This is a genomic window from Rossellomorea vietnamensis, from assembly GCF_001305855.1.
GTDB classification, from domain to species: Bacteria; Bacillota; Bacilli; order Bacillales; family Bacillaceae_B; genus Rossellomorea; species Rossellomorea vietnamensis_A.
This window is the reverse complement of sequence record NZ_LIXZ01000021.1, coordinates 1-55984: the sequence shown is the minus strand read 5'-3', so window position 1 is coordinate 55984 and position 55984 is coordinate 1. Positions and strand designations below refer to the sequence as shown.

Genomic DNA, 55984 nt, shown 5'->3' with positions numbered 1-55984 from the left:
GCCTTAGCATTTAAGTAGTCATTACGTTCTTTTTCCATAAACTCATTAAGCACTAAGACGAGGGAAGATTTAACAAGGGCATCGAGATCAGAGTTAGCCACCTGGTCTTTTAAATCTTCAATATTTAAAGTAAGATTAAGTTGGGTCATTTTTAATTCCTCCATGTACAGATTTTCTTGGTCGAAAACATTGTATCATGGGAATTAAAATGGCCCTTTTTTATTTACACAATTATATAGACTTAATCATAAGTTGGGTGAAATTGAAAATAAAAGTGGTGGAAAGCCGTCATAAGACTCTTCCTGCACTCATATTCCGATTGATTTCCATAAAAAAGACCCTCAATCACCAAAATCGAGGGTACATTTCCTATTTCCTTACACAAAACACCATACGATCTTTCCCATTGATGTCATGGACGACTTCTGTTTCTGCATCCGGGAAGGTCGCGCGCAGCAGATCCGCAACCGTCTCTCCCTGACCGACTCCGACTTCAAAGCCAATCAAGAATCTTTCTTTCATGACAAGAGGCAGTTCTTCCATAAATCGTTTATACAGATCATATCCGTCTTCCCCGCCAAATAAAGCGAGTTCAGGTTCATGATCGATTACGACATCTGATAGAGTTTCGCGGTCTGTCAGTGGGATGTATGGAGGATTGGACAAAAGAATATCCAGCTTCACTCCGGCTTCAATCAATGGCTTCAGCAGATCTCCTTCAAAAAAGCGCACATCTGCGTCGAGTCTCTTGCTATTCTCCCTGGCAACCGCCAGTGCTTCGGTCGAAATATCAACAGCCATCATCTCAAGAGGCAGACGCTCCGCTTCGAGCTTTAACGTTACCGCAATCGCACCGCTTCCCGTCCCGACATCGACAGCCTGCAAAGGAGTATCCACATCACCAAACAGATCCTTCATCTTCTGCAACCCATAATAGATCAATTCTTCCGTCTCCGGCCTCGGAATCAGCACATGCTCATTCACTATAAACTCCCGGCCGTAAAACTCCTCAGTCCCGATGATATGCTGAATCGGGACGCCACCGACATGCCGCTGGACCCCTTCCTTGAATTCGTCCCATTTTTCTTGAGGGACGGACCTCCGCTGTTCTGCCAGCAGCTGTGACCTTGACATACCCATTAAATGCCGCAAGTAAATTTCACCCACATTCTCATCGCGGCCATTTTCGACTAAAAAAGAAGAAGCCCATTTCAGGGCTTCAAATACCGTCACCATGACTATTCTTCCAGTCTTTCAAGAAGTTTGGACTGATCTTCGATGATCAATGCATCGATGACTTCATCCATCTTTCCTTCAAGGATTTGATCTAACTTCTGGATCGTCAGGCCGATGCGGTGATCCGTAACGCGGTTTTGTGGGAAATTGTACGTACGGATACGCTCGGAACGGTCACCGGTACCAACGGCAGATTTACGATTTGCATCGTATTCCGCTTGGACTTCACGCTGGAATTTATCGTACACGCGGGCACGCAATACTTTCATGGCTTTCTCTTTGTTCTTGATTTGCGATTTTTCATCCTGACATGATACGACGACACCTGTCGGGACGTGGGTCAGTCGCACGGCAGACATGGTGGTATTAACACTTTGTCCTCCCGGGCCACTGGATGCGAAAGTATCGACACGGATATCTTTATCGTGGATATCCACTTCGACTTCTTCCGCTTCCGGCAGGCAGGCTACCGTTGCCGTCGACGTATGGATACGTCCGCCGGATTCTGTTTCAGGTACACGTTGCACGCGGTGTGCCCCGTTTTCATATTTCATTTTGGAAAATGCGCCATTTCCGTTGATCATGAAGATGATCTCTTTGTAACCACCGACACCAGTGGAGTTCGCTTCCATGACTTCGATCTTCCAGCCTTGCGCTTCAGCAAAGCGACTGTACATGCGGTATAAATCACCGGCAAACAGGGCCGCTTCATCTCCACCAGCAGCACCACGAACCTCCATGATAACGTTCTTATCATCATTCGGGTCTTTCGGAATCAATAATATTTTCAGACGGGCTTCCAACGCTTCGATTTGCTCTTCAAGCTCGGAAACTTCTTCCTTCACCATTTCACGCATATCAGCATCAAGCTTATCATCCAGCATCGCCTTCGCGTCTTTATACTGCCCGGTCAATTCTTTATATTCTCGATATGCTTCTACCGTTGCTTGGATGTCTGATTGTTCTTTTGAATAATCTCTTAGCTTCTTTGGGTCATTCACAATTTCTGGATCACTCAATAGTTCATTTAACTTATCATAGCGATCTTCCACTGCTTGTAAACGATCGAACACAGCTATTCACCTCAATTTTAATCCATAACAGTACAATTATATTATATGGTGTATGTAAACACAAGGAAGAACGGGAATGGGAACAGGGGGAATTCAGGTGAAAAAGGGGCAGCCGGTGAGCTCCCCCCTTCCATTATCTTTCGGTGATTTTCACATTGATATCGTATCGGGGAATCGCTCTTTGCAACTTATCTTTCAGCATGGCTTCCTCTTTATCGGTCTCAGCCATATTCATTTCTTTCTTCGTATGGGCCGTCACCCACATTTGATTCCCATTGATCCACACCTCATCAGGCTGGAACTTAGAGTATTCCCTTACCACTTCCCGGGCTTTGTCTTCATAAACGCCTTTTGTCGTGGAAGTCGTACCTTGAGAATTAGTCAGGTTAGGGAAATTGGGATTTTGATCCGTGATTTCCCTAACATTTTTGTCCTGGCGCTTATCCATTTCCGCCTTTCGATTATCGATAAAACGGGTACCGCCGCTGTCATTATGCTCGCCGTATTCAGACTCCTGATTCACGCCGCACGCTGTAATCAAAAGAAAGAAAACAGTAAAAGATAAAGTTAACAGTAATTTTTTCATGCTTTCACACCTCCTGCTGTTAGGTTTTCCTGCAGGTTGGTGGTTATGCATGTACAAAAAAACAAAGCCACACCTACATGACTTTGTTTTCACTCACTATTTAAACTTCCTTCACCATATCCGGAGTGACGCTCATCCCGGTCGGTACTTCATGGTGATGGCGGCATCTTGGCTCGTAGGCTTCTGATGCTCCGACGAGGATGACGGGATCATCGTAACAAGCCGGTTCACCATTGATCAGGCGCTGCGTCCGGCTTGCCGGAGAGCCGCAGACGGCGCAAACGGCTTGGAGCTTAGTCACTTGCTCAGCAATGGACATCAAGTCCGGCATCGGGCCGAATGGTTCTCCGCGGAAATCCTGATCTAGACCAGCGAGGATGACACGGTATCCGCTGTTCGCTAATTTCTGGACGACGTCGACGATGCCTTCGTCAAAAAACTGAACCTCATCGATGGCTACGACATCCACCTCTGGATTCAGGTCATCAAGGATCACGCTTGACTCCTCGACTGCTTTGGCGATGACAGAGGTACCATTATGAGATACAACCGATTCATCACTGTAGCGATTATCTAGTTTTGGCTTATACACAGCAATTTCTTGTTTGGCAAATTGAGTGCGTCGGACCCGGCGGATCAGTTCTTCGGATTTCCCTGAGAACATGCTGCCGCAAATGACTTCTACCCAACCCGTTTGTTTCATGACATACACGAAAGCGCCTCTCCTTCCTTACACATTGATCTATAAAAACAGCCTGGCTGTTAGTGAAAACGGACTACTCATTAGTATAAAGCATTCCTTTATGTACGGGAATAATGCTCATTTTGGCAGAAAAAAAGAGGCACAGCTCAATTGGAACTGCCTCTATATCTTCAACCATTTGCTTTAAACGTAATAAAAAACAGGCAAGCATGAAGATCCTTGCCTGTTTTTCTAATAGAAGAGAAGGATACGCACCTACGCACAAAGACGTACGATGCGGCCTTCTGACTCTTCATTATTGTTGTTGATTTTTAAGACCGTATTTTTTGTTGAAACGGTCAACACGTCCACCAGCGTCAGCGAATTTCTGACGTCCTGTGTAGAATGGATGGCATTCAGAACATACCTCAACGCGCATTTCTTCCGCTACAGAACCAGTTTCAAATTCGTTACCGCAAGCACAGCTAACTTTGATCGTGTTGTACTTAGGATGAATTCCTGATTTCATTTCTTTCATCTCCTTCCGCCCTGAATCATCTGAGACAGAGTAATTTATTACGAAGATATATGTGATATGAGCATAAGCATGAGAGTAATAGCCAGCCCCTTACCACATCCAGTTTTTAAAAACACATTGATATCATTATAACAAGGACGAGGTATTTTTGCAAGCTGCAAAACTGGAAATTCCAGTCACCCTTTTCCTTGAAAAATCATTCGATTATTAGATTAACGCTTCTTGGACTCTTCTGTCAACACATTGAAAAACTCTTCATTCGTTTTCGATTGCTTCAGCTTGCGCATAAGCTTCTCGGCGAAATCAGGCTGATCGGACATCGCTTTTCTGATTGCCCACAGTTTTTCAAGGTGATCCGGTTTGATGAGAAGTTCCTCACGACGCGTTCCGGAACGACGGATATCGATGGCCGGGAAAATACGTCTCTCTGCAAGGGAACGGTCCAGGTGAAGCTCAAGGTTCCCTGTTCCTTTGAATTCTTCATAAATGACGTCATCCATACGGGAACCTGTGTCAACAAGCGCTGTTGCAAGGACCGTCAAGCTTCCGCCCTCTTCAATGTTACGGGCTGCCCCGAAGAATCGTTTCGGACGGTGGAACGCAGCAGGATCGATACCACCGGAAAGTGTTCGTCCACTTGGCGGGATGACCAGGTTGTACGCACGTGCGAGACGAGTGATACTATCCATCAGGATGATGACGTCACGCTTGTGCTCAACCAGACGCATGGCGCGCTCAAGGACGAGCTCGGCCACTTTGATGTGGTTTTCAGGCACTTCATCAAAAGTAGAGCTTACTACTTCCGCTTCTACAGAACGTTCGATGTCCGTTACTTCCTCTGGACGCTCGTCGATGAGAAGAATGATGAGTTCTGCTTCAGGATGATTCGTTGTAATCGAATTGGCGATTTCTTTGATCAGCATCGTCTTACCGGCTTTAGGCGGTGCCACGACCAGACCACGTTGTCCAAATCCGACCGGTGCAATGAGATCCATGATACGTGTGGAAATTTTATTCGGTTCTGTTTCAAGCTTCATTTGACGGTCAGGGTATAAAGGCGTCAACCCTGGGAAATGCACGCGCTCTTTCGCAGAATCAGGCTCTTCCCCGTTCACCATTTCAACATGAAGCAGTCCGAAATAACGCTCGTTTTCTTTCGGAGGACGTACCTTTCCCGATACTTTATCCCCGTTACGCAGATCGAAACGACGGATTTGTGACGCCGAAATATAAATATCCTCAGAGCTCGGAGAATAGTTGATCGGACGCAAGAAACCGAAGCCTTCTGATTGGATGATCTCAAGGACACCTTCCATGAAAAAGAAGCCTTCTTGTTCTGCACGAACTTTAAGGATGGCAAAAATCAATTCTTTTTTTGTTAATTTACTATAATAAGAAACTTTGTATTGTTTGGCTAGCTCGTAAAGCTCTTTCAGCTTCATATTTTCTAAGCTAGAGATTGTTAACTCTTCCATTATGACACCACGCTTTATTAATTTGTCCTACCTAAAAATAAAAAAAGAAGGGTAGATTTTCTTAAAATGAAGAAATAGTTGAAGCATATATAAAGAAAAAACGCTGAAGATAAAAACCTTATCTATTGTAACCATACTTTTCATTAAGAATCAATGACTGGGTAAAAAAAGGAAGGTGGTTTTGGTAGATAGGCAGCATTTTTTCACCTATGAAGAAAAAAGTGAGTGATAAGAGTGTGGATGGGCACGTTTCCTGCCCATCCGTTACTCTTATTTAAGAGGAGTTGGTTTCTCTCTCTGCATTGCTTGTTTCTATTATCTCATGACCAGGTTTGGTTTTTTCTGAAGACTGTGGCGTCCGTCGATGAATCGGACGGTACCGGACTTCGCACGCATAACGACAGAATGAGTCAGGCCGTATGTCCCTTTCAGCTGAACACCTCTTAACAGTTCTCCGTCTGTTACACCGGTTGCTGCAAAGATGGCATCGTCACCGCATACGAGGTCTTCCATGCGAAGGATTTTGTCCACATCGAGCCCCATGCTGATGCAGCGCTCGAGCTCTCCGTCGTTCTGCGGCAGAAGTTTCCCTTGGATCTCTCCACCTAAGCACTTCAACGCAACGGCCGCAAGAACTCCCTCTGGAGCACCGCCGGATCCGAACAGGATATCGACACCCGTATGATCGAATGCCGTATTCATGGCGCCTGCCACGTCTCCGTCATTGATCAGCTTGATGCGGGCTCCCGCTTCTCTCAGCTGTTGGATGATATGTTCGTGACGAGGACGGTTCAAGACTGTTGCCACCACGTCTTCAATATCCTTATTCTTTGCTTTCGCAACGGCTTTCAGGTTATCGATGACAGAAGCGTTGATGTCGATTTCCCCGACCGCTTCCGGTCCGACTGCGATTTTATCCATATACATATCTGGTGCATTCAGTAGGTTTCCATGGTCTGCCACCGCAAGTACTGCCAGTGCATTCCAGCCTCCGGAAGCAACGATATTCGTTCCTTCCAATGGATCGACGGCTACATCGACGCGTGGACCGTAGCCTGTCCCTAATTTTTCACCAATATAAAGCATTGGAGCTTCATCCATTTCCCCTTCACCGATGACGACCGTACCCTTCATCGGTACGGTATCGAATACATCGCGCATGGCAGAAGTTGCAGCGTCATCCGCTTCATCCTTCTTTCCGCGACCCATCCAGCGGGCCGATGCAAGGGCAGCCCCCTCTGTTACTCGAACAAGCTCCATTGATAAACTTCTTTCCATGTATATAGCCTCCCGTAATCCCTTTTGTTTTACAATAACCTTTAATTGTATAACATATTAACAGATTTATTGTAACACATTAAGGCGGTTGGAGAGACTTTTTTTCGAAAAAAGTAGGACATAATGGTTCGAATAAGCAAAAAGTTTTACAAATCTACGACTTCATCTGTTCCAATTCTTCCGCTGACATTTTTTCGCGCCAGATGGTGGCGCCGAGTCCTTCGAGTTTGGCGACTAGGTCGCTGTAGCCTCGGTCGATGTGTTCGAGGCCGGTGACTTCTGTGATTCCTTCGGCCATTAAGCCTGCGATGACAAGGGCGGCTCCTGCGCGGAGGTCGCTTGCCTTCACTTTGGCACCCTGCAATTGGACAGGTCCATTTACGATGGCTGAACGTCCTTCGACTTTGATGCTGGCATTCATTCTTCTCAGCTCATCGATATGCTTGAAGCGTGCTGAATAGATCGTGTCCGTGACGACGGCAGAGCCTTCTGCACGATTCAGTAGCGTGGTGAAGGGCTGCTGCAGATCCGTTGGGAAACCTGGATAAACGAGTGTCTTCACATCTACGGATTTGAGCTTGTCCGCTCTGCCGATATAGATCTGATCATCGTTCGTTTCAACAGGCACTCCCATTTCACGGAGCTTGGCGATGACCGATTCCATATGTAATGGGATGACGTTGTCAACGAGTACGCCTTTACCGACAGCCGCTGCAAGGATCATGAATGTTCCTGCTTCAATACGGTCAGGAATGATTGTGTGACGGCAGCCGTGAAGCTCGTCCACTCCATCGATACGGATTACATCTGTTCCTGCTCCTTTGATCCTTGCACCCATATTACTCAGTAATGTAGCGACGTCAATGATCTCAGGTTCTTTTGCCGCATTTTCAATGATCGTTCTGCCTTTGGCGCGAACCGCTGCAAGCATGATGTTGATTGTTGCACCGACACTCACGACATCAAGGTAGATGCGGGCACCCTTTAGTTCATCGGCACGGAGATAAATTGCACCCTGTTCGTTGGTGACTTCCGCTCCAAGTGCCTCGAAACCTTTAATATGTTGATCGATCGGACGTGGACCAAGATGGCATCCACCCGGTAAGCCGATGACCGCTTTTTTGAAACGTCCGAGCATCGCCCCCATTAAATAATAGGAAGCACGAAGCTTCTTCACCTTCCCGCTTGGTAAAGGCATGGACACCATTTGACTTGGATCTACACTCATATCCCCATCTTCCAATGAGACAGAACCACCGATTTCTTCTAAGAGATCTTTCAGCGTTCTTACATCAGAGATATCTGGTAACCCTTCGATTGTGACCGGAGAATCAGCAAGAATGGTTGCCGGGATCAAGGCTACCGCACTATTTTTGGCCCCACTGACTTTAATGGTGCCTTCAAGGGGATAACCTCCTGCAATTTTTAGCTTTTCCATATTAAACTCCCTTCCACTGTTCAGCGATTTAAGGACATGTTTTCCCTAAATCTAAACAAAAAGGATTATTTTTCCAATAGAAGACGTTCTAAGAAGTATTGTCTACTAGTGTATACATAATTCGTCAAAACATGTATAGGATAATCGAATTTTTTTCTTTTAGACCGATTGACCTAAAATCAGCGATTGTTCCAGTCATTCAAGAAGGCATCGATTCCTTTATCCGTCAGAGGATGCTGGAATAATTGCTTCAATACTTTAAGAGGAACGGTTGCGATATGAGCCCCTCGGAGCGCCGCTTCCGTAATATGCTGCGGATGACGGGTCGAAGCCGCGATGATTTCCGTTTCCAGGCCGTGAATCGCAAAGATCTCGGCAATCTGGGAAACCAGCTCCAGGCCGTCTTGACCGATATCATCTAATCTTCCTAAAAAAGGCGAAACATACGTCGCTCCAGCACGAGCCGCTAAAAGCGCCTGGTTCGCACTGAAAATCAGCGTGACATTTGTCTTGATCCCTTCTTTAGCAAAAGTAGATGCAGCCGTCAGACCGTCCGGCGTCATTGGAAGCTTCACCGTAATATTCGGAGCGATCTTCGCAAGCTCCCGGCCTTCTTTGATCATGCCTTCCGCATCCAATGCGATGACTTCAGCGCTTACAGAACCAGGGACAAGATCCGTGATTTCTTTTAATCGGTCCTCAAATGTTACGCCCTTTTCTTTTGCTACAAGGGACGGATTCGTCGTCACTCCTGAAATGATACCCCATTCAAATGCTTCCTTGATTTCACTCATGTTTGCTGTGTCTATGAAAAATTTCATTTCCTCTACCCCATTTTCGACAAAATTTTCAATCATCTTTTAATGAACGGAAGGGACTGACCCAAAAGGTATCAAACCTCTCCCGGTGCCAGTCCCATCCTACAGCTTCATTCTTTTTCTACCACATCAGGAAAGCCCCTAATCTAGCCGCAAGGACTTTCCAAACATTACCTGTCTATTACGCCTGGTTAGAAGAACCGAATTCGCGCATTTTACCGATTACTGTTGCTTTGATTGCTTCACGAGCTGGACCCATGTATTTACGTGGATCGTATACTTCTGTGTCAGCCGCTAATACTTCGCGTACTGCTTTAGCAGAAGTGATTTGATTTTCAGTATTTACATTGATTTTAGCTGTTCCGTAAGAAATCGCTTTTTGAATATCTTTTGTAGGAATTCCAGTTCCACCGTGAAGTACTAATGGTACTCCGGCAGCAGCTCCGATTTCTTCCATTTCTTTGAATCCTAGGTTTGGTTCACCTTTGTAAGGACCATGAACGGAACCTAAAGCAGGTGCAAGTGTATCGATACCAGTACGTTCTACTAGTTCTTGACACTCTTTAGGGTCTGCATAGATAACGCCGTCAGCGATGACGTCATCTTCTTGTCCACCAACTGTTCCAAGCTCAGCTTCAACAGAAACACCTTTAGAATGAGCATACTCAACCACTTTAGAAGTGATTTCAATGTTCTCCTCGAAAGGACCGTGGGAAGCATCGATCATTACAGAAGTGAATCCAGCATCGATTGCTTCTTTACATTTGTCAAAGCTTGAACCGTGATCCAAGTGAATCGCAACAGGAACTGTGATGTTTAAGTCTTCCATAAGACCTTCAACCATTTTCACAACTGTTTTGAAGCCGCTCATGTAACGTGCAGCACCTTCAGATACACCAAGGATGACAGGTGATTTTTCTTCTTCTGCCGCTTGCAGGATCGCTTGAGTGAACTCAAGGTTATTCAGATTGAATTGACCTACCGCGTAGCTTTTTTCTTTTGCTTGAATAAGCATGTCTTTCATTGAAACTAAAGGCATAGTTATTTCCTCCTTGTATTCAGTCAGTCGACCATTTTGGTATAAATGGCGGTGTTATGTATAACACCTTGTGACATAGTTAACAAATTCACTTGTATCATACCAAAACAGAAATGATTTTACCAACTGCAGAGGCGAAATGTTAAAAATACTACTATTTTCACTATTCGAATAACTTCCTTATACTGGAATATACTGTCTGACGGCCTGTCTGATATCGTCAATATCAAACGGCTTCGCAAAATGGGTAAGCGCTCCCAAGTCCTTTGCCTCCTGAATCATGTCGAGTTCTCCGTATGCGGTCATGATAATGACACGGATATCCGCATCTTTCTGCTTCATCCGCTTCAGGATTTCAATTCCATCCATTCCAGGAATTTTCATATCGAGCAAAACCAGATCAGGGGAATGCTTATCTACGATTTCAAGAGCCTGAATGCCGTTCGCAGCTTGAAATGTTTGGTAGCCTTCCTTTTGCAACACTTCATTTAATAGAATCCTAATACCAAATTGATCGTCCACAATCAGAATCTTCTCATTCATATACCTCAGTCCCCTTCACATTTTAATAAATTATGTATTCCGACGGTAAATAATTGTATATTTATTACTTATTCTCTTTTTCTGTAAAAAAATCCTGCTTATTCTCAAGATTTTGCTAGAGACCTTTTTCCCCTTTATAATAAGGGTTACGATGAGAAATGTCGAAGATGAATGTAAAAGGAGATTGAACTCTATGATCAAAATGTTCACTACACAGTTAACCGGATTGTTCAAACGGATTTATGATAAACAGGAATTCGAAATAGAGGACGGAGCACGCCTCCTTGCCCAGGCCGCCATTGGCCAGGGAAGCATCTACATAAAAGGCTACCGGGAAATGGAAGCTGTCACCGCCGAAGCCCTGTTCGGTGCCGAGCCGCTTCCTTCTGCTAAAAGATACGAATCTTCCACCGAACTGACTGAAGCGGATCGTGTGCTGATCGTCACCCGCTATTCAACGGATGAAGAAGCAGTGGCGTTCGCGAAGAAGCTCTCTGCTGACGGTGTGCCATTTGTAGCGGTATCCGGATTGGTCGAGGGAGATGAGAATCTGTTGGACATTGCGGATATCCACTTAGATACAAAAGTGATAAAAGGGATGCTCCCCGGCGATGAAATCGGTGAGCGCGTGAGCTTCCCATCCAGCATGGCTGCCCTTTATCTCTATTACGCATTGGGGTTTGTGATCCGTGAGATGTTGGAGGAGTATGAAGAGTAATGAATGAGCCTGTTCCCGTTTGGGGATGGGTTTTTTTGATGGGGTTGGGTTGGGATTCTCCAAACACAAAAAAACCCTCCCAAACCGGGAGAGCTCTTCCAAACAAAATCTTATTTCTCACCATACGCAAGTGACGCTTCCACGAAGTCTCTGAATAGAGGCTGCGGGCGTGTCGGGCGTGATGTGAATTCAGGGTGGAACTGAGATGCGACGAACCATGGGTGGTCGCTCAGCTCGATGATTTCCACAAGACGGCCATCAGGGCTTGTACCTGAGAAGATGAAGCCGGCTTTTTCCATTTGTTCACGGTAGTGATTGTTGAATTCGAAACGGTGACGGTGACGCTCGTACACGACTTCCCCGTCGTAGGCTGCATAGGCTTTTGAACCTTTTGTCAGCTTACATGGGTATAGTCCAAGACGAAGTGTCCCTCCAAGGTCTTCGATATCCTTTTGTTCCGGTAATAGATCGATGACCGGATATGGCGTTTCTGGATTCAGCTCAGCAGAGTGTGCTCCTTCCATGCCAAGTACGTTACGCGCGTATTCTACGGATGCAAGCTGCATACCAAGGCAGATTCCAAGGAAAGGAATCTTGTTTTCACGGGCATATTGGGTCGCAGCGATCTTTCCTTCGACACCGCGGTCACCGAAGCCGCCTGGTACGAGGATTCCATCTACGCCTGCCAGTTTTTCGGCAACATTTTCGCTGTCGACAAGCTCAGAGTTCAACCAGCTCACTTCAATGTCGCTGTCGAAATGATAACCTGCATGACGAAGAGCTTCCACGACAGAAATATACGCATCCTGTAATTCAACATATTTCCCGACAAGGGCGATCCTTGTTTTGCGGGAAAGGTTTTTCACGCGGTCGACGAGTTCATTCCACTCGGTCATGTCTGCTTCATGGCAGTTCAGCTTCAAGTGCTGACAAGTGATTTCATCAAGCTTTTGATCTTGAAGAGCCAGTGGTACAGAGTAAAGCGTATCTGCATCCATCGCTTCGATTACCGCATGTTTGTCGATATCACAGAATAGCGCGATCTTGTCTTTCATATCCTGGGTCATCGGCATTTCTGTACGCACGACGATGACATTTGGCTGGATCCCGAGACTGCGAAGCTCTTTCACGCTGTGCTGGGTCGGTTTCGTCTTCATTTCACCTGCCGCTTTAATGTAAGGAATAAGCGTACAGTGAATATACATCACGTTGTCACGACCGACATCACTCTTGATCTGGCGGATCGCTTCAAGGAATGGAAGCGATTCGATATCCCCGACGGTTCCACCGATTTCCGTGATCACGACATCGGAATTCGTTTCGCGGCCGGCACGGTAAACGCGCTCTTTGATTTCATTCGTGATATGCGGGATGACTTGCACAGTCCCACCAAGATAATCTCCGCGGCGCTCTTTTTTTAGAACAGTAGAATAGATTTTACCTGTTGTCACAGAGCTGTATTTAGTCAGGTTAATGTCAACAAAACGCTCGTAGTGACCTAAGTCAAGATCTGTCTCAGCACCATCATCGGTTACGAATACTTCACCGTGCTGATATGGACTCATCGTTCCCGGATCTACGTTGATGTATGGATCGAACTTCTGGATCGTGACGCTCACTCCACGGTTTTTGAGTAGTCTTCCAAGGGAAGCTGCTGTGATCCCTTTCCCTAGTGACGACACTACGCCGCCTGTTACGAAAATATACTTAGTCATGTATATGTCCCCCTTAAAAGTAAGTTTGGTTCAAAAAAAGTAGAGGGTGTCTATTGTAGGTATGTCATGAATTTATCTTGTTCAAAGAAGGACAAGTCCATTCTCTTAAAATAAATTCATCAGCATACTAAGCTTTAAGACAGCCTCTTATTATCAAGATACATAAAAATGTAAGGGGTCTTTAAAGAATCGATCCGCTACTTATGAAAGGTTGGCAAAAACCCGTTCATGTCAATGCATTCTTCTTATAAAAACAAAAAACGCCCCGCTTACAATCGTGTAAGGGGAGCGTGATATACGTAATCTGTCCCTTTTTAGGGAGCCCAAATAAAATACTACCTTCATGAAGGATAGAAGTCAAGCATAGAATAAGGGATAGAATTTTCAATCATTTCACGTAAATAAAAAGGCCCCCGGAAGGCGCAAAAGCCTGGCGGGAGCCACACTGAACCGGGAGAGATTATTTCTCTTCCTCTTCTTCTGATTCATCTTCTTCTTCGTCATCATCTTCGACATCGTCGAATTCATCGATCTCGAGCTCTTCTTCTTCGTCATCATCAATGTCCAGATCCTCGTCTGCATCATCAACATCGACATCGTCGTCGTCATCCGTCAGATCATCATCATCGTCTGCGTCATCAAGATCATCATAATCAAGATCTTCATCTTCCAGATCATCGAAATCTTCCAGATCTAAGTCTTCGTCTTTCTTCTTCGCTTTTTTCTTTTTGCTTGATTTCATCGTTGGAACGGTCTCTTCCTCAATTTGATCAACCGGGTACCATTCTCTTAATCCCCAACGATTATCTCCCATGGCAATGTATCGTCCGTCGATATTCAAATCCGTGTAGAATTGAAGTAAACGGCTCTTTACCTCTTTATCAGAGATTCCAAGCAAACCTTTGATTTCCTTCACGATCTCTTCAAATGCCATCGCTTGCTTTTTCTCTACTAAAATTTCATGTGCCAGTTCAATGAATGATGTTTGACTCAATTCTTCTTTGGATAATTGCTTTAGACTCACTTTACGCACTTCCTTTCTCTATTTCACACTCTACTAAGTAGAGTAAAAAAGGGCAAAAATTCTCCATTATCAATTTTAACCATATTCAACATTATAAACAATATAAATCACTTTATGCTATACATATCTCGTTTTTCCCGCATTTTTTTCGCATCTGATTTCAGGATGGCCGGCCATTTCCCAATTTCTCTTCTTTCTGAGCGCTCCTGAGGACCCGGAATGCTTCATAGAATAGATAAAAAGAGAGTAGGAAAAAAGGGATGGCACCCAGTTGAATTTGATATAAAAGGATGGCGGCGTATAGGGTGATGATTAATAGTATGTAGCGTAAAATGGTCTTCACAGTCTCACATCCAAACGTATGTATCGTACTTCCCCGTTCACTTATCTGACAATTCTTATTATATAGGATGTTTTACCCTATATGTATTAAGTTCATGTTAAAAATTGGTTGATTTCGTATAAAGGATAGACGGTTTGGTGGGTTTTTAAACTTGTTGGTTTCTTTTTATCATTTTTCATGAGACATGCGTTGTTGATTTCCGCTGCAGGCACTCGCTTTCCGCGGGGCGTGAGTTGAGCCTCCTCGGGCGCTGCCCTGCGGGGTCTCAACTTTCCCGCAATTCCCGCAGGAGTCGAGTGCCTTCCGCTTCAATCAACTTAGTTTAATGTTTTCAAACAGCTTAATACCACCATCATTCATACTATGCATACTGATCATCAACTATTTTCCATTTGTAAAAAAGAGACTACTGCACCCCTACAGTAGTCTCATCTTCCTTTTATTTGTTACATGTTGCGTCGGTACTGGCCGCCTACTTCGTAGAGGGCGCGTGTGATTTGGCCGAGGCTTGCGATTTTTACGGTTTCCATGAGTTCTTCGAAGATGTTTCCTCCACCCACGGCTGCCTGCTTTAGGCGGGTGAGGGCTTCTTCGGTTTTGTCTTTGTGCTGTGATTGGAAGTCCCGCAGGTTTTGAATTTGTGTTTCTTTTTCTTCCTGCGTGGCACGTGCCAGTTCCATACTGTCCATCTGTTCTTCTGATGGTGGATTCGGATTCAGGTATGTGTTCACTCCGACGATCGGAAGCTCACCGGAATGTTTCTTCATTTCGTAGTACATGGATTCTTCCTGGATCTTTCCGCGTTGATACTGTGTTTCCATGGATCCCAGTACGCCACCGCGGTCATTTAAGCGGTCGAATTCTGTGAGGACCATTTCTTCCACGAGATCCGTCAGCTCTTCAGCGATGAACGAACCTTGGAGCGGATTTTCATTTTTGGATAATCCGTGTTCTTTCGTGATGATCATCTGGATTGCCATGGCACGGCGGACGGATTCCTCCGTCGGTGTCGTGATCGCTTCATCATAGGCGTTCGTATGCAGGGAGTTACAGTTATCCTGCAGGGCCATCAACGCTTGAAGCGTTGTACGAATATCATTGAAATCGATTTCCTGGGCGTGCAGGGAACGTCCGGACGTTTGGATATGATACTTCAGCTTCTGACTGCGTTCATTCGCACCGTATTTATCACGCATCACCGTCGACCAAATGCGGCGTGCCACACGTCCGATCACCGTATACTCGGGATCAAGGCCGTTCGAGAAGAAGAACGATAAGTTTGGCGCGAAGGCATTGATATCCATTCCGCGGCTTAAATAGTATTCCACGTACGTAAAACCGTTCGCCAATGTAAAGGCAAGCTGTGAAATCGGGTTCGCTCCCGCTTCAGCGATATGATAACCCGAAATCGATACAGAGTAATAGTTTCGTACTTTGTGATCGATGAAATACTGCTGGATGTCCCCCATCATGCGAAGAGCAAACTCAGTTGAGAAGATACACGTATTCTGACCCTGATCTTCTTTTAAAATATCTGCCTGAACCGTTCCGCGAACGACTTGAAGGGTCTGTTCCTTCACTTCCACATACTCTTCCACGGTCAACACCCGGCCGAGCTCTTCTTCCTTCATGCGGATCTGCTGATCGATCGCTGTGTTCATATACATGGCAAGGATGATCGGTGCGGGACCGTTGATCGTCATGGACACTGATGTTGAAGGCGCACATAAATCAAAACCGGCATACAGCTTCTTCATGTCTTCAAGTGTACAGATGCTCACGCCGCTCTCTCCGACTTTCCCGTAAATGTCCGGACGGTGGTCCGGATCTTCACCATAAAGTGTGACGGAATCAAAGGCGGTACTCAGGCGTTTCGCATCATCATCCTTCGACAGATAGTGGAAACGGCGGTTCGTCCGTTCAGGCGTCCCTTCACCGGCGAACTGACGCTTCGGATCTTCCCCTTTGCGTTTGAAAGGGAATACTCCTGCTGTGTACGGGAAGGATCCTGGAACGTTCTCTTTGTATACCCAATCCAGAATCTGGCCGTAGTCTTTATATTTTGGAAGGGACACTTTCGGGATATCCAGTCCGGATAAACTCTTTGTCTTTAATTCCGTGACAATTTCTTTATCACGGATTTTTGTGATGAACTGATCCTTACTGTACGTTTCTTTGAGGTTATCCCATTTTTGTAAAATCTGTTTCGATTCTGATGTTAATTTGTTTTCCACTTCTTCTTTCAACGTTTGAAGGGACGTTACGACACCGTCATTCGTTTCTTTCTCATTGACCGCTTCGATGGCCCCTTCAAGCTGGAACAGACGGCGGGCAAGATTCACTTGCTCTTCGGCTTTTTTATGATAATTCCGGACCGTTTCAGCAATCTCACGCAGATAGTAACGGCGATTGTTTGGAATGATGACGTTTTGCTTCTCGACATCGACATCTTTGGAGAAGCCCGTTTTCCAATCCAGCTCCATCTTCTTGTTCACCGTTTCGACGATTGCCGCAAATAAAGCATTGGTTCCCGGGTCATTGAACTGGCTGGCGATCGTTCCGTACACTGGCATGTCATCAAGATCTTTATCAAAGAGCATATGACTGCGCTGATACTGTTTCTGCACCTGACGTCTCGCATCCTCTGAGCCTTTGCGCTCGAACTTATTGATGACGATCAGATCGGCAAAGTCGATCATATCGATTTTCTCCAGTTGTGACGGGGCACCGAACTCACTTGTCATGACGTACATGGACATGTCACAGATCTCAGCGATTTCCGCATCCCCCTGCCCGATCCCGCTCGTTTCCACGACGATCAGGTCATATCCTGCCGCTTTCACTACATTGATCGCGTCCTTGATCGCCAGTGAAAGTTCCGTTTTCGACCCACGGGTAGCAAGGCTTCGCATGTAAACACGTGGGTTGAAGATCGCATTCATGCGGATCCGGTCACCCAATAAGGCTCCGCCTGTTTTTTGTTTCGTTGGATCGATGGATAGAATAGCGATTTTCTTTTCAGGAAGTTCGTTGATGAAGCGACGAATCAGTTCATCCGTCAAGGAACTCTTCCCTGCTCCACCCGTTCCCGTGATTCCTAAAACAGGTGCTTTTTTCGCTAAGCTCTTGATTTCAGAGAAAACCGTCTGGGCTGTCGCTGCCACTTCTTCATTTGCCCCGACCTGGTACTCGGCAAGTGAAATCAGCTTCGATACCGTGTTCACATTACCGGTTGAAAGCTTCTCGACTTCCTGATTCACGCTTCCCTTGATCGTCGGGAAATCACATTCCTCGATCATCTTGTTGATCATGCCTTGAAGACCCTGCGTACGACCATCTTCAGGAGAGAAGATCCGGGCAATCCCGTATTCGTGAAGTTCCTTGATTTCACGCGGGATGATCACCCCGCCGCCTCCGCCATAAATGCGGATGTGGGAAGCCCCTCTTTCTTTCAAAAGGTCGTACATATATTTAAAGTATTCCACATGTCCACCCTGATAGGATGAAATCGCAATCCCCTGAACATCTTCCTGAATAGCGGCATTGACGACTTCCTCTACAGAACGGTTATGGCCCAAGTGGATAACCTCTGCTCCACTTGCCTGGATAATCCGACGCATTATGTTGATCGATGCATCATGTCCGTCAAACAGGCTCGATGCCGTGACAAAACGAACATGGTGCTTTGGTTTATAAATCTCAACCGTGCTCATATTATTCCCCCTGTTCTCCCTTGTTTTTCAAATCCGATGATCCCCGTAAAGGTGAGTTCGATTTGAAGATTGATGAACTCCTCGAGTGTATACCTCTTCTGCAGTGCCCAGCGACGGAATCCCCACATCTGTCCCTGGACGAATACATTCTGAGCCAGCATATGGATCTGATCATCATTAAGCTCAAGCTTTCCGCTGTCGACGCAGCCTTTGATGAGGTCTTCCACCATCCCCACCATTTCAAGTTCTTTCCGGAGCACATATGGAAGGGCATCCTTCGATAAGGATTTCGCTTCCTGATACATGACGAGGACTTCATCTTGCATCCGGTCCATCACCTGAAAATAATGGGCGATGCCGAGACGTAAATTTTCAAGCGTCCCTTTTCCGACATCAAGCTCCTCAAGCTCCAATCGAACCTGCTCATAAATGCTGTCACACACTAAATACAGGACATCTTCCTTTGTTCGTATATATTCATACAGCGTTCCGATACTGAATCCGGCGGCCTTTGCAATCTCTCTAGTCGTGGTGCGGTGAAACCCCTTCTGTTTAAATAGAGAGACGGCCCCGCGAATCATTTGATCACGCCGCTTTTCCACCAAACGCTCATCCTTAACAGAAGCATGAACTTCCCTCTTCTTATTCAAAACAACCGACCGCCTTTATAATCCGTTTCTCCCATTGACCCCTAATCCCTATACTGACTGCCTCATCCCCCAACGAAGCAATCAGGACTCTATCTCTATATCAACTCACACCGGGTCTGGCACCCTCAACCAACATGCGATATCACAAACCCCTATTACGCCAAGAAGCACACTAAACCCATCGGGTGCCTGACACAAGTAAGGACCTACCACCAAATACCCATCAAGCAAGCCTATCCCTCCCACCGGGTCTGGCACCCTCAACCAGCATGCGATATCACAAACCCCTTTACACCAAGAAACACGCTGAAATCCCTCGGGTGCCTGACACGCGTTAGGAAGGACCACCAGATCCCATCCAAAAAAAGTTCCTACTCCTAACCCTACTTCGTCACCATCCGCGAAATAACCAATCTCTGAATCTCCTGCGTCCCCTCATAAATCTGAGTGATCTTCGCGTCACGCATATAACGCTCCACCGGATAGTCCTTCGTATAACCATATCCACCGAAGATTTGAACCGCTTCCGTCGTCACTTTCATCGCCGTATCCCCGGCCATCAATTTCGACATCGCCGATTCTTTTCCGTACGGAAGACCTTCAGACTCAAGCCATGCAGCTTGATAGGTTAATAGACGGGAAGCTTCGATGGACGTTGCCATATCGGCGATCTTGAATGAAATCCCCTGGTTCGCTGCAATCGGTTTACCGAACTGTTCACGCTCTTTTGCATAATCGACAGACGCATCAAGTGCACCCTGTGCAATCCCCACTGCTTGAGCGGCAATTCCGTTACGGCCGCCATCAAGGGTCATCATAGCAATTTTGAAGCCGTCGCCTTCGTTCCCAAGCATGTTCTCTTTCGGTACCTTACAGTCTTCAAATACGATTTCAGTTGTTGGAGATGAACGGATTCCAAGCTTCTTCTCTTTTTTCCCAACAGAGAACCCTTTGAAGTCTGCTTCTACGATGAAGGCACTCGTTCCACGCTGGCGCTGTGATGGATCCGTCAAGGCAAATACGATATACGTATCAGCGATTCCACCGTTTGTGATGAAAATTTTAGAGCCGTTCAATACGTAGTGATCGCCTTCTAAGCGGGCCGTCGTTTTCATGCCGCCTGCGTCTGATCCTGAACCCGGCTCCGTCAGACCGTAAGCTCCGATCTTCTCTCCCTGGGCCATCGGACGAAGATACTTCTGCTTCTGCTCTTCCGTACCAAACTTATAAACAGGCCAACCGGCTAAAGAAGTATGGGCGGATAATGTAACACCTGTAGACGCACACACTCTTGATAATTCTTCAACCGCGATACAATAAGCCAGATAATCACTGCCGATCCCGCCGTATTCTTCAGGCCAAGGAATCCCCGTCAAGCCAAGCTCCGCCATCTTCTTGAATAAATCCATATCAAAGCGCTCTTCCTCATCACGCTCAGCAGCAGTAGGAGCCACCTCATTACGTGCAAAATCACGCACCATCTTACGTATCATTTCATGCTCTTCCGACAATTTAAAATTCATTCCAAATTCCTCCTATTATCTAAATACCGGGTCTGGCACCCTCAAGAAACAAGCTAAGCCACAAACCCATTTACGCCACTAAACATAACAATCTATATCTGGGGCCTGACCCGCTAAGAATATATGCAAGTCCACACCCCTCCGTAATCCAACGAAGCACTATCCCTCTACACCAACAAATGCTTCCCAATCACTATCCGCTGAATCTCACTCGTACCCTCATAAATCTCCGTCACCTTCGCATCACGGAACAAGCGCTCCACCGGATATTCCTTCGTATACCCATATCCGCCATACACCTGAATCGCTTCCGTCGAGACTTCTACGGCTGTTTTCGATGCAAACAGCTTTGCCATACTGGCTTCTTTCCCGCAGGAAATATTGTTCGCACGAAGATTTGCCGCCCGGTACACGAGAAGCTTCGAGCCTTCAACGGCCGTCGCCATATCGGCAAGCTTAAAGCCGATTCCCTGCTGGGCGGCGATCGGTTTGCCGAATTGTACACGCTCTTTTGCATAAGCCGTTGAGTAGTCAAAGGCGGCTTCAGCTATTCCCAGCGCCTGTGCGGCTATTCCGATTCTGCCGACATCCAGGTTCGCCATGGCGATCTTAAAGCCTTCCCCTTCTTCACCAAGAAGGTTTTCAGCCGGGACTTTCATATCTTCAAACGTCAGCTGGACGGTCCGTGAACCGTGAAGCCCCATCTTATGTTCGTCTTTCCCAATCACAAGACCGGGTGTATCCTTCTCGACGATGAAGGCCGATACCCCCCGGCTCCCCTTCGTCGAATCCGTTGTCGCAAATACAATATACGTATCCGCTTCGCCCCCATTGGTAATGAAGACTTTCGATCCGTTCACCACATAGTGGTCCCCGCGCTTTTCCGCACGTGATTTCAGGCTCTTCGCATCAGACCCTGCACTCGGCTCCGTCAGACAGAAAGCGCCTAAATACTCACCTGTTGCAAGCTTAGGAAGGTACTTATTCTTCTGTTCTTCATTTCCAAAATAAAGGATCGGATTGGTTCCCACTGACGTATGGACCGACAGGATGACCCCGATGGTGGCGCTTACTTTCGAAAGCTCGTGAATCGCAATGATATACGAAGTGAAGTCCATCTCTGATCCGCCATATTTCTCCGGAATCGTAATCCCCATCAAACCAAGTTCGGCCATCTTTTTTAGAATGTCCCTCGGGAACTCTCCCGCTTCCATCTTCTCAATGAACGGCTGAATTTCTGTTTCGGCAAAATCCCGGACCATCTTTCTCATCATCTGCTGCTCTTCCGTGAATCGTAACTCCATGACTGTTTCCTCCCTGATGTTCGTGGTGATCATTCGTACGAATAGAAGCCGCGGCCCGTTTTCTTACCCAGCCAGCCTGCTTTCACATATTTCCGGAGTAGCGGGCATGGACGGTATTTATCATCACCGAAGCCTTCATGCAGGGTTTCCATGATGTACAGGCATGTATCGAGTCCGATGAAGTCAGCGAGAGTCAGCGGTCCCATCGGGTGATTCATGCCAAGCTTCATCACTTCATCGATCGCCTCTTTGCTCGCCACTCCTTCATAAAGGGTGTAGATCGCTTCGTTGATCATCGGCATCAGAATCCGGTTTGAAACGAATCCCGGGAAGTCTTCCACTTCTACAGGTACTTTGTTAAGAGACTTCGTCATATCTTCAATCACTTGATACACTTCATCCGTCGTGGCAAGCCCACGGATGATTTCAACCAACTTCATCACCGGTACCGGATTCATGAAATGCATGCCGATTACCTGCTTCGGACGCTTCGTCGCTGCAGCGATTTCCGTGATCGGCAGGGAAGAAGTGTTCGAAGCCAAAATCGTATGTTCCGGCGTAATTTCATCCAATTGAGCGAAAATTTTCGTTTTGATGTCCATATTTTCAACAGCCGCTTCGATGACAAGATCCACCTTCTTGGCGTCCCCGATATCTGTTGAAGCCGTCAAACGGTTCACAGTCGCCGCTTTGTCTTCTTCAGACATTCTTCCTTTTTCAACGGAACGCGTCAGATTCTTCGTGATGACACCCATTCCCTTTTGGACAAACTCCTCTTTCAAATCGTTCAGATATACGTTGAATCCCGCCTGGGCACAGACTTGAGCGATCCCCGAGCCCATTTGTCCCGCGCCGATGACCATTACGTTTTTGATGTTCATTTTGTTTCTCCCCTTTGTTATATGAGACTAGTAGACTAGTTGGTTTGATATGGTTTTATTGATTCAGCTACTGAAATAAGTAGATATTTCACCTGTTGATTTTCATCAGAAATTCAGCAGCTGAACTCACGGGTGTACCTGGTACACTTCACTCTCTTTGTACCAGGTACAATCCATCGATTATGTACCTGGTACAACAAGTCACCCTACTGCTTCGCAACCTCAATCATGATCGCATCCCCTTGACCGCCTCCGCTGCAGATCGAGGCAATCCCGATTCCGCCACCGCGGCGTTTCAGTTCGTATGCGAGTGTCAGGATGATGCGGGCCCCGCTTGCTCCGATCGGATGACCAAGTGCTACCGCTCCACCGTTCACGTTGACTTTCTCAGGATCAAGGCCGGCAATTTTCCCGCTCGTTAACGCAACGGCTGCGAATGCTTCGTTGATTTCAAAGAGATCGATTTCTTCAAGGGATTTTCCTGTTTTCTTGAAAAGCTCGTTGATGACAAGACCCGGTGTTTGCGGGAAGTCCTTTGCTTCAACGGCGATCGCTGTATGACCAAGGATCGTCGCTAACGGCTGTTTTCCTTCCTTCGCGGCTCTTTCTTCGCTCATGAGGACCATGGCTGCCGCTCCGTCGTTGACCCCTGGCGCGTTCCCTGCTGTGATTGTTCCTTCTGATCCGAAGACAGGCCCTAATTTAGCCAGCGCCTCGGCGGATGTTTCTTTACGCGGCGCTTCATCTTTTGCGACGAGAATCGGTTCTCCTTTGCGCTGAGGCACCTCAACGGCCACGATCTCTTCACCGAGCACTCCCTCCTCGGTCGCTTTCACGGCTCTTTGATGGCTTCTGAGAGCCCATTCGTCCTGCTCTTCTCTTGATAGTTCAAATTCTTTCGCTGTTTCATTTCCGTACGTTCCCATGTGGACATTGTTGAAGCTGCACGTCAATCCGTCGTGAACCATCAGATCCTTCACCTGTGAATCTCCCATTTTGAATCCCCAGCGCGCTTTCGGAAGGATGTAAGGGGCACCCGACATGGATTCCATTCCACCTGCCACGATCACTTCGCCGTCGCCTGCGCGGATGATCTGGTCTCCGAGTGTGACACTACGCATTCCTGACGCACATACTTTATTGATCGTTTCCGTTTTGACATTCCAAGGTAAGCCTGCATGACGTGAGGCTTGACGTGAAGGGATTTGCCCCTGCCCCCCTTGTAATACGGATCCGAGGATGACTTCTTCGACCTCTTCACCGCTTACTCCGGCCCGTTTCAAGGCTTCCTTTACTGCGAAACCACCAAGCTCTGAAGCAGTAAAACTGCTGAGACTTCCCCCGAATTTACCAAAAGGTGTCCTTGCTCCATCTAAAATAACCGTTTTTCCCATCTCCATCGCTCTCCTTTATATGGGTTTTATCCGTAATTTTGTATACGCTTTCAATTTACATTAAAAAAATATGATCGACTTTCGACTGAACGCTCGCTCAACTCATCCTCATAAGAGAAGGGACAAATTTTGTCCCCAATATACCTTTATTGTACTTCATTTTTAGTATGAACGCACCTGATTTTTTAGAAAGTTTTTATTTTTCCATCAATATTATTATTGTAGAAAAACAATAGGAGCGAAACGCAATAGAGACTATTTTGTTTCACTCCTGTTTGTTTTCATGAACGCGGATGCATTCATTATCTAAAGGATAATATTCTTTTTAAGATGCAGCCGGTTGGTCCTTTAGATCGCCACAAACGGCTTTTTCAAGAATTTCTGCTACGTCGAGGGTAGAAACCGTGTCTTCCACTTCTTTTGCCTTCGTACCATCCGACAGCATTGTCAGGCAGTATGGACAACCCGAGCTGATGACCGAGGGACTGACAGCCAGTGCCTGCTCGGTACGGGAGACGTTGACGCGGTGCCCTGCGTCTTCTTCCATCCACATCAGTCCTCCACCCGCTCCACAGCACATGCCTTTTTCACGGTTACGTTCAATCTCCACCAATTTCACGCCTGAAATCGATTTCAGGATTTCACGCGGTGGATCGTACACTTCGTTGTAACGTCCAAGGTAACAGGAGTCGTGGAAGGTGATTGTTTCGTTCACTTCGTATTGAGGCTTCAAACGGCCTTCCTGTACCAGTTGATGAAGAAGTTCTGTATGGTGGTAGACTTCCGCTTCCAGACCAAAGTCCGGATACTCATTTTTAAAAATGTTATAAGCATGCGGATCAATCGTTACGATTTTCTTGATTTCATGTTTTTCGAATTCGGCGATATTTTGACCGGCAAGCTCCTGGAATAAGAATTCATTTCCGAGACGTCGCGGTGTATCACCGGAGTTCTTTTCTTTATTACCGAGAATCGCGAACTTCACGCCGGCTTCATTCATCAGCTTGGCGAAAGATAAGGCGATCTTTTGGCTTCGGTTATCGAATGAACCCATGGATCCGACCCAGAATAGGAATTCGAAGTCTTCCCCTGCTTTTTTCATTTCTTTAACCGTAGGAATTGTCACGTCTTCTCTCGCTTCACGCCAGTTTTCACGCTCTTTACGGTTCAGACCCCAAGGATTCCCCTGGCGCTCGATGTTTTGCATGGCGCGCTGTGCGTCAGCATCCATCTTCCCTTCCGTCAGAACAAGGTAACGGCGAAGGTCGATGATTTTATCTACGTGCTCATTCATGACCGGACATTGGTCTTCACAGTTACGGCACGTTGTACATGCCCAGATTTCTTCTTCCGTGATGACATCCCCGATCAGGCTCGGGCTGTACACAGCTCCTGCTGCCGCTTCTTCGGCCGCTTGAGTCGCACTCGCCATGGCAAGCTGATTCCCTTTTGTGCCATTGAATGCGAATGTCGGTACCCATGGCTTCTTCTGTGTCACGACGGCACCGTGATTCGTCAGGTTATCACGCAGTTTGACGATCAGATCCATCGGGGAAAGCATTTTCCCTGTTCCCGTTGCCGGACACATATTCGTACAACGACCACATTCCACACATGCGTAGAAGTCAATCATTTGATGCTGCGTAAACTCTTCAATTTTTCCTACCCCGAAGCTTTCAGCTGACTCATCTTCAAAGTCGATCGGCTTAAGCTTCCCAGGGTTGTCTAAACGATTGAAATAAACATTGGCAGGACCTGCAATTAAATGCGCGTGCTTGGATTGCGGCACATACACAAGGAATGCCAGTAAGAATAGTAGATGAATCCACCAGGCAACATAGAAAATGGCGATGGACGCCGTTTCCCCGATGCCTCCAAGTGCTCCTGCGATCAGCGATGCAACAGGCTCTGTCCAGGCAAGGTCTTCACCGTGCCAGATGATGCCCATCCCGTTCCCGACCAGGACCGAAAGCATTAATCCACCGATGAACAAGAGAACAAGTCCTGACTTGAATCCTCTTTTTAAACGGACAAGCTTTTCCACATAGCGGCGATGGAAGGCCCAGACAACCGCGACGAGGATCATCAGTGTGACGATTTCCTGGAAGAATGTGAAACCTGGATATAACGGCCCAAGTGGTAAGTGACTTCCCGGAGCAAGCCCCTTCCAGATGAAATCGATGGCCCCGAACTGGACAAGGATGAAACCATAGAAGAACATGACGTGGATTGCTCCACTCTTCTTATCCTTCAGGAGCTTCTTCTGTCCGAAGACGTTTACCAGGATTTTCTGGAATCGTTCTTTGAATCGTTTATCGAATTCCACTTTTTTCCCGAGCTTAATATATTCAATTCTCGTCTTTACTACATACACAAACAGACTCAGTGCATAAACGGTCACAAGGATAAATGCGACCCAATTGAGAATGAGTAACCCATTCATAGACAAACGCTCCCCCTTCATTGGCCTGATTTGAACATCCCCTTTGTTCAAACTTTTACAAACCAAATTAATATTCTGAATAGTTCATATCTCCATTATATTATGAATGAGCATTCAGTCAATGGTTTTTATGAATAAAAATGAAAACCTTTTCATGAACGATTATTCATTTTTCAAAAACAAACAGGACTATTAGTACCCCCCACAGGTTTCAAAAGGACTCATGAAAGGGAAAAGAAGAAAGGATGTAATGTACGTAAGAAAGAGGACATACTAAAGATAATGCAAATGAGAGAGTGATTCTATGTGGTGGTTGATCCTACTGGTTATCCTTGCCGCGATCATCGGATGGCTGATGCTCGATTTCAAATTGGGAAGAAGTCATTTCATCCGGACGCGGACAAGAAGAGATTATGAGAAGCGAAATAGTGATATTCAATTATTTTCAAGAGGCCCCGAGCTTTTCGATCAGATGTTTAAAGAGATGAGAGAAGCCAGGTCTTCTATTCATGTATTATTTTATATCGTCCAGGATGACCATTTTGCCCTGAGGTTCCTGGAATTACTGAAAGGAAAAGCACAAGAAGGAATTGAAGTCCGCCTTCTGATGGATCAGATCGGGAGTCATAACGTCCAGAAGTCGAAGGTGAAGGAGCTTCGGGATGCCGGTGTGGAAGTCGATTACTGCCGAAGAGTCAAGCTTCCCTACCTGTTCTTTTCCTCCCAGCAGCGTAATCACCGGAAGATTACCGTCATCGACGGGGTGATCGGTTATTTAGGCGGTTACAACATCGGAAAGGAATATATCGATGAAAATGATAAGCCGGAGCTTTCTCCATGGAGGGATTATCACCTCCGCCTCATCGGAGAAGGTGTACATGATCTGCAAACGGAATTTTGTATTGACTGGTTTCGTGCGACCCGGAAAGATTTAAAGGACGAAGCAACGTACTTCCCTCCTTCTGAAAAAGGAAGCATGGAACATCGGATTTTCCCAACCGAGGGGATCAACATCGAAGACTTCTTTGGGAAGTTCATCGACGAGGCGCAAGATGAGATCATCATCGGGACACCTTATTTCATTCCCACTCCCATATTGATGGACGCCCTTTTGGGTGCGTTAGACAGGGGTGTCACCGTCAAGATCATCATACCTAATAATGCCGATCATATGCTGGTGAAAGAAGCGGCCTTTCCGTATTTCAGACCGCTCCTCGCAAAAGGTGCGAAAGTGTATCAATTCCTGGACGGTTTTTATCATGCAAAGGTGATGGTCGTCGATGATCATTTCTGCGATATCGGCACGGCCAATTTTGATAAGCGGAGCTTTTTTATCAATTTAGAAATCAATAACCTGATTTACGATAAAGGATTTATCCAGAATTTGAAAAAGGAAATGGAAAAAGACATGGCGGCATCCGACATGTTAAGCGAAAGCGACCTTTCATCGGTTTCCATGCTGACCCGGTTAAAAGAACGCGTCGCTTCAGTCATTTCAATCTTACTTTAGGGGGGAGACACATGAAGGTCCGACTGGGATTCGTGGCAAACTCCCTCTCTTTATGGGACGCAAGCCCGGCCAAAACCATGACATTCAAGCGGTTCACAGAGTTACCTGAAAGCGAGCGGATGGATCGCCTGAAGGAAGTGACGAGATTAAACCTGGAACATACGAAACGTATCCTCTATCTGTGTGCGGCTCACGAAATCAAGCTGTACAGATTATCGAGCTCCCTCGTTCCCCTTGCCACCCATCCTGAGGTGGAATGGGATTTCCATTCCCCTTTTCAACAGGAATGGAGGGAGCTTGGGGATCTGATCAAAAAGTTCGGGATCAGGGCAAGCTTTCATCCGAACCAGTTCACCTTATTCACGAGTCCGAAGCAGCATGTGACGGACAATGCCGTGAAAGATATGGTGTATCACTACCGGATGCTCGAATATATGGGGATCGAGAAGGATTCCGTCATCAATATCCATATCGGTGGGAGCTACGGGGATAAGGAAGAAACGCTGATCCGATTCCATCAGAACCTGAAAGATCTTCCTGCTGAAGTGAAAGAGATCATGACGTTGGAAAATGACGACAAGACCTATACCGTCGAAGAAACCCTCACCGCTTGTCAAAAAGAGAATATCCCCATGGTACTCGACATTCACCACCACGAAGCCAATCCGAGTGATAAGCCTCTTGAGGATTATCTTGAAGCTGTTTTTGCCACGTGGGACAGGAGAGATTTAGTGCCGAAAATACATATCTCCTCCCCTAAATCCGATAAGGCCTTCCGTTCCCACGCTGACCTGGTCGATCCGGGATTTGTGGAGGGATTCTTCAAAACGTTGAAGACCTTCGATCAGGACGTGGATTTTATGATTGAAGCCAAACATAAAGATCTTGCGATGCTGAAGCTGATTGACGATTTGTCATCCATCCGCGGGGTGAAAAGGACCGGTGGCGGGACCCTTGAGTGGTAAAGTAGAAAAGATGGACACTTAGGTGTTCATCTTTTTTACATGTATGTACGCATCATTTAAACACTGATTCGATCCAGGGCTGAATCGCCATAAACGCTTTAAACCCAAGATAAATACCCACAATTCCTGCAATCCCTGCAAGGGCAGGCGGAGCCGGGATCGGTAACTTAAATAAAGCAAAGATAAATCCGACTAAAAAGCCGGTTACAATAGCGAGTACGACCGTTTTCATACCATTCTCCTCCTTCATCCATCTTCCATTATTATACGTTAAAAAGGGAGAAATATAAGAAAAAGGTCCGTCCCTCAGTGAGAGGCGGACCTTATGTCTGTTTACATTTTTTCCGGAGCTGCAACACCGATCAAGGCAAGAGCGTTTTGTAGCGTGACACGTACGACTTTCACTAATGCGAGACGTGCCGTCGTCAATTCACGATTTTCTTCATCGAGAACCTTGTTGGCATTGTAGAAGCTGTGGAAAGCAGACGCCAGGTCATTGATATAATTCGCTACACGGTGTGGTGTGCGTTTCTCGGCCGCATCGGCGATCATTTGCGGGAATTCACCGAGCTTTTTCAGTAGGTCGACTTCTTTTTCCGTACCGATCAGCTTTAAGTCGATCTTGTCTTCTGAAGCCAGTCCCTGTTCTTCTGCCTGGCGAAGGATGCTGCAAATACGCGCGTGGGCATATTGAGCATAGTACACAGGATTTTCGTTAGACTGGGAAACCGCTAAGTCCAGGTCAAAGTCCATATGCGTATCGGCACTTCTCATGGCGAAGAAATAACGGACAGCATCCAGGCCGACCTCTTCCACAAGCTCACGTAACGTAACGGCTTTCCCTGTACGCTTACTCATCTTCATTTTTTCACCATTTTTATAAAGGTGAACGAGTTGGATGACTTCCACTTCCAGTTTGTCGCGGTCAAAGCCGAGTGCTTCGATGGCCGCTTTCATACGCGGGATGTAACCGTGGTGGTCCGCTCCCCAAATATTGATAAGCACATCATGCCCGCGCTCGAATTTATCCTGGTGATAGGAAATATCCGGCGTCAGGTATGTGTATGTGCCGTCGTTCTTGATGAGGACACGGTTCTTGTCGTCGCCAAGTTCAGTCGAACGGAACCAGGTTGCGCCGTCTTCTTCATATACATGACCGTTATCTCTCAACGTTTTCAGGGCCGCATCGATTTTTCCATTTTCATAAAGGGATGTTTCAGAGTACCACACATTGAACGGAACGCGGAACATTTCAAGGTCCTTTTGAAGCTTGGCCATTTCGATCTTCAGGCCGTATTCACGGAAAAACTTATAGCGTTCCGCGTCGCTTACTTCTGCATATTTCGTGCCGAATTCTTCAGCCAGTTTCTTTCCGATTCCGATGATGTCCGCTCCGTGATACCCGTCTTCAGGCATCGCCTTGTCTTGTCCCAGGGCTTGGAAGTAACGTGTTTCAACGGAGATCGCCAGGTTGTGGATCTGATTTCCGGCGTCATTGATGTAGTATTCTCGGGTTACTTTATAGCCCGCTTTTTCAAGGACGTTACATAGGGAATCACCGACGGCCGCTCCACGGGCATGACCAAGATGAAGGTCACCTGTCGGGTTGGCAGATACGAACTCGACGTTCACTCTCTCGCCATTTCCCGCGTCTGATTGACCGTATTCCTGATCTTGATCGAGAATCAACGGGATCAGGTCTGTTAAGTATTCGTTGTTCATGTAGAAATTGATGAATCCGGGTCCAGCGATCTCCATTTTTTCAATGGATGCTTTGGACTGGTCGAAGTTAGCGACGATGTCGTCAGCAATCATGCGCGGTGCCTTTTTCGCTACACGTGCAAGTTGCATCGCCATATTCGTTGAATAATCCCCGTGTGATTTTTCTTTCGGGATCTCAAGAATGACATCCGGGATCTGATCCTCTGTTGCGAGTCCCGCTTTCAGGACCGCTGCTTTGATTTCGGCTTTCAGGTTTTCTTGTACTTTTTCGACGATATTCATATCGTTATGCTTCCTCCTTATAGTGAATGGACATAACATAATCCCCCACTGGACTGTCCTGCATCTTTAACTCGTAAGAAAGGTTGAAGTCCCCTTCAAGCTTCGAGTCGTTCTGTGTATGTGAAAGTGTTTTGGTTTTCGTTGTCAATAAGAGGGTGCCGAGCTGGCTTTCGTAGGAACCGTTCTGTTCCTCGAGTTCATTGAAGGCCATTCTCATTTTGACTGCCCCGCTTCTGAGGATGAGGGCCTGTCGATCCGTTACTTTAACAATCGTATGAGTGGTCCCTTCCTCTTGTACTTCATCGTACTTTAGAAAAACGGCATCTCCTTTTTCATAGTATCGACCAAATGATACCAATTCAAAAGAGTCACTTTCCTCTCCTATAGTGATTTTGGTTTTCAAGTGAACTTTGACAGGGGTGTAATCCGTTTTTGCCGTCAAACCACTCACATCCTTTTCTTTTTAGGGTCCGATCAAGTGATAGGTCCGTCCCTCAAATAGACGTCCCTTCTTTCTAACTAATTAAGTATAAGAAGTATTGTGGGAAATTGCAATGGAACACGGTGAGTTTTCATTTATTGGAGGGATGTAAGCGGATTATCGGCAAAAGAATAGCCTCTTCTGCCAATGAGAAGAGGCTTTGATGGTTTATTTTACCCAGCCGAGAAGCATTTCACGGATCAGCTTACTTGCCGTATTCGCTGTCTGCTCGGATGGATCATAGATTGGCGCCACTTCCACCAGATCCGCTCCCACGACGTTCACGTCAGAGTGAGCGATGGCATGGATCGATGCCAATAATTCCTTGGATGTGATTCCGCCGCAGTCCACGGTTCCTGTACCAGGAGCGTGGGCAGGATCCAATACATCGATATCAATCGTCACATAAACAGGACGACCTGCAAGCTGCGGAAGGATCTCCTTCAACGGCTCGAGCACTTCGAACTTAGAAATATGCATGCCGTTTTCTTTTGCCCATTGGAATTCTTCTTTCATTCCGGAACGGATGCCGAATGAGTAGACATTCTTCGGTCCGATATGCTCGGCGATCTTGCGGATCGGAGTCGAGTGGGATAGTGGCTCCCCTTCATACTCTTCACGCAGGTCTGTGTGAGCGTCCATATGGATGATGGCAAGGTCCGGATATTTCTTCGCGATGGCTTTCATGACCGGCCATGAGACCAGGTGCTCCCCGCCCATTCCGAATGGGATCTTCCCGTCACCAAGGACATCGTCGATAAATTCTTCAATCATATCGATGCTCCGCTGCGGATTACCGAATGGAAGCGGGATATCACCGGCGTCAAAGTATTTCACTTCTTCAAGCTCCCGGTCCAGGTACGCACTATACTCTTCCAATCCGATCGACACCTCGCGGATACGGGTCGGGCCAAAGCGAGAACCCGGACGATAACTCACCGTCCAATCCATCGGCATCCCGTAAAGGACTACCTGGCTATCCTCATAAGAAGGATGGCTCTTAATAAACACATTACCTGAATAAGCCTCATCAAAACGCATTTTCTTCAACCTCTCTTTTAGAGAGGGACGGACCTTGGTTCAGGTCCGTCCCTCCCATTTATTTTGTCAGGTCTTTGACGAATTTCGGAAGGGCGAATGCTGCTTTGTGCAGTTCCGGTGTGTAGTATTTCGTTTCGATGTCGTGGAAACGCTCTTCCGGTACTTCGATTGGGTCGTGCTTTTTGGAACCGATCGTGAATGCCCACAGTCCGCTTGGGTATGTCGGGATATTCGCTGTGTACAGGCGTGTGATCGGGAAGATTTCCTTCACGTCGCTCTGTACCTGGCGGATAAGATCTGCTTTGAACCAAGGATTGTCACACTGCGCGACGAAGATTCCGTCTTCTTTTAGGGCTTTCGAGATCCCTGCATAGAATCCTTTTGTGAACAAGTTTACCGCCGGACCAACAGGCTCGGTGGAATCCACCATGATCACGTCATATTCGTTCTCACTCTTCGCGATGTGCATGAAGCCGTCGTCGACCTGTACGTCCACGCGCTCGTTTTCAAGCTCCCCAGCGATCTCTGGAAGATACTTCTTGGAGTACTCGATCACTTTTCCGTCGATTTCAACAAGAACCGCTTTCTTTACGCTTGGGTGTTTCAATACTTCACGGATGACCCCGCCGTCTCCACCGCCGACAACCAATACGTTCTCAGGATTCGGATGCGTGAATAACGGAACATGCGCCACCATTTCATGGTAGACGAACTCGTCCTTCTGGCTCGTCATGACCATGCCGTCAAGGAACAGCATATTGCCCCATTCTTCTGTTTCAGCCATTTCAAGATATTGAAAATCCGTTTGCTCTGTATGTAAAGTCTTCTTGATTTTCATCGTGATCCCAAAGTTTTCTGTTTGTTTCTCTGTGTACCAAAGTCCACTCATTGTTTCAACTTCCCTTCTTGTTTTAATGGATAATCGCTGTTTCTGTAAAAATCATATACCACTAGTTTGAGTTTTCACACGTTCATCTCAGGACAAAATAGATCACTCTGTTAAGCGAAACCCTGACATAACGGGCTTTACTCCTATTTATAAAAACATCCGCACCGGACGTCATTTTTATCCTTCCCTATCATGATAAATACAAACATGAGAAAAAGTATAGTGGAATCTAGCAAAATTTCAAGTGAAATTTTTTCTAAACCTTTGACGTTTAAAATCTCGTAAAACTTTTCATACTGATACTACACAGTAATCAGTATAAACGAGATGACAAATATAAAAAAATCCAAGGTCCGTCCCTCAAATGATGCGGACCTATGCAGGGAAAGTAGGGAGAGGTATGGAACTGATGGCTCGAATGGAGAAGACGAAGAAATATGCGAGATTTGCAGTGGTCGGGGCTCTCGCGGCCATGGTCCTCTTTTTGGTGGGTCTCATGGGGATTTTGATTTACGCCAAGGTTCAGGGGCCGCCTCCCCTTGCTGTCCCTCAATCTACTTTGATCTACGGTGAGGATGGTTCGGTCATAGGCGAAACGAATACAGGCGAGAAGCGATACTGGGTGGGTCTGAAGGAAATTTCCCCGGCCCTCATTGAAGCGACCATCTCCATTGAAGACAAAAGCTTCTACCAGCACTACGGGTTTGACGTGAAGCGGATGGCAGGGGCCGTCCTGGCCGACGTCAAAGCGATGTCGAAGGTCCAGGGGGCCAGCACCATTTCACAGCAGTACGCTCGCAATCTATTTCTTTCTCATGATAAAACATGGAAGAGAAAGATCTCAGAAGCCCTATACACAATCCGGATCGAAATGAACTACTCTAAGAAGGACATTCTAGAAGGCTATTTAAATACCATCTACTACGGACACGGCGCATACGGTGTCCAGGCAGCGAGTCAATATTACTTCGGTAAGGACGCCAATCAATTGACCGTTTCCGAAGCTGCCATGCTTGCAGGGATACCGAAAGCACCGTCCTACTATTCGCCTGTCACCCATATGGAAAATAGCAAGAAGCGACAGGAACTCATTCTTCAGTCCATGACCGAGGACGGCATTCTATCAAAAGAGCAAGCGGCTGTTTCCAAAGCGGCACCAATCCGCATCACAGGGGAGCACGCCCACCAAAAGGCGGAAACCGCCCCGTATTTTCAAGATGTAGTGAAAAGCATCCTGAGTTCCGATTTGGGAATCGAGGAACGTACCATCGAGATGGGTGGACTCAAGGTTTATACAACCCTCAACCCCGATCACCAAAAAGCCGCCGAGAAAGTCGTGAAGGAACAGATCCCCGATAAATCGGATATCCAATTAGGGTTTGTGTCCATGAATCCGACAAATGGATATGTAACAGCTTTAGTCGGGGGACGAAATTACGAGGAAAGTCCGTTTAACCGGGCCGTGCAGGCTATCCGCCAGCCGGGATCAACGATCAAGCCGCTCCTCTACTACTCTGCTTTAAAGCAAGGGTTTACGCCATCCACGACGATGAAGAGCGAAATGACATCCTTCACGTTCGATGATGGAAAAAAGTACACTCCTCATAATTACAACAATAAATATGCAGATGGTGACATCACCCTGGCCCAGGCCATCGCTCTATCTGATAACGTCTACGCCGTGAAGACCCACCTCTTCATCGGTCAGGACACCTTGACGAAGACGGCAAAAGAGAAGTTCGGTCTGACAACAAAGGTGAAAAAATACCCTTCATCAGCACTCGGCACATCAGGGGCAAGGGTCATCGATATGGTCAACGCCTACAGCGTCTTTGCCAATGGCGGCTACAAAGTGAAGCCCGTATTCATTACAAAAGTGGAAGACTGGTCGGGGAACGTCATCTATGAACAGAAATCTAAAAAAGAACAGGTGCTTGACCCGGATCTCACATACGTCATGACCCATATGCTCACCGGGATATTCGACACTAAGCTCAATGATTACTCGACGGTCACAGGCATCCAGATCAAGAAAGACGCAACCCGTCCCTATGCAGGTAAATCCGGGACGACCAATACAGACAACTGGATGATCGGCTACACCCCTCAATTAACAGCGGGAGTGTGGACCGGGTACGATAAAGGAAAAGAAGTCTCCCTGGTCAATGACAAATACTATGCCAAGAAAATCTGGGTCCACTTCATGGAAGAGGCACTGAAGGATGAACCCGTCAAAAACTTCAAACCGACAAAAGGCGTCGTCGGCGTGGCCGTTAACCCCCATAACGGACTGCTCGCCACAGAAGACTGTCCCGTGCAGCGCTTCACCTATTTTGTAAAAGGCACAGAACCGACCGAATACTGCCATGAACATTTGGGTGACAAAGAAGCTCCGAAGGAAAAGGCACCGGAGAAAGAGAAGAAGTCTTGGTATGATAAAGTGAAGGATTGGATTTTTTAGTTTTTATTGTTATATAGCTGGAAATGGGGTTTTCGAGATGTCCAGCTCCGGCGGCTAGAGGCTCGAGGTCATAAGTCAAGCCAACCAAAAAGGCAAAGGGCGCCTTTCCGGTTGGCTCGCCTTATGCTTGTCGCCTCTGAACGAGCCGCCTCCGCTTTTCGGTACAACAAAAAACCCCGGGTTTGTGCGAACCCGGGGTTTTTCATGTCCTAGTTTATGTGCAAACTGTGATTTAAGTGTACTTTTTTTCTAACAATAGAGCAAGATGTGAACGACATATTCAAATAAATGTCACATTTTGTTCACAAAACGATCTATTTTATTTTTAGCGCTTCCTTCAATTCATCCTTTGAGCGTTCCCACATACCTTTATCGTGATTCTTTAAAAAGCCCGTAAGAATGCCTTTCGATTTATCGTCCAGTTGGTCTAGGACGATCTTGCGCTTGATGGATTTATCCATATTATTCACATGTTCCGGCATGGACTTGTAGCCCCTGCGCTTCTCGCGGTTCACGACGAGCTCACAGGCCGTCACTCCTGCATAGTACGGGCCGTCTTCCATCCGGTCGATGGTTATCCAGATCAGCCAGTACGGCTTGCCGCCTGCAGAGTCCTCACGGTTATTCGTGAATTTGATCCCTTTTTCGATCGGGCTTCTTGCATGCATGGCTCCGATTTCGATCGTCGCTTCCCCTTCTTCCACATCAATCATCACAGGTGAAACATTATCAAGGCTCAAAGATCCTACCCCGTAACCGCCGTGGCCGTCAGTGGGATCGCTTTTGATGATATTGAATCCAATGTTTTTTTTCTTTTCCATGAAACGTCACTCCTTCTAGCTAAAGATTGAAAAAATGGTCGTGAATATCGCACTGAATGCCTGATTGGTCGCCGTCATGCCACCTTGTAATAATGGCCAGATCGTATATTCGTCCAGAGGCGTGATGACAATGATCAAAAATAGCAGAACGCCATATTGCTCATACTGGGATAATCTAGCCCTGACATGATTCGGTGACAGGTCCTCGATGATCCGGTACCCGTCCAGTGGAGGGAACGGCAGTAAGTTGAAAACAAACAGCAAGACATTCAAGTACACGATCATCTGCAGGAGATCAATGACAAACGGCGGTACTCCTACTCCGCCCGTCACCCCGACAAAGAAATAAAAAATACCGAATGCAATGAATGCCAGCAAAAAATTACTCAGTGGCCCTGCAACCGAAACGAGCACCCCCGCCAATCGGGGATTCTTGAAACGGGATCTCATGACCGGCACGGGCCGCGCCCAGCCAATTCCCGCGATTAATATTAAAAGGGTCCCGAATGGGTCCAGATGTTGAATCGGGTTCAATGTGAGTCTTCCCTGATCCTTCGCCGTCGTATCCCCGAACTTGTATGCCACAAAGGCATGGGCGAACTCATGAACCGTAAAGGCCATGACGAGGGCGATCACGACAAACGGAAGTTCTTCCAACCGAAAGACGGAGATCGACTCAAAAAGTGAGCTAATGGTATCCAAAGTATGTACTCCTTTAAAAAATGTTTTACTTTCTTATTCCATAGTATACAGAAAAATTCCTGCCTTCATGACACTTCATCTTTCCATCATACCAAACTTGCTCAAAGATCCCCTACCCATTACATTTAAATGGTAGGCATGAATCTATGAGCCTACCACAGATTGTACCAAATCCAAAACCAAGGAGCGAATCATTATGCCTTATATCACCGTAAAAATGCTCGAAGGCCGTTCAGAAGAACAAAAACGTGCCCTCGTCGAAAAAGTGACCGAAGCCGTCAGCGAAACTACCGGGGCACCTGAAGAAAAAATCGTTGTCTTCATCGAAGAAATGACGAAAGGTCACTATGCCGTCGGCGGCAAGAGACTCAGCGATCAATAGAAGAAGTATAAGACAAGCCCGCTGAAAAGCATTCCTTTTCAGCGGGCTTGTCTTATGCCTCGACCTTTTGCATATCCGGAAATCCACATGAAACCATTTCCCTCCCATGAATACGATATACCATACACTCGACGGAAAGGATGACGTGAATGGACATGACGATCGGCGATGTGCTCCTCCAATTGTTGATGGTGGCTTTCCTGGCAGCCATTGTGGTTGCGGCTTTCATGGTGGCGAAAGGGCTTCGACACAGAAGGATCCAGCAGCGGAAGCAAGACAAACAGGTTGAAGAAAAGCTTGATCAAATCATCGAAAAAATGGATCACTCACACAAATAGCAGGATTGTGACGAAAGGGGGATCCACTCTTGTCGAGTGATCCCCCTTCCAATCATATGGGAACGTTCTTTACTGAACGATTTTTTTCATTTTTAGTCCTTCTATGTAGGCGAAGGCTTCGTCGATTTCTTCTTCTGTATATTTCTGCTTGCTCTTGAGTGTGAATACTTTCTCCACGACTTCTTCTTTAGGAAGGTTATCAAAATATAAGACAGTCGAAACAAGCTCCAAAAAACGTGCCGATTGAACGTTCATATCGGTCAGGCAATCCTTCAGGTGAGGCATGTCCTTTTCATAGATCTCCAAGAAGTCCTCCCCTTCTTTCGTGACTGTATAACGATATTGGTAGTACCCGCCCTTTTTCTCTTTTACTTCCGAGATGAACCCCATATTACAGAGTTCCTCCACCCGAAGCGTCAATTCTTCCGAATACGGGCCATAAAAATGAAATTGAAATTTTTCCTGAAACGGGAATTCAAGCTTCTTCGCGATGAATATCATCTTCTGAAGCTTCTTCCTTCCCACCACTTCACCCGAGGCTAAGAAGGCACTCATCAGTTTTGCATGATCTTTCAACAATGTACGTCATCTCCTACTCCTAGTATTGCATATGTCAGATCCTCACTGGCTGTAGTGTCATTTATGTCAGTTCTAAAATCTTCCGTATCTGTCTCTTAATATTCTTCTTTGTTGATTCGTCATATAGTAAATCCACTGGATAGTATAATTTATGATCGGTCCGGCGCTTTCCGGAGATGGAATCCACGATATCCGACTGCCTTGATAATTCGCGGAGCTCCTCATTCTTCATCAGCAGATGAATCGGGAGCCGTTCCTCTTCCTCGCCCGGCCTGTAGAAATCGTATGGAAGGTCTGAAGATGAGTCCACCACTAAATAATAATCGGGATCGATTCCCGCCTTTTTAAAGAGGGCTTCGAGTTCACTGTGCTTCTTGTATTCCTTCGCCGGATCGAATTCCACGTACTTGAATAAATTCCGGTTCATGAACCGCTCGCAAAGGTCCCGTAAAATCGGATCTTCTTCTTCCTGCCAAATCTGAAAATAGTACATGATGACCGCTTCATCCAGCTTCAAGTAATCCTCAAGGGCCACTTCCCCTTCAAACAGGGAATAAAAATGGATCGGGCTTTGCTTAAAGGAATAGAACTCTTCATGAAGCTCCTTCGCCCTATGCAGGATCTTCGTCAGGATCACTTCTGCACTGCGGGTGACCGGATGGAAATACACCTGCCAGTACATCTGATAGCGGCTCATGATATAGTCCTCAACGGCGTGCATCCCACTCTGCTTGATCACGACCTGATCTTCACGCGGCCTCATCACACGGAGGATCCGCTCCATGTCGAAATGCCCATAGCTCACCCCTGTAAAATAGGCGTCACGCTGCAGATAGTCCATGCGATCGGCATCGATCTGGCTTGAAATGAGGCTGACGACCAGCTTGTTACTGTACGTCTTCGCGATCACTTCTGCCACATGTTTAGGAAAATCCGGTGCCACTTTACTGAGAACCGCGTTCACCTCTGTATCCCCTAAGATGATGGCTTGGGTAAAATGCTCGTGATCGAGGTGAAACACCTTTTCAAAGGAATGGGAAAACGGTCCGTGCCCAAGATCATGCAATAACGCAGCACATAATGACAATAACCGCTCATCCTGGTTCCACTCCGGTCTTCCGGCGAACACATCATCGACGATGCGGCGTATGATCTCGTACACGCCAAGGGAATGATTGAATCGGCTGTGTTCCGCTCCGTGAAAGGTTAAGTAGGTGGTTCCGAGCTGTCTGATTCTGCGGAGTCGCTGGAACTCTTTGGTCCCAATCAAATCCCAAATCACGCGATCCCTTACATGAACATAGCGATGAACAGGGTCTTTAAATACTTTTTCTTCATGTAATTTCTGCTTGGCATACTCCATCTTCTACCCTCTTCCTAAACTAGCATATTTCTATTATAGCGACTTGCGCCGTCGCATTCATCTCGAATTTTGTCGAAAAAAATAGGTATTTGTCCTTTGATTGTTCAACCGCAAGCATTCCAAATCCTTCAAAAAAATTTGGACGCTTGACAAAACATTCTCTCCTATTATTTCTCTACCCCTTATGTAGTTTCCTTTTCCAGGGAGGCGCAAACCTTTATTTATTTTTATCAGAAGAAAAGAAAAAACTCCCTCAGGCGGAAGTTTCCCTTCACTTCTTTATTTTTTTGATCACTTTTTCCATCAGTTCTTCTTCAGTCAACGCCGCTACAGGACGATTATTCACAAAAGCGAATGTCTTCTTGCGTCCTGGACCACAATAGGATTGGCACGCAATGTCGATCGGTGCATCCGGATCAATATCCTTTAACTTTGGTATCAAGGTCTTTAGGTTAACGGCCTGACAATCATCGCAAACACGGAATTCGTTTGCCATCTGTCAACAACCCTTTCTATCTATTGAAATGGATTTTATACGGTGTAAACATCGATTTATAGAATACAGTTTTCAGTCATGTTTTGCAAGTGAACATCGTTTCCATCTGCATGCGTTCATCACTGATACAACGAAACTAGCAGACAGAAAATAATTTTAACATATTCGTATAAAAACCTTATAAATGGTCCATCCTTTAATCAACGAATACTTTAAGAAAACTTTGGGAGTTGAGATGAAATGATGATGAAAACAAGACAGGATGCCTGGACGGAAGAAAATGATCTATTATTGGCCGAAACGGTCTTGCGACATGTGCGCGAAGGCAGCACACAGCTAAATGCCTTCGAGGAAGTCGGGGACAAACTGAACCGCACATCCGCTGCCTGTGGATTCCGCTGGAACGCCGTCGTGCGCCATCAGTACGAGAAAGCTCTTTCACTAGCAAAAAAACAACGCAAACAGCGTCACCGCATCCTCGGAAAAGACCAGGGCGGGAAGAAAAAGCTATTATACCAGCCACCGACACCTTCCTTCGAAGATTTAGACGCTATGTCTCTATCAATGTCTGAAGCGGAAGAAGAAATGGAGTTTGCCGAGTACGAGAACTACGTACCGGAAACGGAGCAACTGGGGAAAGAAACCGAAGAACAATCGCAGGACTTTACAGTGGAAGCAAGCGAGGAACAAGCTTACGTGGCGCAACAGGCGCCTGCTGCCAACCATGTGGTAAAGCCATCGGGACTAAAAGGGGAAGTCACACTCGAAAAGGTGATCGCGTACCTTCAGAACCTGGCCCAAACTAACATGAATTCCGACTACGTGAAAATTGAGAATCAGAGATTGAAGCAGGAGCTTTCCGACCTCCGAAAAGAAAATGCCGAGCTCGAAAAGAAAGTCAAAGCCCTTGAAAACAATTCCGTCACGATGCAGGAAGACTACGAAACACTCATGCAAATCATGAACCGGGCCAGAAAGCTCGTCGTATTCGATGAAGACGAATCGAAAGCACCACGCTTCAAGATGGACCGAAACGGAAATCTCGAAAAAGTAGCTGAATAATGATATTCCCAACCAGTGCACCTGTGGGCGTGCTGGTTTTTTGGTGGAGTTTGTGAGATACAAAAGAATCTCTTTCTACAAAACGTAAAGTAATGTCCAGTTTGGTTCAAAACAGTTACCTAAAACCTATTTTAGCTAAAAATGCGACGATCAAGAGTGGAAGTTCAGTTCAAGATGGGCGGGTATCCGCTCGATTGCGTCATTTCTCCATTTATTGCGTCATAATCGGGGGTGATTGCGTCATTTTAATTTATATTGCGTCGAAATCAGCTTTGATCTTTACGACCCCCTAATTCCTTTGGACACTTTTGTACCTAAAACAGTACACTAGAACCATAAATACAGAGGGATTTTGGAGGGCTGTTCCATGTCAAAAAAGATTGAAGCCTTAGAGGAAGTAAAAAGAAATTATGTTCGGATGGCTTTAGAGAGTGGGAATTACTCTTCCATTTCTCGAAGCGCTGGAATTTCACGGTCCACTTTGACGAGGTGGATTAAGGAATATGAGGATGAAGTACGTGATCAAATGCAAGATCCAGCTTCGGCTATCCTTTCCACTGAGCCTTCTAGAGAAGAGTTAAAAGCAAAATATGAACAAGCGATGAAACTGCTTGGTGAGAAAGAACTTGAAGTTGCGATGCTTAGAAACTTATTAAAAAAAAACCAATACCGGCCGTGACCGTCTTAGAAGAGCTTCGAGTATGGGCAAGGGAGGGGTTTCATATTACTAAGCTTACTGAGATAACAGGGACAAATAGATCACTATATTATTACCATCACGCAACTGAGGAACCAGATGAAATGGTAGAGAAAAGGGGTCGTCCCATTCCAGGGTATTCAAAGACCCAATCAGGAGACATCATCCCTGATGAGCAGATTGAGGAATTCTTGATGGAAGCCATTGAGGGAGATGGTGCCACGTATGGTGTAAAGAATCTCACCAAATTATTAGAAGATGAACATGACCTTCAAATTAATCATAAAAAGGTGGCCAGGTTGTGCAAAAGGCTAGGCATTCTACTGCCACAACGACTGGGAAATCCTAAATAACCCAAACGCCTGGTTCGTAACCGTATCATCACTGCCCCTAATCAACTCTGGCAGCTTGATATTAAGTACGGAAGCATCGTTGGAAGCAGAAGATTTTTCTTTGTGGCATGTGCCATTGATGTCTTCGATCGCTCCATCGTTGGATATTACAGAGGACCAAGGTGTACAGCCAAAGATATAACAGGAATGCTTAATGAAGCCATTATTAGACGACAGTTACAGGTCATAGATGATTCTAATGGCCATTGCATTGTGATAAGAACAGATAATGGCCCGCAATTTATTAGTAATCTATTTGGGGAGTTTTGTGAGAAAAACAACGTTTTTCATGAACGGATTCCTCCAAGATCACCAAACTACAATGCCTATATCGAATCCTTTTTTAGTATCTTGGAACGTGATTTATTCAGGCGATATGAATTTACCTATTTTGAAGAAGCATATTACGAAATTGATGAGTTTATGGAATTCTATAACCACCGTAGATATCACGGAAGCCTTGGAAGAATGTCACCCTTGAAGTTTCATGAGAAATACAAAGATAGTGGTTTTCCTGAAGAAATGGCTTTAAGCCTTTAAAATAAAGGTTTTTCCTTCTTCATAAAAGCGAAGAAGGAAAAACTAAGAACAAGTAAGACCCTTGGAGAAAACGTCAGTAATTAGGGGGTCAAACCGTGATTGCGTCATTATTTTAATAATTGCGTCTTTTTACAATTCCATCCAAAAAAAGCCGGTCCCCGATATAAACCGAAGTCCAGCTCTCCCCGTTACCCCAACACTTTCTCATTTCGATCCACGACCCGCTGATAATACATCTCGTACATCCCATACTCTTCTCCCTGGAGGGCACTGCTGTAAAATTCGCCGCTGAATCCTTTTAACGACTGCAGGAAGCGGAGCATCACATCTTGAATCGATAATTCGACTCCGAGGAGCTCCGATAAAGAAGCCATCACCTCAGGGGCAATCTCCGGGAATGTAAATTTCGACGTACCATCCTTCAATCCGGTCTCATAAAAACGCTGAATCAGCCTCGCCCGCTCAGAACCGCTTCCATTGACGCAAAGGTACACCTGAACGGCAACCCCGTTCCGGATCCTCCGCTGGGAGATCCCTGCAAACTTCCGATCCTTGATGCTGAGATCGTAACTGCCGGGACAGTAGGACTGGGTGATCTCCTTCGCTTCGATTTCCACGTCAAATTCTTTGAACATATCGTTTACGAGCAGCCACATAGCGTCATAGCCACGGTTAATGTCTATGCCTTTTTCAGAATCAGGGAAAACCAATGAGAGATTCAGGACCCCCTCATCCAGTACAACCGCAAGGCCCCCGGAGTTTCGTACAATATATCGATAGCCTTCTTCTTCCAGCACCTCCAAGGCATCAGAAAGAAACGGCAGCTTTGTATCTTGAATACCTAATACAACCGTTTGATGGTGGACCCATGAGCGTGCGGTCGGATCAGACTGACCTGCTCCGATCACCGTGCACAATGTATCGTCCATGGCAAACGACTGCAGGGCCCCGAACATCGGTCCCAAACTTGATTGATCAATCACTCTCCATCTGTCTTGACGGAGCAGTGCATATGCTTTTTCCTTATCCATAACGTTTCTCCTTCACTTACAACATGCGAGCTCATTATATCATAGAATGGTGGGGTTTCTTAAAACGGGGTTGGACAATCTTATGACACAAAAAAACCGAACCCCCTAAAGGATCCGGTTTCCCAATACATCTACTTCCTTACAGCGCCTGAGCTGCCGTAATCAATGCAAGCTTATACACATCTTCTTCGTTACAACCGCGGGAAAGATCGTTCACAGGAGCGTTCAGTCCTTGAAGGATCGGGCCTACTGCTTCGAAGTTTCCTAAACGTTGAGCGATTTTGTATCCGATGTTTCCTGCTTCAAGGCTCGGGAATACGAATACGTTGGCGTTACCTTGGATGTCGGCACCAGGTGCTTTTTTCTCCGCTACGGATGGAACGAAGGCAGCGTCGAATTGGAATTCACCGTCGACAGTCAGTTCCGGTGCTTTTTCTTTTGCAAGGGATACGGCTTCTACCACTTTTTCTGTTTCAGGTGATTTAGCCGATCCTTTTGTCGAGAAGCTCAGCATCGCAACGCGTGGATCAATATCGAACATGTCAGCTGTTTTCGCACTCTCGATGGCGATTTCAGCTAGATCCTGGCTGTCAGGTGTGATATTGATTGCACAGTCAGCGAATACATACTTCTCGTCTTCACGTACCATGATGAAGACACCGGACGTTTTGCGGACGCCTTCTTTCGTCTTGATGATTTGTAGAGCCGGGCGAACCGTGTCAGCCGTTGAGTGGGCTGCGCCGCTTACAAGTCCGTGAGCCTGACCGGTGTAAACGAGCATCGTACCGAAGTAGTTGCCGTCCAAGAGGATCTTCTTCGCATCTTCTTCGGTCGCTTTTCCTTTACGGCGTTCCACGAATGCTTTCACAAGCTCGTCCATTCCAGCAAATGATGCAGGGTCGACAACGTCACAGCCGTCAAGCTTCACACCCAGCTGATCCGCTTTGGCATTCACTTCATCTACATTTCCTACTACGATCGGTGTCAGGATACCGTCAGCAGACAAACGGGATGCTGCTGTCAGAATGCGTTCGTCTGTCCCCTCAGGGAAAACGATCTTTAACTCTTTGCCTTTTACTTTATCCGTTAATGTTGTAAATAAGTTGCTCAATAGAGGAACCTCCTTGATTTATACATATCCAATCTTAGAATACTCTTCTCATTGAGGAATTCAAGGAAAAGGAGTAATGACACCGGTTTCAGCATAAAAGTCTTTGTTTTCAAATAATTTTTACCCAATCCTGAATGATCGTAAGCATTTATGACAATCTACGAGGATAGTGTGTTCCATAAATCTCCCTGCTATCCACCATTTGTGCCATTTTAGCGACATTGTGTTTTGTATTCTTACTACAGGGTGAAACTATGATATAGTAAAGTTGGAAAAAGTACTTTAAGGAGTGATTACGTTGGCAGAACCGGCACAAACATTAGATGGTTGGTATTCCCTGCATGATTTTCGCGCGATGGACTGGACTTCATGGAAGATGCTTCCGAGTGAAGAGAGAGCCTCGGCGATCTCTGAGTTCCACCGTTTCTTAGATCGATTGAACAGTACTCAGGATGCAAAAGAAGGAAGTCATGCTCTTTACACGATCGTTGGGCAGAAAGCGGACTTCATGCTGATGATCCTTCGTCCGACAATGGAAGAATTAAATGAGCTGGAAAATGAATTCAACAAGCTGAAAATCGCTGAATTCACGATCCCGACATTCTCATATGTTTCTGTCGTGGAACTTGGTAACTACATGCCTTCAGAGGGAGATCCTTACGAAAATCCATACGTTCAGGAACGCATTTACCCAATCCTTCCGAAAGCGAAGCATGTCTGCTTCTACCCGATGGACAAGCGTCGCCAGGGCAATGATAACTGGTACATGCTGCCGATGGAAGAGCGTCGTGACATGATGAGAAGTCATGGAATGATCGGCCGCCAATATGCAGGTAAAGTGAAGCAGATCATTACGGGCTCTGTTGGTTTTGATGATTACGAATGGGGTGTCACTCTGTTCGCCGATGATGTGCTTCAATTCAAAAAGCTCGTATACGAAATGCGTTTTGACGAAGTAAGCGCCCGCTTCGGTGAATTCGGTGCCTTCTACGTAGGAAACCTGTTAAAAGAAGAAGCTATCTCAAAATTCCTTCACGTGAACTAAATAATTGAAAGACGACAAGTCATTGTGGCTTGTCGTTTTTTTATTATGAGGGAGGTGTTGGTTGATTTCCGCTCCAGGTGCTCGCTTTCCGCGGGGCTGGCGGTGAGCCTCCTCAGCTTCGCTTCCGGGGTCTCACCTGCCCAGCTTTTCCCGCAGGAGTCGAGCACCTTCCACTTCAATCAACTTTATAAGCATGAGTTTCTTATTGTAATTTAATATAAGTTCAACTGTGAATCCAAAAACAGCATTTTCAAAATGTAGTTTGTTCGATTTTTGCGCGGCTGTTTTCTTTCGATCGTACTTTCCTCACTAGTAAACTCTAATACGTACTTCCCTCAAGCTGGTAAGGGGAATCGTAAAGTCTCCTGCGAAAGAAGGCACTGAAAATGTAAAAGCACATAGTGGATTGGAGCGGAAGGCACTTGACTCCTGCGGGAAATAGAGGAAAGGTCGAGACCCCGCAGGGCAAAGCCCGAGGAGGCTTGACTTCCTCCCCGCCGGAAAGCAAGTGCCTGGAGCGGAAAGGAACGGTCCACTTTATTAAACAACCACTCATCTTAAGACAAACTATTTATTCCCACTCCTTCATTCAAAAAACACAAGAATATATTTTTCCCCCACAACATAGACATGAACTAGTGAGACATAGCATCTTCTAAAGTGAGGTGGGAAGATGGCTGTTATTCCTTATAACGAGAAGGAAGTAAAGCTCCTGGCTCGATTGATGAGGGCTGAGGCCGAGGGTGAAGGACAGCAAGGAATGCTTATGGTGGGGAATGTCGGTGTGAACCGGGTCCGGTCCGATTGCCTTGACTTTAAGAAATTGGCCAATCTTCAGGATATGGTGTTCCAGAGTCCAGGTGGATTCGAGGCCACCCAGAAAAGCTACTTTTATCAGCGGGCCCGGCAGAAGGAGATCGATTTGGCACGGAAGACCATTAAAGGTGGCAGGTATCACCCTGCGTCTTACTCCCTTTGGTTCTTTAAGCCGGCCGGGAATTGTCCCGCCGAGTGGTATAACCAGTCAAACGCCGGGCGGTTCAAGTCCCACTGTTTCTTTCAACCCACTCAAGGTGATTGTCCGAAAGTATATTAATCTTACTTAAAGGAGGTATTCGGTTTGGCGAACCAACAATCAAACCCATATCAAGGGTATAATCAATCTGCTTATAATCCTTATGGTCAGTATTACGGTGGTGGGCAAGGTCAGGGACAATACTATCCCCAGCAGCAAGGCGGTGGAGGGTATCAAATCCCTTCCCCTACGAATGCCCCGGCACCTACTCAAAATGTTCCGGGAATGCTTCCGATCGAAGAGTCGTATATCGAGAATATTCTCAGGTTGAATAAAGGCAAAGTCGCGACGGTTTATACGACGTTTGAAAATAATAAGGAATGGAATGCGAAGGTGTTCAAGGGGATCATTGAAGCCGCCGGCCGGGATCACCTTATCCTGAGCGATCCACAAACCGGCACACGGTACCTCATTCCGATGATTTATCTTGATTACATTACATTTGATGAAGAAATCGAGTATGAATATCCATATGGTGCGGGTGGCTCCATGCAAAGCTATTCCCAACGCTAAAAAAATACCCTGTCAGGAAATCCACTTCCTGACAGGGTATCTTTCTGTTTATAATGTCTTCGCTGCGAATACGATCAAGAGTACCCAGGCGACGAGGAAGCTGACTCCTCCAAGCGGGGTGATCGCCCCGAGGATTTTCACTCCTGAGATGCTCAGTACATAAAGGCTTCCCGAGAAAAGAATCGTTCCGATCAGCATCAGCCAGCCTGACCAGGAAAGGAGGGATGTTGGTGTGACATTTCCCATCAGCACCCCGACGATGATGATCCCGATTGCATGGAACATCTGATAAAGAACGCCTGTATTCCACGTATCGATGTATTTCTGTGAAATCTTCCCTTCCAATGCGTGGGCACCGAAAGCTCCAAGTGCCACGGATAAAAAGGCGTTGATGGCACCGATAATGATAAAAGTTTTCATGATGAACCTCCTAGGTTAAAAGTCAAATAAAGAATTGCCATTGGCTCCGTCTTCCGTTTCGAGAGGCTCTTCCTTCTGAATGGAAACGGGCTTCTGAACTGGCTGTGATTCCTGGAAATACGGCATGGATTGCTGAGGTTGGGAAAACGTGGCTTGAGCGGATGCTCCGTTGTTCTCCTCCAGCAACACTTCACATAGTGCTTTTATTGAATAAACATGCTCACGGATCTGCTGGGACTTTTCAGCAGACTTCGCTTTACCGAGTTCATGTTCGATCTTCTTGATTAATGATTGATGTGGGATATTCACAATGATTGACTCCTTCCACAAGGTCTACAGTATGTACGTCTTTATCCTAATTCTTATTGAAGGATTTCGCAAATATCATCTTTGTTTCGCCTTGAATTTCATGCATGGACTCCCAGAGGATTGAAAAACCACAAGGGAAGGCATCGCTTTTGTTTTAAATCCGTAGCCCTTACATCCCCGCGGATGAGCCTGCTCCCACGTTGTATAAAAATATTGGCACTGAAAACAGTTGATCCTTTCTTCCTTTTTCACCAAGCTTCCTCCCTCAGTGTTTCACGTGAAACATCACGATTCTACACACCAGTCGATTTCTGCCATTCCCTGTTCACGAAGGAACGCATTCGTTTTTGAATAAGGTCTGCTTCCAAAGAAGCCGCGGTGGGCCGATAATGGGCTTGGATGCGGAGCCGTGACAATGTAATGCCTGGATGAATCAATCAACGACTGCTTCGCCTGGGCAGGCTTCCCCCATAGCAAAAACACCAATGGCTTCTCCCGTTCATTCAGTAAGGAAATGACTCGATCAGTGAACCGTTCCCAGCCCTTCCCTCTATGGGAGTGTGCCTTGCCATCCCCAACGGTCAGCACTGTATTTAATAGAAGGACACCCTGTTCGGCCCATTTCACCAGTGAGCCATGTTCGGGAATCGGACATCCCAGGTCATCCTGAAGCTCTTTGTACATATTTCGCAGGGAGGGAGGGATTTTCACCCCTTTTTTAACAGAAAAGCTCAGACCCTCTGCCTGATTTGCTCCATGATATGGATCCTGCCCCAGTAAGACAACCTTTACGTCCTCATAGGCTGTATAGTGAAAAGCGTTGAAAATATCGTGCATGGGTGGATGAGTGAGGGTCGTTTGATACTCCCCTTTCAGCCATTCCCGTAAATCCCGGTAATACTCCTTCTGAAGTTCATCTTCCAGAACGTGTGCCCAATCATTTTGAAAAATCGCAGACACTTAGAGACACCCTTTCTAGTTTTGAAATTCAATCGTCACGTCGTACCCTAATTGTTCAAAGAAACCCTTCAATGATTTCTCAGCATTTTTTTCAGCTGCCTGTAGAATCCCCTGTTCGACCGCTTCCTGACTGATTTGATCCTTTGCCACTTCCGCAAGGGCAAACCCTTCATTCCAGTCCACATCATTCCGGAAGATCCCTTCCACTGAGAACGTCTTGATATTGTCCGTATCGATGGACGGCTCCTGAAGGATCTCCGCCCGGGGCAGCGTGAGCCTGATTTCTTTCTTCTCTTCATTCACTACTATATCCTTGTCGTCGATCTCTTGTAAATCCACCCCGGCAAGGACCGTCCCGGGCACGACCATCAGCAACTTCCGTTTCGTACCGGGGAGGTCCGCATTGATTTCTTTCCCGAATAACTGGTTATCCTCCTGCTCGATCACGGCCTTCACAAACCCTTGAGCCGTAGCCAGCGAACTCATCTCTTGGATACGTTCCACAAATGAACCCTTTTCTTCTGTAAACGTAGAGCCCGATAACCAGGAGTTGACCCCTATCGCTGCTGCTCCAGCCACCAGCAAGAACACGACCAGAAAGATCACCACTCTCCTCTTCCAAAAAGCCAGAAGTGTTTGGATCAATCCCCGTCCCCGTCGCCTGCTTCTTCTATTTTCAATGGCCAAAGAGGCTCCTGTTTGTCTTTCAGTCTCCTTCAAATCTGCCAAAATCGCTTCCATTTCTCGTATTTTCTTGTATTGGCTTGTCAAACCCTTCACCTTCCTCTCTTCTATTATAGGAAATAATGTAGAATCTTGGAAACAATTATTCTACTTCTATATTTTGGAAAGTTTGAATTTGGCACTACCGGGAAAAGAAGGGACAAGACATTAAAACAAACATGGAGGTATGAATCATGTATAAAGTGCAAACAGTCGAAAACGTAGTAGAAGCGAAAAAAGAAATCGAAATGTTCACAAGCGAAGGGTATACGAAAGATGACATTTACGTATTCGCTCATGACAAACATCGTTCTAAACACATCACTGAGGCGACCAATACAGAATCAACCGGTATTAAGGAGCAGGGAATCCTTGAATCCATGGGGAATATGTTCAACAGCCGCGGAGATGAACTGCGTTCGAAAATGAAATCCGTGGGGATGAACCAGGCAGAAGCAGATGCTTATGAGGAAGAACTCGATAAAGGCAAGCTTGTCATCGTGGCTTCCAAAGAAGCTAAGGATAATAACGCAAAGCCTTTCTAAGTTTGTAAGACCGCTGTAAAGACGTCGATGGATTTTTATCCGGCGTCTTTTTTGTCGTCATCTAGAGTGAAAACAATTTGTATTTACCCGCCCGATATTATATTCTTTAGTCAGACTTTTACAATGAAACGAATTCACAGGAGGAATGCAGCCCATGAAAAAAACACTCACGATCGCCGGTTCCGATACAAGCGGAGGCGCCGGGATCCAAGCAGATCTTAAAACATTCCAGGAGCATGGCGTATATGGGATGACGGCCCTTACCACTGTCGTGACGATGGACCCGAACAACCATTGGCACCACAACGTTCACCCATTACCCCTCGATACACTGGAAGCACAATTGGAAACGGTCCTATCTGTCGGAATCGATGCCATGAAGACGGGGATGCTCGGCACGGTCGAGATCATCGAGCTTGCAGCAAAAAAAATCGATGCATTCGGTTTAAATAAAGTTGTCATTGATCCAGTCATGGTGTGTAAAGGGGAAGATGAAGTACTAAACCCTGAAACAACCGTCGCCATGAGGGAACACCTCTTACAACGCGCGACCGTGGTCACCCCTAACCTGTTCGAAGCAGGTCAGCTTGCAGAGACCGGTCCGATCAAAACGATTGATGGAATGAAAGAAGCAGCCAAAAAGATTCACGACCTGGGAGCGAAAAACGTCGTCATCAAAGGCGGAAAGCAACTACAGCACGACAAAGCACTGGATCTATTCTTTGACGGAAATGAATTCACCCTGCTTGAAGAAGAAAAAGTGGAAACAACGTATAACCACGGAGCAGGATGCACGTTCGCAGCTGCCATCACGGCAAACCTTGCCAACGGACAAGACGTGAAAGAAGCGGTCCAGAATGCCAAATCCTTCGTCACTGCAGCCATCAAACACGGTTTCAAACTGAACGAATACGTCGGGCCCGTCATGCACGGAGCCTACAACCACTTCAATAAATAATACTCTCCTGGCCAGGTGCCAGGCACGAATGAACCCAATCGTGCCTGGCACCTTTTTTTGAGGGACGGACCTCACCACGCGCGCCTCCCCTTTCTCCTCAATCATACTTTTCGCATTCACTCATGAATTTTAGTAAGATAGTACATAATGGTTAAGAGTCTTTTCTGTATTTAAGGAGGAAAAAGAATGGAACCAATCAAGATTGCCGATGTGCAGGGAATCATCACCCAGCTTGCCCGTCAGGACGTTTATATACACTTAGAAACTACCAATGGAGCATACGCTTCACACTTCAATGAAGGCTTCTTCTCCGCGGGAGCCTATATACGTAACGCAAAAGTGAACTATGAGCACGGAAAAATCATCGGGGACGGACCATACCGTGTCGGCCTGAAAATCGAACTCGGCTGGATTTATGCCGAGGGACTGACTCATTATGAATTCGATGAACAGGGACGATTGCTGCTTGCAGGACATGGCGGGGACGGAAAGCTTGCCGTTGCCCTTGAAATCAGTCCAACCCCTTTCAATTAATCTACTGCAACCTATAAATAAAGGAGAGGTCAAAATGGAAAAAGAAAGACAGGTACTTGTCATCTTCCCTCACCCGGATGATGAAGCATTTGGTGTATCAGGGACCATTTCCACCCACGTGAACAATGGAACGCCCGTCACCTATGCATGCCTCACATTAGGGGAAATGGGAAGGAACTTAGGGAACCCGCCTTTTGCGACCCGCGAATCCCTTCCCCTGATCCGGAAAAAAGAGCTGCAAAAGGCCGCCGATGTGATGGGAATACAGGATCTTCGCATGATGGGCTACCGGGATAAGACCCTTGAATTTGAAAATGATGAAAAGCTTTCAAATATGGTGACGGAGCTGATCGAAGAATTAAATCCGTCCCTCATCATCACGTTCTACCCTGACTACTCCGTCCACCCGGATCATGAAGCAACTGCAAGAGCAGTGGTACGTGCCGTCAGACGCCTTCCAAAAGAATCAAGACCGAAGCTTCACTGTCTGGCATTCTCTAAGAATTGTGAAGAAGAATTGGGCAAACCCGATATCTTTGTTGATATCACACCGGTAAAAGACCAAAAAATCGGTGCCATGAAGGCCCATATCTCCCAAACGGCCTGGATGCTGAAGGATCTTGAAAAAGGGATTCAGCAGAATGACCCTGAATCATTGAAATGGGTCACTGTTGAACGATTCTGGAGCTATCAATGGGAAAATGACAACGTAAAATAATGTGGGAAGAAGAGTCTGAGCCGTTGCTCAGGCTCTTTTTTTATGTGAACTCTTCTATAAATAAATGGGAAGAATATAATAATGAGTGATTACTCACTTTACAAAACCACTCTCATACCTTATATTATAAGTGAGTAATCACTCATCATTAACTGAAAGGTGTGATTCATGTGAACACCATCATTCAATTAAACGAGCTTTCAAAATCTTTCGGCTCTCAAGAAGTCTTGAAAAACGTCTCTCTCGATATTCGAAAAGGGGATATATATGGATTGTTAGGCCCTTCAGGCTCGGGTAAGACGACGTTGATTAAACTCATGATCGGTCTCGAAACACCTTCATCCGGCAGCTTGACCTTCAAAGGGAACAAGCTGAAAGCGAAAGAGCTGTATCCCTCTATTGGATATATGGCTCAATCCGATGCCCTTTATGATGAGCTGACGGCAAAGGAAAACTTATCATTCATGGCTTCCCTCTATGGATTGAAGAAAACAAAACGAAAAGAACAAATCGAAAAGGTGATGACGACTGTTGACCTTCTGGATCACCTGGATAAACCTGTCCATCAGTATTCAGGAGGAATGAAAAGAAGACTTTCCCTTGCCATCGCCCTCTTACATGATCCCGAGGTTTTATTTTTGGATGAACCGACCGTCGGGATCGATCCGGTCTTGCGAAAGGAAATTTGGGATAGCTTCCATCGTCTGAAACAAGAAGGAAGAACCCTGATCATTACGACCCATGTCATGGATGAAGCAGAAAAATGCGACCGGCTGGGCCTTCTTCAGCATGGGGAAATCATTTCAAGTGACACTCCGGCTGCGATTAAAGAATCCTACGGTGTCTCTTCGATTGAAGATGTATTTTTGAAAAACGGAGGTGTTTCCATTGAGAATTAAAGGATTTGTCATCCGTATCCTTCAGCAGCTCCTCAGGGATAAACGTACATTGGCCTTGATGTTTCTGGCCCCGCTCCTGATTCTCAGCATGCTTTCCCTTGTTTTTAACTCTGATGACTATGAGGCCAAGGTAGCGGTCGTGGATCTCCCAAAGCAGCTGCAGTCGAAATTCGATACTCAGGATTTCCAATCATACTCCAGCCCCGATAAGGCTTTAAAGGACATTAAAAACGGGGAATTGGATGGGTACATTTCATTCGAAGACCCCACTTCACCATCCATTGTCATCGAAGGCAGTGATCCCGCAGTCAATGGAGCCGTCATGAAAAAGGTTCAGACCCTGTTCCCTTCCAGTTCACAAGACCTAAAAGGTGAAGTGAAGTATGTGCACGGAAGTAAGGATATGGAGATGTTTGACTCCTTTGGACCCGTCCTCCTTGGATTTTTCGTCTTTTTCTTCGTCTTCTTAATAAGTGGCGTTTCATTTTTAAGAGAGAGAACAACGGGGACCCTTGAACGACTGCTGGCTTCTCCCATTAAAATCTGGGAGATGGTCGTCAGTTACGTCATCGGCTTCGGAATCGTGACGCTCCTTCAGGCATCCCTGATTTCGTGGTACTCGATTTACGTCCTGGATATGATGATGAAAGGAAGCTTTGTCAATGTGTTGATCATCATTGTCTCCTTATCATTCACGGCTCTTACTCTCGGAATATTGCTGTCCGCATTTGCAAAAAATGAATTACAGATGATGCAGTTCATTCCGATCGTCGTGGTTCCTCAGATCTTCTTCTCGGGATTATTCAATTTAGATACCATCTCCGAGTGGCTGAGCTGGATCGGCCCCATCACCCCGCTATACTATGCTGCCGATGCTTTAAGGGATGTCATGATACGGGGCTATGGACTTGGGGATTTGCTCTTTGATCTATCCGTGCTGATCGGTTTTTCTCTACTCTTTATCGTCCTTAATGTTGCAGCCCTCAGAAAATACCGTAAAATATAGGGTAGGAATGAACGACAAGTTAGGGGTTTAATCATGTCTGAAGAAAAAAATATATTTAAACAGTTGTTCGAGGAAGAAGAATCACTGACAGAAAAGCAGCAGAAGATCGTGGAAGCAGCCATCGAGATGTTCGCTGAAAAAGGCTACGCCTCCACTTCCACCAGTCAAATCGCCAAAAAGGCAGGCGTCGCAGAAGGAACCATCTTCCGGCATTACAAAACGAAGAAGGATCTGCTTCTTTCGATTGTATCCCCTACGATGGCGAAACTGATCGCTCCCTTTGTAATCCGTGATCTCAATAAAGTGCTTGATGCCAAATATGACCGGTACGAAGATTTCCTGAAAGCGATGATATTGAATCGCCAGGAGTTCCTGAAAGAGAACATGACCGCTTTTAAAATATTGATACAAGAAATCCCTTTTCATCCTGAGCTGAAAGAACAGTTCAGGGAGCATATCGCTGAAAAGGTATTCGAAAAGTTTGTTCGCCTCGTTGATCATTATAAAGAGAAGGGGCAGATTATCGACCTGCCCTCACCCGCTGTCGTACGATTTTCAGCCACAAGCATATTCGGCTTACTCATCGTTCGGTACCTTTTCCTTCCTGAAGCCGATTGGAATGATGAGAAGGAGATCGAGATGACCGTTCAGATGATTGTAAATGGGATCGGGAAGGGCTAAAACGTGTAGAAAGGACTCCAAATCGGGGTCCTTTTTCGTTTACAAAAAAGGGTCTTAATCGTTTATTTTCAGGTTCTATAATATTTGTTGGGGTTCTTACACAATTAGAAGACATAAAAAATGCACGTAATCGCCCAGTCTTTTATACTTGAATTGTCGAGAAACAAGTAAAGATTGGAGATACGTGCATAATGAATTCTACCATAATGTTGCCTGGTTTTGAAGAAGTAAACATCATGAAAATGGAGGAAGTGGATGAGCGACTTTGTTTACATATAGAGCTTCCTCTTATCTCACACAAATGTCCAGAATGTGCGGC

At 46.2% G+C, this 55984-nt stretch carries 57 protein-coding genes and 1 pseudogene; 20 read left to right on the top strand and 38 right to left on the bottom strand.

Annotation, left to right across the window (positions count from 1 at the left end):
* The 12 genes and pseudogenes from AM506_RS23665 to AM506_RS19095 all read right to left on the bottom strand — a co-directional run.
* Positions 1–149: pseudogene (locus AM506_RS23665) on the bottom strand (IS256 family transposase); the annotation flags it as partial.
* A 220-nt stretch (positions 150–369) separates the two neighbouring features.
* Positions 370–1236: a peptide chain release factor N(5)-glutamine methyltransferase gene (prmC, locus tag AM506_RS19145; RefSeq protein WP_327205556.1), complete on the bottom strand. Its 867-nt coding sequence runs from the start codon at positions 1234–1236 to the stop codon at positions 370–372.
* A 2-nt stretch (positions 1237–1238) separates the two neighbouring features.
* Entirely contained in the window at positions 1239–2309 is a 1071-nt protein-coding gene (gene prfA, locus AM506_RS19140) for a peptide chain release factor 1 (RefSeq protein ID WP_060674362.1), read from the bottom strand.
* A 133-nt stretch (positions 2310–2442) separates the two neighbouring features.
* Positions 2443–2895, bottom strand: coding sequence for a hypothetical protein (locus AM506_RS19135; RefSeq protein WP_060674360.1), 453 nt, complete (start codon positions 2893–2895; stop codon positions 2443–2445).
* Between the two features lie 100 nt (positions 2896–2995).
* On the bottom strand, positions 2996–3607 hold the full coding sequence (locus tag AM506_RS19130; protein WP_060674359.1) for a thymidine kinase: 612 nt from the start codon (positions 3605–3607) through the stop codon (positions 2996–2998).
* A 286-nt stretch (positions 3608–3893) separates the two neighbouring features.
* On the bottom strand, positions 3894–4106 hold the full coding sequence (rpmE, locus tag AM506_RS19125; RefSeq protein ID WP_034765123.1) for a 50S ribosomal protein L31: 213 nt from the start codon (positions 4104–4106) through the stop codon (positions 3894–3896).
* A gap of 221 nt (positions 4107–4327) precedes the next feature.
* Positions 4328–5590, bottom strand: a complete 1263-nt coding sequence (gene rho, locus AM506_RS19120) for a transcription termination factor Rho (RefSeq protein ID WP_060674356.1) — start codon at positions 5588–5590, stop codon at positions 4328–4330.
* Positions 5591–5905: 315 nt separating this feature from the next.
* On the bottom strand, positions 5906–6868 hold the full coding sequence (gene glpX / locus AM506_RS19115) for a class II fructose-bisphosphatase (protein WP_060674354.1): 963 nt from the start codon (positions 6866–6868) through the stop codon (positions 5906–5908).
* A gap of 154 nt (positions 6869–7022) precedes the next feature.
* Entirely contained in the window at positions 7023–8306 is a 1284-nt protein-coding gene (locus AM506_RS19110; RefSeq protein WP_060674352.1) for a UDP-N-acetylglucosamine 1-carboxyvinyltransferase, read from the bottom strand.
* Positions 8307–8485: 179 nt separating this feature from the next.
* Entirely contained in the window at positions 8486–9127 is a 642-nt protein-coding gene (fsa, locus tag AM506_RS19105) for a fructose-6-phosphate aldolase (protein ID WP_060674350.1), read from the bottom strand.
* Positions 9128–9305: 178 nt separating this feature from the next.
* Positions 9306–10163 (bottom strand): class II fructose-bisphosphate aldolase, encoded by an 858-nt coding sequence (locus AM506_RS19100; protein WP_060674348.1) that lies wholly within the window; start codon positions 10161–10163, stop codon positions 9306–9308.
* Positions 10164–10343: 180 nt separating this feature from the next.
* Positions 10344–10706 carry a response regulator gene (locus tag AM506_RS19095; RefSeq protein ID WP_034765110.1) on the bottom strand — a complete coding sequence of 121 codons (363 nt, stop codon included), beginning with the start codon at positions 10704–10706 and terminating at the stop codon, positions 10344–10346.
* A gap of 193 nt (positions 10707–10899) precedes the next feature.
* Here AM506_RS19095 and AM506_RS19090 point away from each other — a divergent pair, with 193 nt between their 5' ends.
* Positions 10900–11424 (top strand): DUF2529 domain-containing protein, encoded by a 525-nt coding sequence (locus AM506_RS19090; protein ID WP_060674347.1) that lies wholly within the window; start codon positions 10900–10902, stop codon positions 11422–11424.
* A 110-nt stretch (positions 11425–11534) separates the two neighbouring features.
* Here the strand turns inward: AM506_RS19090 and AM506_RS19085 are convergent, their stop codons facing one another.
* The 10 genes from AM506_RS19085 to AM506_RS19040 form a co-directional block, all read right to left on the bottom strand.
* A complete protein-coding gene (locus tag AM506_RS19085) occupies positions 11535–13139 on the bottom strand; it encodes a CTP synthase (protein WP_060674345.1) in 1605 nt (534 codons plus the stop codon).
* A 460-nt stretch (positions 13140–13599) separates the two neighbouring features.
* On the bottom strand, positions 13600–14163 hold the full coding sequence (gene rpoE, locus AM506_RS19080) for a DNA-directed RNA polymerase subunit delta (RefSeq protein WP_060674343.1): 564 nt from the start codon (positions 14161–14163) through the stop codon (positions 13600–13602).
* Positions 14164–14323: 160 nt separating this feature from the next.
* Positions 14324–14506, bottom strand: a complete 183-nt coding sequence (locus AM506_RS19075; protein ID WP_060674340.1) for a hypothetical protein — start codon at positions 14504–14506, stop codon at positions 14324–14326.
* A gap of 446 nt (positions 14507–14952) precedes the next feature.
* A complete protein-coding gene (icmF, locus tag AM506_RS19070; RefSeq protein WP_060674338.1) occupies positions 14953–18219 on the bottom strand; it encodes a fused isobutyryl-CoA mutase/GTPase IcmF in 3267 nt (1088 codons plus the stop codon).
* The gene (locus AM506_RS19065) at positions 18216–18869 is read right to left on the bottom strand and encodes a TetR/AcrR family transcriptional regulator (protein WP_060674336.1); all 654 of its coding nucleotides are present in this window, start codon (positions 18867–18869) and stop codon (positions 18216–18218) included. Before AM506_RS19065 ends, icmF begins: the two co-directional genes overlap by 4 nt.
* Positions 18870–19252: 383 nt before the next feature.
* Positions 19253–20392 carry an acyl-CoA dehydrogenase gene (locus AM506_RS19060; protein WP_060674334.1) on the bottom strand — a complete coding sequence of 380 codons (1140 nt, stop codon included), beginning with the start codon at positions 20390–20392 and terminating at the stop codon, positions 19253–19255.
* 167 nt (positions 20393–20559) lie between these two features.
* Positions 20560–21696 (bottom strand): acyl-CoA dehydrogenase, encoded by a 1137-nt coding sequence (locus AM506_RS19055; protein WP_060674332.1) that lies wholly within the window; start codon positions 21694–21696, stop codon positions 20560–20562.
* Between the two features lie 29 nt (positions 21697–21725).
* A complete protein-coding gene (locus AM506_RS19050; RefSeq protein WP_060674330.1) occupies positions 21726–22577 on the bottom strand; it encodes a 3-hydroxybutyryl-CoA dehydrogenase in 852 nt (283 codons plus the stop codon).
* A 206-nt stretch (positions 22578–22783) separates the two neighbouring features.
* Entirely contained in the window at positions 22784–23971 is a 1188-nt protein-coding gene (locus tag AM506_RS19045; protein ID WP_060674328.1) for an acetyl-CoA C-acetyltransferase, read from the bottom strand.
* Positions 23972–24296: 325 nt separating this feature from the next.
* Positions 24297–26414, bottom strand: a complete 2118-nt coding sequence (locus AM506_RS19040) for a 4Fe-4S dicluster domain-containing protein (RefSeq protein ID WP_060674327.1) — start codon at positions 26412–26414, stop codon at positions 24297–24299.
* A 304-nt stretch (positions 26415–26718) separates the two neighbouring features.
* Between AM506_RS19040 and cls the strand changes: the two genes are divergently transcribed.
* Together cls and uvsE are read left to right on the top strand one after the other, a co-directional pair.
* A complete protein-coding gene (cls, locus tag AM506_RS19035) occupies positions 26719–27924 on the top strand; it encodes a cardiolipin synthase (RefSeq protein WP_060674326.1) in 1206 nt (401 codons plus the stop codon).
* 11 nt (positions 27925–27935) lie between these two features.
* A complete protein-coding gene (gene uvsE, locus AM506_RS19030; RefSeq protein ID WP_060674324.1) occupies positions 27936–28889 on the top strand; it encodes a UV DNA damage repair endonuclease UvsE in 954 nt (317 codons plus the stop codon).
* A gap of 52 nt (positions 28890–28941) precedes the next feature.
* Here the strand turns inward: uvsE and AM506_RS19025 are convergent, their stop codons facing one another.
* The 5 genes from AM506_RS19025 to speE all read right to left on the bottom strand — a co-directional run bounded on the left by AM506_RS19025 (position 28942) and on the right by speE (position 33304).
* Positions 28942–29121 (bottom strand): XapX domain-containing protein, encoded by a 180-nt coding sequence (locus AM506_RS19025; RefSeq protein WP_032086963.1) that lies wholly within the window; start codon positions 29119–29121, stop codon positions 28942–28944.
* Positions 29122–29222: 101 nt separating this feature from the next.
* Positions 29223–30893 carry an arginine--tRNA ligase gene (argS, locus tag AM506_RS19020; protein ID WP_060674322.1) on the bottom strand — a complete coding sequence of 557 codons (1671 nt, stop codon included), beginning with the start codon at positions 30891–30893 and terminating at the stop codon, positions 29223–29225.
* Positions 30894–30897: 4 nt separating this feature from the next.
* Positions 30898–31335 (bottom strand): DUF1934 domain-containing protein, encoded by a 438-nt coding sequence (locus tag AM506_RS19015; protein WP_060674320.1) that lies wholly within the window; start codon positions 31333–31335, stop codon positions 30898–30900.
* A gap of 207 nt (positions 31336–31542) precedes the next feature.
* Positions 31543–32415: an agmatinase gene (speB, locus tag AM506_RS19010; RefSeq protein WP_060674318.1), complete on the bottom strand. Its 873-nt coding sequence runs from the start codon at positions 32413–32415 to the stop codon at positions 31543–31545.
* A gap of 58 nt (positions 32416–32473) precedes the next feature.
* Positions 32474–33304 carry a spermidine synthase gene (gene speE, locus AM506_RS19005; RefSeq protein ID WP_060674316.1) on the bottom strand — a complete coding sequence of 277 codons (831 nt, stop codon included), beginning with the start codon at positions 33302–33304 and terminating at the stop codon, positions 32474–32476.
* Between the two features lie 400 nt (positions 33305–33704).
* Here speE and AM506_RS19000 point away from each other — a divergent pair, with 400 nt between their 5' ends.
* Positions 33705–35765: a transglycosylase domain-containing protein gene (locus AM506_RS19000; RefSeq protein WP_060674314.1), complete on the top strand. Its 2061-nt coding sequence runs from the start codon at positions 33705–33707 to the stop codon at positions 35763–35765.
* Between the two features lie 314 nt (positions 35766–36079).
* Here the strand turns inward: AM506_RS19000 and AM506_RS18995 are convergent, their stop codons facing one another.
* Both AM506_RS18995 and AM506_RS18990 read right to left on the bottom strand, forming a co-directional pair.
* A complete protein-coding gene (locus AM506_RS18995) occupies positions 36080–36586 on the bottom strand; it encodes a YwhD family protein (protein WP_060674312.1) in 507 nt (168 codons plus the stop codon).
* A 15-nt stretch (positions 36587–36601) separates the two neighbouring features.
* Entirely contained in the window at positions 36602–37207 is a 606-nt protein-coding gene (locus tag AM506_RS18990; RefSeq protein WP_060674370.1) for a site-2 protease family protein, read from the bottom strand.
* Positions 37208–37484: 277 nt separating this feature from the next.
* Between AM506_RS18990 and AM506_RS18985 the strand changes: the two genes are divergently transcribed.
* Positions 37485–37670 (top strand): 2-hydroxymuconate tautomerase, encoded by a 186-nt coding sequence (locus AM506_RS18985; RefSeq protein WP_034765056.1) that lies wholly within the window; start codon positions 37485–37487, stop codon positions 37668–37670.
* A gap of 149 nt (positions 37671–37819) precedes the next feature.
* Positions 37820–38008, top strand: a complete 189-nt coding sequence (locus AM506_RS18980; protein WP_060674310.1) for a DUF4083 family protein — start codon at positions 37820–37822, stop codon at positions 38006–38008.
* A 69-nt stretch (positions 38009–38077) separates the two neighbouring features.
* On the opposite strand, the gene AM506_RS18975 is transcribed toward AM506_RS18980, so the two are convergent.
* The 3 genes from AM506_RS18975 to AM506_RS18965 form a co-directional block, all read right to left on the bottom strand.
* Positions 38078–38587 (bottom strand): YwgA family protein, encoded by a 510-nt coding sequence (locus AM506_RS18975; protein WP_060674308.1) that lies wholly within the window; start codon positions 38585–38587, stop codon positions 38078–38080.
* 61 nt (positions 38588–38648) lie between these two features.
* Positions 38649–39950: an HD domain-containing protein gene (locus AM506_RS18970; RefSeq protein ID WP_060674306.1), complete on the bottom strand. Its 1302-nt coding sequence runs from the start codon at positions 39948–39950 to the stop codon at positions 38649–38651.
* A 271-nt stretch (positions 39951–40221) separates the two neighbouring features.
* Entirely contained in the window at positions 40222–40446 is a 225-nt protein-coding gene (locus AM506_RS18965; RefSeq protein ID WP_060674304.1) for a DUF1450 domain-containing protein, read from the bottom strand.
* A gap of 246 nt (positions 40447–40692) precedes the next feature.
* On the opposite strand from AM506_RS18965, the gene AM506_RS18960 reads away from it, so the two are divergent.
* From AM506_RS18960 to AM506_RS18945, 4 genes are all read left to right on the top strand, one after another.
* Positions 40693–41508 carry an RsfA family transcriptional regulator gene (locus AM506_RS18960; RefSeq protein ID WP_060674368.1) on the top strand — a complete coding sequence of 272 codons (816 nt, stop codon included), beginning with the start codon at positions 40693–40695 and terminating at the stop codon, positions 41506–41508.
* A 367-nt stretch (positions 41509–41875) separates the two neighbouring features.
* Complete coding sequence (locus AM506_RS18955) at positions 41876–42187, top strand: transposase (protein WP_060674302.1); 312 nt, start codon at positions 41876–41878, stop codon at positions 42185–42187.
* 122 nt (positions 42188–42309) lie between these two features.
* The gene (locus tag AM506_RS18950) at positions 42310–42558 is read left to right on the top strand and encodes an IS3 family transposase (protein WP_060674300.1); all 249 of its coding nucleotides are present in this window, start codon (positions 42310–42312) and stop codon (positions 42556–42558) included.
* A 9-nt stretch (positions 42559–42567) separates the two neighbouring features.
* The gene (locus AM506_RS18945) at positions 42568–43137 is read left to right on the top strand and encodes a DDE-type integrase/transposase/recombinase (RefSeq protein ID WP_082386447.1); all 570 of its coding nucleotides are present in this window, start codon (positions 42568–42570) and stop codon (positions 43135–43137) included.
* Between the two features lie 188 nt (positions 43138–43325).
* Here AM506_RS18945 and AM506_RS18940 read toward each other — a convergent pair whose 3' ends face one another.
* The gene (locus AM506_RS18940; RefSeq protein ID WP_060674298.1) at positions 43326–44168 is read right to left on the bottom strand and encodes a lipoate--protein ligase family protein; all 843 of its coding nucleotides are present in this window, start codon (positions 44166–44168) and stop codon (positions 43326–43328) included.
* 139 nt (positions 44169–44307) lie between these two features.
* Positions 44308–45279 (bottom strand): phosphate acetyltransferase, encoded by a 972-nt coding sequence (gene pta, locus AM506_RS18935; RefSeq protein ID WP_060674296.1) that lies wholly within the window; start codon positions 45277–45279, stop codon positions 44308–44310.
* Between the two features lie 298 nt (positions 45280–45577).
* On the opposite strand from pta, the gene hemQ reads away from it, so the two are divergent.
* From hemQ to gerQ, 3 genes are all read left to right on the top strand, one after another.
* The gene (gene hemQ / locus AM506_RS18930; RefSeq protein WP_034765034.1) at positions 45578–46324 is read left to right on the top strand and encodes a hydrogen peroxide-dependent heme synthase; all 747 of its coding nucleotides are present in this window, start codon (positions 45578–45580) and stop codon (positions 46322–46324) included.
* Positions 46325–46997: 673 nt separating this feature from the next.
* Positions 46998–47420, top strand: a complete 423-nt coding sequence (locus AM506_RS18925) for a cell wall hydrolase (RefSeq protein WP_060674293.1) — start codon at positions 46998–47000, stop codon at positions 47418–47420.
* A gap of 24 nt (positions 47421–47444) precedes the next feature.
* Positions 47445–47912 (top strand): spore coat protein GerQ, encoded by a 468-nt coding sequence (gerQ, locus tag AM506_RS18920; RefSeq protein ID WP_060674291.1) that lies wholly within the window; start codon positions 47445–47447, stop codon positions 47910–47912.
* 48 nt (positions 47913–47960) lie between these two features.
* On the opposite strand, the gene AM506_RS18915 is transcribed toward gerQ, so the two are convergent.
* The 4 genes from AM506_RS18915 to AM506_RS18895 all read right to left on the bottom strand — a co-directional run bounded on the left by AM506_RS18915 (position 47961) and on the right by AM506_RS18895 (position 50372).
* Positions 47961–48332: a DUF423 domain-containing protein gene (locus AM506_RS18915; RefSeq protein WP_034765025.1), complete on the bottom strand. Its 372-nt coding sequence runs from the start codon at positions 48330–48332 to the stop codon at positions 47961–47963.
* 15 nt (positions 48333–48347) lie between these two features.
* Complete coding sequence (locus AM506_RS18910; protein ID WP_060674290.1) at positions 48348–48641, bottom strand: YwdI family protein; 294 nt, start codon at positions 48639–48641, stop codon at positions 48348–48350.
* Positions 48642–48926: 285 nt separating this feature from the next.
* Positions 48927–49601, bottom strand: coding sequence for a uracil-DNA glycosylase (locus tag AM506_RS18900; protein WP_060674286.1), 675 nt, complete (start codon positions 49599–49601; stop codon positions 48927–48929).
* 15 nt (positions 49602–49616) lie between these two features.
* Entirely contained in the window at positions 49617–50372 is a 756-nt protein-coding gene (locus tag AM506_RS18895; RefSeq protein ID WP_235576156.1) for a DUF4230 domain-containing protein, read from the bottom strand.
* 146 nt (positions 50373–50518) lie between these two features.
* Between AM506_RS18895 and AM506_RS18890 the strand changes: the two genes are divergently transcribed.
* From AM506_RS18890 to AM506_RS18860, 7 genes are all read left to right on the top strand, one after another.
* Positions 50519–50869, top strand: coding sequence for a general stress protein (locus AM506_RS18890; protein ID WP_060674284.1), 351 nt, complete (start codon positions 50519–50521; stop codon positions 50867–50869).
* A gap of 154 nt (positions 50870–51023) precedes the next feature.
* Positions 51024–51827, top strand: coding sequence for a pyridoxine/pyridoxal/pyridoxamine kinase (gene pdxK / locus AM506_RS18885; RefSeq protein ID WP_060674282.1), 804 nt, complete (start codon positions 51024–51026; stop codon positions 51825–51827).
* A gap of 186 nt (positions 51828–52013) precedes the next feature.
* Positions 52014–52361, top strand: coding sequence for a YojF family protein (locus AM506_RS18880; RefSeq protein ID WP_034765008.1), 348 nt, complete (start codon positions 52014–52016; stop codon positions 52359–52361).
* A gap of 34 nt (positions 52362–52395) precedes the next feature.
* Positions 52396–53079 (top strand): bacillithiol biosynthesis deacetylase BshB2, encoded by a 684-nt coding sequence (gene bshB2, locus AM506_RS18875; protein WP_034765006.1) that lies wholly within the window; start codon positions 52396–52398, stop codon positions 53077–53079.
* Positions 53080–53249: 170 nt separating this feature from the next.
* Positions 53250–53978, top strand: coding sequence for an ABC transporter ATP-binding protein (locus tag AM506_RS18870; protein WP_060674280.1), 729 nt, complete (start codon positions 53250–53252; stop codon positions 53976–53978).
* Positions 53968–54984: an ABC transporter permease gene (locus tag AM506_RS18865; RefSeq protein WP_060674277.1), complete on the top strand. Its 1017-nt coding sequence runs from the start codon at positions 53968–53970 to the stop codon at positions 54982–54984. The genes AM506_RS18870 and AM506_RS18865 overlap by 11 nt, the downstream gene beginning before the upstream one ends.
* Positions 54985–55017: 33 nt before the next feature.
* Positions 55018–55665 (top strand): TetR/AcrR family transcriptional regulator, encoded by a 648-nt coding sequence (locus tag AM506_RS18860; protein WP_060674275.1) that lies wholly within the window; start codon positions 55018–55020, stop codon positions 55663–55665.
* Positions 55666–55984: the final 319 nt, after the last annotated feature.

What these genes read in the sequence shown, in the direction of transcription:
- AM506_RS19100 (WP_060674348.1), bottom strand. Translation starts at nt 10,163, where the DNA reads ATGCCTTTAGTTTCAATGAAAGACATGCTTATTCAAGCAAAAGAAAAA.
- rpmE (WP_034765123.1), bottom strand. Translation starts at nt 4,106, where the DNA reads ATGAAATCAGGAATTCATCCTAAGTACAACACGATCAAAGTTAGCTGT.
- AM506_RS19045 (WP_060674328.1), bottom strand. Translation starts at nt 23,971, where the DNA reads ATGGGAAAAACGGTTATTTTAGATGGAGCAAGGACACCTTTTGGTAAA.
- AM506_RS18925 (WP_060674293.1), top strand. Translation starts at nt 46,998, where the DNA reads ATGGCTGTTATTCCTTATAACGAGAAGGAAGTAAAGCTCCTGGCTCGA.
- prmC (WP_327205556.1), bottom strand. Translation starts at nt 1,236, where the DNA reads ATGGTGACGGTATTTGAAGCCCTGAAATGGGCTTCTTCTTTTTTAGTC.
- AM506_RS19135 (WP_060674360.1), bottom strand. Translation starts at nt 2,895, where the DNA reads ATGAAAAAATTACTGTTAACTTTATCTTTTACTGTTTTCTTTCTTTTG.
- AM506_RS18980 (WP_060674310.1), top strand. Translation starts at nt 37,820, where the DNA reads ATGGACATGACGATCGGCGATGTGCTCCTCCAATTGTTGATGGTGGCT.
- AM506_RS19090 (WP_060674347.1), top strand. Translation starts at nt 10,900, where the DNA reads ATGATCAAAATGTTCACTACACAGTTAACCGGATTGTTCAAACGGATT.
- pdxK (WP_060674282.1), top strand. Translation starts at nt 51,024, where the DNA reads ATGAAAAAAACACTCACGATCGCCGGTTCCGATACAAGCGGAGGCGCC.
- AM506_RS18995 (WP_060674312.1), bottom strand. Translation starts at nt 36,586, where the DNA reads ATGGAAAAGAAAAAAAACATTGGATTCAATATCATCAAAAGCGATCCC.
- speE (WP_060674316.1), bottom strand. Translation starts at nt 33,304, where the DNA reads ATGAGTGGACTTTGGTACACAGAGAAACAAACAGAAAACTTTGGGATC.
- AM506_RS19000 (WP_060674314.1), top strand. Translation starts at nt 33,705, where the DNA reads ATGGAACTGATGGCTCGAATGGAGAAGACGAAGAAATATGCGAGATTT.
- rho (WP_060674356.1), bottom strand. Translation starts at nt 5,590, where the DNA reads ATGGAAGAGTTAACAATCTCTAGCTTAGAAAATATGAAGCTGAAAGAG.
- AM506_RS18860 (WP_060674275.1), top strand. Translation starts at nt 55,018, where the DNA reads ATGTCTGAAGAAAAAAATATATTTAAACAGTTGTTCGAGGAAGAAGAA.
- speB (WP_060674318.1), bottom strand. Translation starts at nt 32,415, where the DNA reads ATGCGTTTTGATGAGGCTTATTCAGGTAATGTGTTTATTAAGAGCCAT.
- AM506_RS19095 (WP_034765110.1), bottom strand. Translation starts at nt 10,706, where the DNA reads ATGAATGAGAAGATTCTGATTGTGGACGATCAATTTGGTATTAGGATT.
- argS (WP_060674322.1), bottom strand. Translation starts at nt 30,893, where the DNA reads ATGAATATCGTCGAAAAAGTACAAGAAAACCTGAAAGCCGAAATCAAA.
- AM506_RS19060 (WP_060674334.1), bottom strand. Translation starts at nt 20,392, where the DNA reads ATGAATTTTAAATTGTCGGAAGAGCATGAAATGATACGTAAGATGGTG.
- AM506_RS18955 (WP_060674302.1), top strand. Translation starts at nt 41,876, where the DNA reads ATGTCAAAAAAGATTGAAGCCTTAGAGGAAGTAAAAAGAAATTATGTT.
- AM506_RS18940 (WP_060674298.1), bottom strand. Translation starts at nt 44,168, where the DNA reads ATGGATAAGGAAAAAGCATATGCACTGCTCCGTCAAGACAGATGGAGA.
- AM506_RS18960 (WP_060674368.1), top strand. Translation starts at nt 40,693, where the DNA reads ATGAAAACAAGACAGGATGCCTGGACGGAAGAAAATGATCTATTATTG.
- AM506_RS19025 (WP_032086963.1), bottom strand. Translation starts at nt 29,121, where the DNA reads ATGAAAACGGTCGTACTCGCTATTGTAACCGGCTTTTTAGTCGGATTT.
- AM506_RS19110 (WP_060674352.1), bottom strand. Translation starts at nt 8,306, where the DNA reads ATGGAAAAGCTAAAAATTGCAGGAGGTTATCCCCTTGAAGGCACCATT.
- AM506_RS18985 (WP_034765056.1), top strand. Translation starts at nt 37,485, where the DNA reads ATGCCTTATATCACCGTAAAAATGCTCGAAGGCCGTTCAGAAGAACAA.
- icmF (WP_060674338.1), bottom strand. Translation starts at nt 18,219, where the DNA reads ATGAGCACGGTTGAGATTTATAAACCAAAGCACCATGTTCGTTTTGTC.
- uvsE (WP_060674324.1), top strand. Translation starts at nt 27,936, where the DNA reads ATGAAGGTCCGACTGGGATTCGTGGCAAACTCCCTCTCTTTATGGGAC.
- AM506_RS18970 (WP_060674306.1), bottom strand. Translation starts at nt 39,950, where the DNA reads ATGGAGTATGCCAAGCAGAAATTACATGAAGAAAAAGTATTTAAAGAC.
- AM506_RS19055 (WP_060674332.1), bottom strand. Translation starts at nt 21,696, where the DNA reads ATGGAGTTACGATTCACGGAAGAGCAGCAGATGATGAGAAAGATGGTC.
- glpX (WP_060674354.1), bottom strand. Translation starts at nt 6,868, where the DNA reads ATGGAAAGAAGTTTATCAATGGAGCTTGTTCGAGTAACAGAGGGGGCT.
- AM506_RS19040 (WP_060674327.1), bottom strand. Translation starts at nt 26,414, where the DNA reads ATGAATGGGTTACTCATTCTCAATTGGGTCGCATTTATCCTTGTGACC.
- AM506_RS18990 (WP_060674370.1), bottom strand. Translation starts at nt 37,207, where the DNA reads ATGGCCTTTACGGTTCATGAGTTCGCCCATGCCTTTGTGGCATACAAG.
- AM506_RS18950 (WP_060674300.1), top strand. Translation starts at nt 42,310, where the DNA reads ATGGTAGAGAAAAGGGGTCGTCCCATTCCAGGGTATTCAAAGACCCAA.
- AM506_RS19050 (WP_060674330.1), bottom strand. Translation starts at nt 22,577, where the DNA reads ATGAACATCAAAAACGTAATGGTCATCGGCGCGGGACAAATGGGCTCG.
- AM506_RS18890 (WP_060674284.1), top strand. Translation starts at nt 50,519, where the DNA reads ATGTATAAAGTGCAAACAGTCGAAAACGTAGTAGAAGCGAAAAAAGAA.
- AM506_RS18880 (WP_034765008.1), top strand. Translation starts at nt 52,014, where the DNA reads ATGGAACCAATCAAGATTGCCGATGTGCAGGGAATCATCACCCAGCTT.
- AM506_RS18915 (WP_034765025.1), bottom strand. Translation starts at nt 48,332, where the DNA reads ATGAAAACTTTTATCATTATCGGTGCCATCAACGCCTTTTTATCCGTG.
- AM506_RS19085 (WP_060674345.1), bottom strand. Translation starts at nt 13,139, where the DNA reads ATGACTAAGTATATTTTCGTAACAGGCGGCGTAGTGTCGTCACTAGGG.
- bshB2 (WP_034765006.1), top strand. Translation starts at nt 52,396, where the DNA reads ATGGAAAAAGAAAGACAGGTACTTGTCATCTTCCCTCACCCGGATGAT.
- AM506_RS18965 (WP_060674304.1), bottom strand. Translation starts at nt 40,446, where the DNA reads ATGGCAAACGAATTCCGTGTTTGCGATGATTGTCAGGCCGTTAACCTA.
- cls (WP_060674326.1), top strand. Translation starts at nt 26,719, where the DNA reads ATGTGGTGGTTGATCCTACTGGTTATCCTTGCCGCGATCATCGGATGG.
- fsa (WP_060674350.1), bottom strand. Translation starts at nt 9,127, where the DNA reads ATGAAATTTTTCATAGACACAGCAAACATGAGTGAAATCAAGGAAGCA.